General features: G+C 38.3%; 55 protein-coding genes and 1 riboswitch. Of the genes, 7 read left to right on the forward strand and 48 right to left on the reverse strand.

Features of this window, described 5'->3' with window-relative positions; translation table 11 throughout:
* The coding region (locus EPJ90_RS06835) for an IS3 family transposase (RefSeq protein ID WP_200542536.1) at positions 1 to 100 on the forward strand (100 nt) is incomplete at its 5' end.
* Positions 101 to 155: 55 nt separating this feature from the next.
* Here EPJ90_RS06835 and lysS read toward each other — a convergent pair.
* The 25 genes from lysS to EPJ90_RS06960 form a co-directional block, all read right to left on the reverse strand.
* Complete coding sequence (lysS, locus tag EPJ90_RS06840; RefSeq protein ID WP_161636819.1) at positions 156 to 1640, reverse strand: lysine--tRNA ligase; 1485 nt, start codon at positions 1638 to 1640, stop codon at positions 156 to 158.
* A gap of 231 nt (positions 1641 to 1871) precedes the next feature.
* The gene (hslO, locus tag EPJ90_RS06845; RefSeq protein ID WP_161636820.1) at positions 1872 to 2744 is read right to left on the reverse strand and encodes an Hsp33 family molecular chaperone HslO; all 873 of its coding nucleotides are present in this window, start codon (positions 2742 to 2744) and stop codon (positions 1872 to 1874) included.
* A gap of 53 nt (positions 2745 to 2797) precedes the next feature.
* Positions 2798 to 4693 (reverse strand): ATP-dependent zinc metalloprotease FtsH, encoded by a 1896-nt coding sequence (ftsH, locus tag EPJ90_RS06850; protein WP_161636821.1) that lies wholly within the window; start codon positions 4691 to 4693, stop codon positions 2798 to 2800.
* Between the two features lie 13 nt (positions 4694 to 4706).
* A complete protein-coding gene (gene hpt, locus EPJ90_RS06855; protein ID WP_161636822.1) occupies positions 4707 to 5246 on the reverse strand; it encodes a hypoxanthine phosphoribosyltransferase in 540 nt (179 codons plus the stop codon).
* A 25-nt stretch (positions 5247 to 5271) separates the two neighbouring features.
* Complete coding sequence (gene tilS / locus EPJ90_RS06860; protein WP_125163971.1) at positions 5272 to 6471, reverse strand: tRNA lysidine(34) synthetase TilS; 1200 nt, start codon at positions 6469 to 6471, stop codon at positions 5272 to 5274.
* On the reverse strand, positions 6464 to 7030 hold the full coding sequence (locus tag EPJ90_RS06865; RefSeq protein ID WP_161636823.1) for a hypothetical protein: 567 nt from the start codon (positions 7028 to 7030) through the stop codon (positions 6464 to 6466). Before EPJ90_RS06865 ends, tilS begins: the two co-directional genes overlap by 8 nt.
* Positions 7031 to 7119: 89 nt before the next feature.
* A complete protein-coding gene (locus EPJ90_RS06870; protein ID WP_003774334.1) occupies positions 7120 to 8118 on the reverse strand; it encodes a rod shape-determining protein in 999 nt (332 codons plus the stop codon).
* A gap of 28 nt (positions 8119 to 8146) precedes the next feature.
* Positions 8147 to 8347, reverse strand: coding sequence for a DUF1146 domain-containing protein (locus EPJ90_RS06875; RefSeq protein ID WP_018580299.1), 201 nt, complete (start codon positions 8345 to 8347; stop codon positions 8147 to 8149).
* A gap of 91 nt (positions 8348 to 8438) precedes the next feature.
* Positions 8439 to 9590: a cation:proton antiporter gene (locus EPJ90_RS06880; protein ID WP_200542853.1), complete on the reverse strand. Its 1152-nt coding sequence runs from the start codon at positions 9588 to 9590 to the stop codon at positions 8439 to 8441.
* Between the two features lie 40 nt (positions 9591 to 9630).
* Positions 9631 to 9688, reverse strand: a riboswitch (Fluoride riboswitch).
* 13 nt (positions 9689 to 9701) lie between these two features.
* Positions 9702 to 10436: a copper homeostasis protein CutC gene (locus EPJ90_RS06885; protein ID WP_161636825.1), complete on the reverse strand. Its 735-nt coding sequence runs from the start codon at positions 10434 to 10436 to the stop codon at positions 9702 to 9704.
* 69 nt (positions 10437 to 10505) lie between these two features.
* Positions 10506 to 11126, reverse strand: coding sequence for a uracil phosphoribosyltransferase (gene upp, locus EPJ90_RS06890; protein ID WP_125163969.1), 621 nt, complete (start codon positions 11124 to 11126; stop codon positions 10506 to 10508).
* Positions 11123 to 12355, reverse strand: a complete 1233-nt coding sequence (glyA, locus tag EPJ90_RS06895) for a serine hydroxymethyltransferase (RefSeq protein ID WP_161636826.1) — start codon at positions 12353 to 12355, stop codon at positions 11123 to 11125. Before glyA ends, upp begins: the two co-directional genes overlap by 4 nt.
* Positions 12352 to 12807, reverse strand: coding sequence for a ribose 5-phosphate isomerase B (gene rpiB / locus EPJ90_RS06900; protein WP_125163967.1), 456 nt, complete (start codon positions 12805 to 12807; stop codon positions 12352 to 12354). The genes glyA and rpiB overlap by 4 nt, the downstream gene beginning before the upstream one ends.
* Complete coding sequence (locus EPJ90_RS06905) at positions 12804 to 13412, reverse strand: L-threonylcarbamoyladenylate synthase (RefSeq protein ID WP_125163966.1); 609 nt, start codon at positions 13410 to 13412, stop codon at positions 12804 to 12806. Before EPJ90_RS06905 ends, rpiB begins: the two co-directional genes overlap by 4 nt.
* A 57-nt stretch (positions 13413 to 13469) precedes the next feature.
* Entirely contained in the window at positions 13470 to 14321 is an 852-nt protein-coding gene (gene prmC / locus EPJ90_RS06910; RefSeq protein WP_125163965.1) for a peptide chain release factor N(5)-glutamine methyltransferase, read from the reverse strand.
* On the reverse strand, positions 14321 to 15400 hold the full coding sequence (gene prfA / locus EPJ90_RS06915; RefSeq protein ID WP_200542854.1) for a peptide chain release factor 1: 1080 nt from the start codon (positions 15398 to 15400) through the stop codon (positions 14321 to 14323). The genes prmC and prfA overlap by 1 nt, the downstream gene beginning before the upstream one ends.
* Positions 15400 to 16011: a thymidine kinase gene (locus EPJ90_RS06920; protein ID WP_164503768.1), complete on the reverse strand. Its 612-nt coding sequence runs from the start codon at positions 16009 to 16011 to the stop codon at positions 15400 to 15402. Before EPJ90_RS06920 ends, prfA begins: the two co-directional genes overlap by 1 nt.
* Before the next feature lie 155 nt (positions 16012 to 16166).
* A complete protein-coding gene (gene rpmE, locus EPJ90_RS06925; RefSeq protein ID WP_018580309.1) occupies positions 16167 to 16370 on the reverse strand; it encodes a 50S ribosomal protein L31 in 204 nt (67 codons plus the stop codon).
* Positions 16371 to 16571: 201 nt separating this feature from the next.
* Positions 16572 to 16733 carry a hypothetical protein gene (locus EPJ90_RS06930; RefSeq protein ID WP_200542855.1) on the reverse strand — a complete coding sequence of 54 codons (162 nt, stop codon included), beginning with the start codon at positions 16731 to 16733 and terminating at the stop codon, positions 16572 to 16574.
* A complete protein-coding gene (locus EPJ90_RS06935) occupies positions 16730 to 17149 on the reverse strand; it encodes a GNAT family N-acetyltransferase (protein WP_161636827.1) in 420 nt (139 codons plus the stop codon). Before EPJ90_RS06935 ends, EPJ90_RS06930 begins: the two co-directional genes overlap by 4 nt.
* Positions 17150 to 17224: 75 nt before the next feature.
* Complete coding sequence (locus EPJ90_RS06940; RefSeq protein ID WP_161636828.1) at positions 17225 to 17605, reverse strand: hypothetical protein; 381 nt, start codon at positions 17603 to 17605, stop codon at positions 17225 to 17227.
* 25 nt (positions 17606 to 17630) lie between these two features.
* The gene (locus EPJ90_RS06945) at positions 17631 to 18908 is read right to left on the reverse strand and encodes an APC family permease (protein WP_161636829.1); all 1278 of its coding nucleotides are present in this window, start codon (positions 18906 to 18908) and stop codon (positions 17631 to 17633) included.
* An 85-nt stretch (positions 18909 to 18993) separates the two neighbouring features.
* Positions 18994 to 19896, reverse strand: coding sequence for a haloacid dehalogenase-like hydrolase (locus tag EPJ90_RS06950; RefSeq protein WP_161636830.1), 903 nt, complete (start codon positions 19894 to 19896; stop codon positions 18994 to 18996).
* A gap of 28 nt (positions 19897 to 19924) precedes the next feature.
* Positions 19925 to 20377, reverse strand: a complete 453-nt coding sequence (locus EPJ90_RS06955) for a threonine/serine exporter family protein (protein ID WP_125163957.1) — start codon at positions 20375 to 20377, stop codon at positions 19925 to 19927.
* Positions 20374 to 21156 carry a threonine/serine exporter family protein gene (locus tag EPJ90_RS06960; RefSeq protein WP_244660396.1) on the reverse strand — a complete coding sequence of 261 codons (783 nt, stop codon included), beginning with the start codon at positions 21154 to 21156 and terminating at the stop codon, positions 20374 to 20376. The genes EPJ90_RS06955 and EPJ90_RS06960 overlap by 4 nt, the downstream gene beginning before the upstream one ends.
* A gap of 146 nt (positions 21157 to 21302) precedes the next feature.
* Between EPJ90_RS06960 and EPJ90_RS06965 the strand changes: the two genes are divergently transcribed.
* Genes EPJ90_RS06965 through EPJ90_RS06975 form a run of 3 tightly spaced genes read left to right on the forward strand, consistent with a single transcriptional unit; the run spans position 21303 to position 23013 of the window.
* Positions 21303 to 21623: a PadR family transcriptional regulator gene (locus tag EPJ90_RS06965; protein ID WP_125163955.1), complete on the forward strand. Its 321-nt coding sequence runs from the start codon at positions 21303 to 21305 to the stop codon at positions 21621 to 21623.
* A complete protein-coding gene (locus tag EPJ90_RS06970; RefSeq protein ID WP_161636832.1) occupies positions 21616 to 22161 on the forward strand; it encodes a DUF1700 domain-containing protein in 546 nt (181 codons plus the stop codon). The genes EPJ90_RS06965 and EPJ90_RS06970 overlap by 8 nt, the downstream gene beginning before the upstream one ends.
* Positions 22162 to 23013, forward strand: a complete 852-nt coding sequence (locus tag EPJ90_RS06975) for a hypothetical protein (protein ID WP_161636833.1) — start codon at positions 22162 to 22164, stop codon at positions 23011 to 23013.
* 34 nt (positions 23014 to 23047) lie between these two features.
* On the opposite strand, the gene pflA is transcribed toward EPJ90_RS06975, so the two are convergent.
* The 15 genes from pflA to EPJ90_RS07050 form a co-directional block, all read right to left on the reverse strand.
* Positions 23048 to 23791, reverse strand: a complete 744-nt coding sequence (pflA, locus tag EPJ90_RS06980) for a pyruvate formate-lyase-activating protein (protein WP_161636834.1) — start codon at positions 23789 to 23791, stop codon at positions 23048 to 23050.
* Between the two features lie 177 nt (positions 23792 to 23968).
* On the reverse strand, positions 23969 to 25237 hold the full coding sequence (locus EPJ90_RS06985; protein WP_161636835.1) for a UDP-N-acetylglucosamine 1-carboxyvinyltransferase: 1269 nt from the start codon (positions 25235 to 25237) through the stop codon (positions 23969 to 23971).
* Between the two features lie 134 nt (positions 25238 to 25371).
* Positions 25372 to 26268, reverse strand: coding sequence for a glycine betaine ABC transporter substrate-binding protein (locus tag EPJ90_RS06990; RefSeq protein ID WP_200542856.1), 897 nt, complete (start codon positions 26266 to 26268; stop codon positions 25372 to 25374).
* Positions 26265 to 26870, reverse strand: coding sequence for an ABC transporter permease (locus EPJ90_RS06995; protein WP_161636837.1), 606 nt, complete (start codon positions 26868 to 26870; stop codon positions 26265 to 26267). Before EPJ90_RS06995 ends, EPJ90_RS06990 begins: the two co-directional genes overlap by 4 nt.
* Entirely contained in the window at positions 26860 to 27501 is a 642-nt protein-coding gene (locus tag EPJ90_RS07000) for an ABC transporter permease (RefSeq protein ID WP_125163949.1), read from the reverse strand. Before EPJ90_RS07000 ends, EPJ90_RS06995 begins: the two co-directional genes overlap by 11 nt.
* A complete protein-coding gene (locus EPJ90_RS07005) occupies positions 27494 to 28624 on the reverse strand; it encodes a betaine/proline/choline family ABC transporter ATP-binding protein (protein ID WP_161636838.1) in 1131 nt (376 codons plus the stop codon). Before EPJ90_RS07005 ends, EPJ90_RS07000 begins: the two co-directional genes overlap by 8 nt.
* 392 nt (positions 28625 to 29016) lie before the next feature.
* Positions 29017 to 29769 (reverse strand): formate/nitrite transporter family protein, encoded by a 753-nt coding sequence (locus EPJ90_RS07010; RefSeq protein WP_125163947.1) that lies wholly within the window; start codon positions 29767 to 29769, stop codon positions 29017 to 29019.
* A gap of 198 nt (positions 29770 to 29967) precedes the next feature.
* Entirely contained in the window at positions 29968 to 30834 is an 867-nt protein-coding gene (fba, locus tag EPJ90_RS07015) for a class II fructose-1,6-bisphosphate aldolase (protein WP_125163946.1), read from the reverse strand.
* 27 nt (positions 30835 to 30861) lie between these two features.
* Positions 30862 to 32484 carry a CTP synthase gene (locus tag EPJ90_RS07020; RefSeq protein ID WP_200542857.1) on the reverse strand — a complete coding sequence of 541 codons (1623 nt, stop codon included), beginning with the start codon at positions 32482 to 32484 and terminating at the stop codon, positions 30862 to 30864.
* A gap of 107 nt (positions 32485 to 32591) precedes the next feature.
* A complete protein-coding gene (gene rpoE / locus EPJ90_RS07025; protein ID WP_200542858.1) occupies positions 32592 to 32912 on the reverse strand; it encodes a DNA-directed RNA polymerase subunit delta in 321 nt (106 codons plus the stop codon).
* Positions 32913 to 32915: 3 nt separating this feature from the next.
* Positions 32916 to 33317: a DUF1934 family protein gene (locus EPJ90_RS07030; RefSeq protein ID WP_200542859.1), complete on the reverse strand. Its 402-nt coding sequence runs from the start codon at positions 33315 to 33317 to the stop codon at positions 32916 to 32918.
* Between the two features lie 97 nt (positions 33318 to 33414).
* On the reverse strand, positions 33415 to 34635 hold the full coding sequence (locus EPJ90_RS07035; RefSeq protein WP_161636841.1) for an aminopeptidase P N-terminal domain-containing protein: 1221 nt from the start codon (positions 34633 to 34635) through the stop codon (positions 33415 to 33417).
* A gap of 2 nt (positions 34636 to 34637) precedes the next feature.
* The gene (locus EPJ90_RS07040) at positions 34638 to 35870 is read right to left on the reverse strand and encodes an HD domain-containing protein (protein ID WP_200542860.1); all 1233 of its coding nucleotides are present in this window, start codon (positions 35868 to 35870) and stop codon (positions 34638 to 34640) included.
* Positions 35848 to 37293 carry a glutamate--tRNA ligase gene (gene gltX / locus EPJ90_RS07045; protein ID WP_125163940.1) on the reverse strand — a complete coding sequence of 482 codons (1446 nt, stop codon included), beginning with the start codon at positions 37291 to 37293 and terminating at the stop codon, positions 35848 to 35850. Before gltX ends, EPJ90_RS07040 begins: the two co-directional genes overlap by 23 nt.
* Positions 37294 to 37387: 94 nt before the next feature.
* A complete protein-coding gene (locus EPJ90_RS07050) occupies positions 37388 to 38566 on the reverse strand; it encodes an acetyl-CoA C-acetyltransferase (protein WP_200542861.1) in 1179 nt (392 codons plus the stop codon).
* A 260-nt stretch (positions 38567 to 38826) separates the two neighbouring features.
* Here EPJ90_RS07050 and EPJ90_RS07055 point away from each other — a divergent pair, with 260 nt between their 5' ends.
* Positions 38827 to 39972 (forward strand): hydroxymethylglutaryl-CoA synthase, encoded by a 1146-nt coding sequence (locus EPJ90_RS07055; RefSeq protein ID WP_200542862.1) that lies wholly within the window; start codon positions 38827 to 38829, stop codon positions 39970 to 39972.
* A gap of 20 nt (positions 39973 to 39992) precedes the next feature.
* Here EPJ90_RS07055 and EPJ90_RS07060 read toward each other — a convergent pair whose 3' ends face one another.
* Entirely contained in the window at positions 39993 to 40349 is a 357-nt protein-coding gene (locus EPJ90_RS07060) for an MmcQ/YjbR family DNA-binding protein (protein ID WP_125163937.1), read from the reverse strand.
* A complete protein-coding gene (locus EPJ90_RS07065; RefSeq protein ID WP_161636845.1) occupies positions 40330 to 40725 on the reverse strand; it encodes a VOC family protein in 396 nt (131 codons plus the stop codon). Before EPJ90_RS07065 ends, EPJ90_RS07060 begins: the two co-directional genes overlap by 20 nt.
* A 63-nt stretch (positions 40726 to 40788) precedes the next feature.
* On the opposite strand from EPJ90_RS07065, the gene EPJ90_RS07070 reads away from it, so the two are divergent.
* Entirely contained in the window at positions 40789 to 40968 is a 180-nt protein-coding gene (locus EPJ90_RS07070; protein WP_125163935.1) for a thermostable hemolysin delta-VPH, read from the forward strand.
* 30 nt (positions 40969 to 40998) lie between these two features.
* Here EPJ90_RS07070 and EPJ90_RS07075 read toward each other — a convergent pair whose 3' ends face one another.
* The 5 genes from EPJ90_RS07075 to dtd form a co-directional block, all read right to left on the reverse strand.
* Positions 40999 to 41322, reverse strand: coding sequence for a cyclic-di-AMP receptor (locus tag EPJ90_RS07075; RefSeq protein ID WP_125163934.1), 324 nt, complete (start codon positions 41320 to 41322; stop codon positions 40999 to 41001).
* 132 nt (positions 41323 to 41454) lie between these two features.
* On the reverse strand, positions 41455 to 42558 hold the full coding sequence (gene ychF, locus EPJ90_RS07080; RefSeq protein WP_161636846.1) for a redox-regulated ATPase YchF: 1104 nt from the start codon (positions 42556 to 42558) through the stop codon (positions 41455 to 41457).
* Entirely contained in the window at positions 42559 to 42762 is a 204-nt protein-coding gene (locus EPJ90_RS07085) for a DUF951 domain-containing protein (protein WP_003774276.1), read from the reverse strand.
* A complete protein-coding gene (locus EPJ90_RS07090) occupies positions 42755 to 43609 on the reverse strand; it encodes a bifunctional 5,10-methylenetetrahydrofolate dehydrogenase/5,10-methenyltetrahydrofolate cyclohydrolase (protein ID WP_161636847.1) in 855 nt (284 codons plus the stop codon). The genes EPJ90_RS07085 and EPJ90_RS07090 overlap by 8 nt, the downstream gene beginning before the upstream one ends.
* A gap of 39 nt (positions 43610 to 43648) precedes the next feature.
* Positions 43649 to 44104 carry a D-aminoacyl-tRNA deacylase gene (gene dtd, locus EPJ90_RS07095; RefSeq protein ID WP_200542863.1) on the reverse strand — a complete coding sequence of 152 codons (456 nt, stop codon included), beginning with the start codon at positions 44102 to 44104 and terminating at the stop codon, positions 43649 to 43651.
* A gap of 56 nt (positions 44105 to 44160) precedes the next feature.
* On the opposite strand from dtd, the gene EPJ90_RS07100 reads away from it, so the two are divergent.
* Entirely contained in the window at positions 44161 to 45420 is a 1260-nt protein-coding gene (locus EPJ90_RS07100) for a replication-associated recombination protein A (protein ID WP_161636848.1), read from the forward strand.
* A gap of 29 nt (positions 45421 to 45449) precedes the next feature.
* On the opposite strand, the gene EPJ90_RS07105 is transcribed toward EPJ90_RS07100, so the two are convergent.
* On the reverse strand, positions 45450 to 45549 hold a 100-nt coding region (locus EPJ90_RS07105), incomplete at its 5' end, for an IS3 family transposase (protein ID WP_200542536.1).

A 45549-nucleotide genomic window follows, 5' to 3' on the forward strand; every position in this document is an offset into this window, starting at 1 on the left:
ATATATCGACTATTATAATAACAAAAGAATTAAGAGCAAACTAAAAGGACTGACTCCTGCACAGTACAGAAATCAATCCTTTAGTTTAACTCTTAATTAAACCGTCCAAGATATTGGGGGCAGTTCACTAACGCTGTGTTAGTATCTTTTTTCTTTTATCTTTTTTTCATATGTGGGAACAACAAGACGTCACGAATGCTTGCACTGTCTGTTAAGAGCATAATGAGGCGGTCTAAACCGATACCGATTCCACCTGTTGGTGGCATTCCGTATTCTAACGCTTCAACATAATCAACATCCATCTCATTCGCTTCTTCGTTTCCAAGTTCACGTTCACTCAATTGACTCTCAAAGCGCTCACGTTGATCGATTGGATCATTAAGCTCGGAGAATGCATTCGCATATTCACGTGCATCAATAAACATCTCAAATCGATCAGTAAAACGAGGATCTTCAGGATTTTTCTTTGCTAATGGTGATACTTCGACAGGATGACCATAAACAAATGTAGGTTGAACGATCTTCTCTTCACAGAATGTTTCAAAGAACTCATTTACAACATGACCAAATGATAATTGATGTTTTGCCATATTAATGTTATGTTCTTTCGCAATCGCAACAGCTTCTTCATCTGATGTAACATTCCAAAAATCAATACCAGTTACATCTTTAATTAAGTCAACCATATGTACACGACGGTATGGTCCTTTCAAAGAAAGTTCTGTACCCTGATATACAATTTCAGTGGTTCCTAAAACCTCATGCGCAAGGTATTCAAGCAAACCTTCACTGATATCCATCATGTCATACATATCTGCGTATGCGACATAAGCTTCAATTGTTGTAAATTCTGGGTTATGTTTTGGACTCATTCCTTCATTTCGGAATAAACGACCAATTTCATAAACACCTTCCATACCACCAACGATTAAGCGTTTTAAAGGAAGTTCTGTCGCAATTCTTAAGTAAAATTCCATATCTAATGTATTGTGGTGTGTCACAAAAGGACGTGCAGCTGCACCAGATAAGATTGGTGTTAAAACAGGAGTTTCAACTTCAACCAAACCGCGATCATCGAAAAATTTTCGAATGGAACGCATAATTAACGGACGCAACATGGCAGTCCGGCGTGAGTCTTCGTTCATAATTAAATCTAAATAACGACGACGGTAGCGTTCTTCTTTATCTTGGAGACCATGAAATTTATCAGGTAATGGTCGCAATGCTTTGGTAAGGTGTGTTAATTCACTTGCTTTAACGGATAATTCACCGTGATTAGTACGGAAAATTGTTCCTTCAACACCTAAAATATCCCCTAAATCAAGCTCCTTAAAGTACTCAAATGCTAAGTCTCCAACGGTATCTTTTCGAACGTAAACTTGGATTTGTCCATCACGATCTTGAAGATGCATAAAACCCGCTTTACCCATAACACGTTTCGTCATAACACGACCTGCTATTTTAGTTGTCGCTTCCAATTCTGCGAGTTCTTCTTTTGATTTGCTATCGTAAGCACCAACAATGTCGGATGAGCGTTCTTCAGGTTTAAATCCACTCGCAAAAGGATTAATACCTTGTTCACGCAAAGCCTCCATTTTCTCACGACGAACAATTTCTTGTTCTGTTAATTCATGTCCCATATTATCACTCTTTCTTATGTAAATAATCTGATTCTATCTTATCAAATTCTACCAATGAATTCATCTAATTTAGTGAAACGGCCGTTAAAATCACACATAACAACAATTTATTCTTAATACTATCGCAAGCATCTAACTAATATGAAACAAATTCATCGCTTTTCGTGTTGTATCATACCATAATTTATGGTTTCTGTGTATTCGTATTCCCCAAATTCAAGAAGATACAATCTAGTTCTTCTTGCGTTCGCAAATGATTTCATTTAAATCGTCTTCACTAAATTCATATTTTGAATGACAATAATGGCATTCTAAAACGGCCCCTTTATCTTCCGCAATAAGTTCTTTAAGCTCGTCCGTACTTAAGGTACGTAAGACATCCGCCATCTGTTCTTTATTACATCCGCAATAATATTGCGTATCCGTTGTTTCAAGAATCAAAACATCACTAAATAGGTCTGCACACACTTCAATCGCATCTTTTTCAATCATAAGATTTGATACAGGCGGAAGCTTAGCAAGTGTTTTTTCAATTTCCAAAATATCTTCTTCTGTTGCGGAAGGAAGAACCTGAATTAAAATTGCACCTGCAGATTTAATGGATAGATCTTCATTAACTAAGACACCCACTGAAACCGCTGATGGAATTTGCTCACTCTGTGCATAATAATAAGCAAAGTCATCACCAATTTCACCTGATTGAAGTTCTACTTGAGAACTGAACGCCATTCCATCTAACACATCATGTGTTACACGAAGGGTTCCATTACCGATGGATCCACCAACATCAAGTTTACCAATGCTGTTTACTTTATGTACATGAGGATTTGATACAAGACCTCGCACAAACCCCTTGTTATCTGCATTAACAAGAATATGGCCTAATTCGCCATCACCACGAATTTCAATAACTAATTTCTCATCATCATTTTTTAATGTTGTTCCCATGATTGCACCAATACTGAGGGTACGACCTAGTGCAGCGGATGCAGCCGGATAGGTCCCATGAAGTTCATGTGCTTTTTGCACGAGATTTGTTGTTTTGGCCACAAAAATTCGAACATTGCCATTTAGCGCCATTGCGCGAACGATTTTATCACTCATCATTATCTCCTTTTTCTTAAAAAAGCCCCAACGAATTGGGGCTCCCTCTAAGCTTAAATTTCTGTATCAATTGTTGTGTCAGGTTCTTGAACTGTTTCGCTGACAACTTCAGCTGCAATCACACCATCGTCGTTGGCTTCACGGCCTTCAACAATATTTTGAATTTGTTCTGCAGTAATTGTTTCATATTCAAGAAGTGCTTCAACAATACGATCAAGTAGATCACGGTTTTCTTCAATAAGTTTTCGTGCATCTTCTTTACATTGATCAATAATATGACGAACTTCTTTATCAATTTCAAATGCAATTTGACCGGAGTAGTTTTGCGGTTGAGAAATATCTCTTCCTAAGAAAACATTTCCATCGTTACTATCATATTGAATTGGTCCTAAGTCACTCATACCATATTGAGTAACCATTGCACGTGCAATTTTGGTAGCGGATTGAATATCAGAGTATGCACCTGTAGAAATTTCATTAAAGACAATTTCCTCAGCAACACGACCACCAAGATACCCAGTGATTTTACCCATTAAGTCTGAACGACTTTGTGTAAAGGTTTCTTCACGAGGTGTCATCAAGTTATAACCACCTGCTTGTCCACGTGGAATAATTGTGACTTTTTGTACTTTATCAGCACTTTTTAGTTTAATACCAATAATTGCATGTCCGGTTTCGTGAACCGCAACCATATAACGTTCTTTTTCAGTATATTTTTTCGATTTTTTAGCAGGTCCCATAATAACACGGTCAATCGCCTCATCGATAATATCGGTCGTGATTTCCGTTTTATTTTCTCGAACCGAAAGAATTGCTGCTTCGTTCAATACGTTTTCAAGATCAGCTCCTGAGAACCCTGGAGTACGACGCGCAATGTGTTTGAGGACAACATCATCTGCAATTTTTTTATTGCGTGCATGAACTTGTAAGATTTCAGTACGACCTTTTACATCAGGTAACCCAACCGTAATTGTGCGGTCAAATCGTCCTGGTCTAAGCAACGCAGGGTCTAAGACATCATCACGGTTTGTGGCCGCTAATACAAGAACCCCTGAATTTTCTTCAATACCGTCCATCTCAACGAGAAGTTGGTTAAGTGTTTGTTCACGTTCATCGTGTCCACCACCCATACCAGCACCACGTTGGCGTCCGACAGCATCAATTTCATCGATGAAAATAATGCAAGGCGCTGTTGCTTTTGCTTTTTTAAACATATCACGAACACGACTCGCACCAACACCCACAAACATTTCCACAAAGTCAGATCCGGAGATTGCATAGAATGGTACATCTGCTTCTCCAGCAGCTGCTTTCGCGAGCAATGTTTTACCCGTTCCTGGAGGGCCTACAAGAAGCATCCCTTTTGGAATTCGAGCTCCCATCGCTTCAAAGCGTTTTGGATGACGTAAGTACTCAATTAGCTCTTCCATTTCTTGTTTTTCTTCTTCAGCACCGGCTACATCCTTAAAGCGAACTTTAATATCACCTTGGACCTTAGCACGAGATTTACTGAATTCAAAGGCTTTATTATTACCACCATTTCCCATTTTTGAGAAAAGGAAGAACATAAATCCACCCAATAAGATGTAAGGAATGATTACAAGCAAGAAATCCACAAAGAAATTACTTTCATTTGGGTCTGCTGTCAACATTGCGGCATCTTTCTCAGCAAGTAACTTCGTTACTGCGTTAAGTTGTTCTGGTGTATTGGGTAAACGTGTTGAAAATCCAATCTTACGATCATTTTCAACATACACACCTGTAATATCAATAACATTATTATTTGGTTTAATAATTGTATTTTCAACTTTTTTTGTTTCTACAACACTGTAGAATTCTTTAACAGGTAAAACTTTTTGTGTTTGATGTGCAGCTAACTGCATGATAACAAGTGCCATCATTACAGTCATTACCATCAAGATAATATTATTCTTTTTATTGTTTTTCAACGGGATTCACTCCTTACTTATAGACTGTATCTTTTAAAATTCCAATGTATGGTAATTGTCTATATTTTTCATAATAGTCCATACCAAAACCGATTACAAATAGGTTCTCGATTTCAAACCCAATAAAGTCAGCATATACATCAACTTCACGACGTGATGGTTTGTCCAACAATGTGATAACTTTTACATCATTAGCGCCCTTATTCATTAAGAGTTTAATAACTGCTTTTAGGGTATTTCCTGTATCCACAATATCTTCTACAAGTAAGATATTCGTGCCTTTAATTGAACGATCCAAATCTTTTAAAATTCGAATATCGCGTGATGATTCCGTACCTTCGTAACTTGAAACATCCATGAAATCAAATTCGATATCAAGGTCGATATACTTAATGAGGCGTGCAAGGAATGGTACGGATCCTTTTAAAAGTGCCACAAGTACGAGCGGACCTTCTACATTTTTATAATGTTCTGTGATAACTTGTCCGAGTTCTTCACATCTTTTTTCAATTTCTTGTTCACTAATCAAAATACTCTCTACATCTTGGTGCATACTATAAATAATCCTCCTGCGATAACTATAATTCTAACATAAAAAGATTGGGATTGTTAGAGTAATGATGCGCATCACAACCCATTCCCACAACAAACACAATTTGTTGCGAAGAATTCACAATAACAGGGCACAATTCACGTTCATGACGTGGTATTTTTCGATCAATAAAGAATCGATTTAATGACTTCGTTCCAAACCGCATTTTAATTGCATCTCCCTCACGGGCATTTCGAATCACAATTGGAAAATCAGATTCAGAAAGGGTTACACCTTGAATCGTTTGACCCGTCTTACTTAAGATAAAATGATTCGTAGATTCATACCTTATCTCATTATAGTGATATTCAAATGCAGCGTTTTTTGCAAGGGATAGTTCACCATAACTTGAACTCAGCCGCATGTCCCCAAACTGGAGAAATGCCTTTTCTTGCAGAATGAGTTCATCAAGTTCTTTCAGAAAACGTCCACTCATTGTATGCGTATCGACTCCATGTTGTGACATCCACAAACGAAGCACGCGTGTCCGTATTCCATCCTGGATTAGAGCATACATATCGACCTTAACTTTAGAACCCAATTGTAAGGCGATACTCCTCACTATTTTACTCCTTTTTTCACCACATTGCTTTGCAGCAACCATTTCTTTAACTAAACTTTCATATGATGCCTTATCCATTTTCGAAATCTCATGACGTATTTGGTTGCGTGTATAGTCAAGACTTAAATTCGATTCATCAATACCAAAATGAATTTGCTGTTCTTCACAATACTTAAGAATCATTGCTTTTGTCATATCCAAAAGCGGACGCCAAACTGTAATCCCCATGATTTGTGTATACTCGGCCAAGCCAATGTGCTCACTTTCCATATTTCGTTTTTTTTGGAAAAGATACGTCTCCAAATCATCGTTAAAGTGGTGGGCAACCGCGACGCCTTCGGCTTGATACTTATTTACAAGATTTCTAAAGAAGGCATAACGAAACTCCCGCGCTTGGTGTTGAAAATTATGGTTTTGACCATCATCGATATAGTTCAAGCATTCGAATGTGATCTGATGTTTTTCACAATATGCTTTGACGATGTCTTCGTCACGTTGACTTGTTTCTCTTTTACCATAGTTAACATGGGCCGCAACACAATCTATGCCTTGTTGCGAAAGTTTATCGAGAAGAGCCATTGAATCAGGGCCTCCCGATACACCTACAATCCATTGTTTATGCATCTTCACTTACCTCCATACCAAACGTTTCTTTTATAATTAGATCACGAATTTCTTTAAACATCGGTCCATTCGGATCAATTCGTCCATTAATTGAAATCACTCTTGCTGAATTAACATATTTACAATCGTTAAGGAAGAGTACCGAAGACTTATTTAGACCCGGAATCTGCCCAATGTAATATAAATGGCGTTTTCCCAACTGATTAATATTGCGCGCCTGCTGAATAATTTCATAATTTGAAGTCATCGGTACGACAAATAGTTTATAGTTGAAAATTCCCATAACCAATCCAAAATGTTGATAACCGGCTTCATTGATAAAAGCCTGCCCAAACTCCATATAACAGATATCCCCAATCGATACACTCAAATTCAACGATTCACACGACCAATTTTTTTGCCGACACATTCGATTCAGACCACTGATACATTCTTTTCGAATATAGTAGGGTGGCAACAGATAAATATAACTTCGATATGTATTTAAATAATCTTCAACCGTCCGATGAATGGACCGGTTTTCACATTTTTTTAGCCAGCCAGGTTCTAGTTTCATCATAAAAATCCCTCCGAAACTAGATAATCTTTTAATAGAATACTCCCTAAATAAAAAGAGCCATTGGCTCTTTTTAAAACACTTAGTTGTAATTATCGTACTAAGTCTAAGTTCTCTAACATGATTCCTGTTCCTTCAGCTACACAAGTTAATGCGTTTTCAGCAACATAAACTGGAATACTTAATTCATGTGAAATTAATTCATCAAGGCCATGTAATAGAGCACCACCACCTGTAAGGACAATTCCTCGTCCTACAATATCTGCTGATAATTCAGGAGGTGTTTGTTCAAGAACAGTACGGCATGCGCGAACAATATCTTGAAGACTTTCGTGCATTGCATTCGCTGTTTCTTCCGCTTTTAATGTAATTGTATTTGGAAGACCTGTAACTAAATCGCGACCACTAACCGCAATTGTAGTTTGTTCCATATCTTTGACACTGTCAATACGAGCAGTTCCAATATGTGTTTTAATTTCTTCAGCGGTACGATCACCAATTAAAAGTTTATAAGTATCTTTAACATATTTGATAATGTCATGATCTAAACGGTCTCCCGCAACTTTTAGTGAGGTACTTGTTACGATTTCTCCAAGTGAAAGGATTGCAACATCCGTTGTTCCTCCACCTATATCTAAAACCATTGATCCCGCTGGTTTAGAAATATCAAGATTTGCTCCTACTGCAGCAACCTTTGGTTCCTCTTCGATGTAAACACGTTTTGCACCTGCACGGTAAGCAGCATCACTGATCGCTTTACGTTCTACAGATGTAATGTTTGATGGACAGCAAATTAAAATTGTTGGTCGAGAAAACATCCCCTTCAGGTTTAATTTTCTAACAAAATATTGAAGCATCATTTCTGTCACTTCAAAATCTGCAATAACCCCATCCTTCAATGGACGAATTGCTAGAACACGTCCTGGTGTACGTCCTAACATATCTTTTGCTGATTGTCCTACAGCAAGGCATTTTTTAGTTTCAGCATCAATGGATACTACAGAAGGTTCGTCTAAAACGACGCCTTCGCCTTTTACATAAATTAAAATATTTGCGGTACCTAAGTCAATTCCGACTGCTTTTGAAAACATTCTTTGTCCTCCAATTCTCTCGTCTTTTCTACATGAAATAAGCGAATGATAATCCCATTAAAAACTGCGCTACAACATAACCTAATCCAAGAGATAAGAATATGTAGAGTAATTGAATACGCGTTTCACTACCTTTTCGCATCACTTTATGAAAATCAATCCCACTGAGCGCATACGCACTTGCGAGAAAACATACGAAATATAAAACAATTCTTTGGATATCATGCATAATTATTCACCTATATTACTATACCAAATAACACATCGAAATTCCATTGATAATATAAAATAACAAAATTTACGATATTCTTGTTTTTCGTTCATTCCAGAAGTCCCTTTGCACTTAAATTCATTCCAATTGCTCCCAAAGGTGTTGTCATTAAAATCGCAAGCACCGATAACGCAAGAATTACATCGCCATGTGCCAATCCAAGCGCCAAGGGTGTACCACCAATCGCGGCTTGAACTGTTGCCTTTGGTATGTATGAAATTGCTACAAAAACGCGTTCCTTAAGCTTTAAATCTGTTCTAATCAATGAAATAAACACACCGACCATACGCATCAAAAGAGCACCAATAATGATCACAACTCCGATTATACCCGATGACTGCGCGGCTTTAAAATCCACTTGCGCACCAACCAGCACAAAAAGAAACACCTCCGCAACCATCCAGAGTGAATCCATCGCCTGCGAAAGATAATCCGATATCTGTGGATTATACTCTTTAATTGTTATGGCACTCACCATAATTCCTAGAAGTGATGCAACCGGAAAGACGCTTTCTGTTTTTTGTAAAACAAAAGCGAGAAAGAGTAGAAGGACTACCGTGTATTTTGTATGATTCCCCAATGCACTGATAAGGCGACCCAGCATTACCCCGGAAATAATTCCAGAAACTATCATTACGGGTAATCTAAGCATAATTTGAAGCATTGAGGCCGTCCTTGCAGTCGCAAGACTTAGAAAAACAGAGAAAATTGAGATAGCGACTACATCATCCACGGAAGCTCCAGCCAATATGAGTGTCGGAATCTTTTTTTCTGTGCCTATTTGGCTCTTTTCAAGATAAACCATCATGGGAACAACAACAGCCGGTGACACCGCGGCCAAAATAAACCCCATCATCCCGCCTTGTATTACAGTGAACCCCAATAAGTAGACACTTAGAGCCATTACCGTCACCGCCTCAAAAACTCCCGGTACAAAGCTTAGAAATAACGCTGGTCGACCCACGTACATAAGATTTTCTCGATCAATCCCAAACCCCGCCCTTAACAGAATAATGATCAGAGCGACACCTCTAATGTCGGGGGATAACCCTTGAATCGTTGGATGAATCCAATCCAACCCAAAAGGCCCTATAACCATTCCCATAAGAACCAACAAAATCAACGGTGGTAGGTGTAGTCTTAGTCCTACCTTTTTCAAAAGAAAACCTAAAGCAATAATTAACACGATTGTATAAATCATAACGCCTCCATAAAAAAAACTCCTACAAAAAGACCCTATGGTCTATGTAGGAGTTATCAGCTGTCGCAATTATGGTGAACTCCATCACCGTTTTTAATATTATAACAGATTTTATCGACTTTGAATCGTCTTGATAAACACTTTGAGTTTTTCCTCACTCACACCCTCGAAGGCACCTAAATCACTATAAGCATACGATACCGTATCATTTTGAGTTGTCGGGTCCAAATACCACGTTTTAAATGAGCTGTGAAGTTGTGTAATCCCTGTTTTATCCACAATTTCTAAAGCGTTGTGCTCATTCACGCCTGCACCCACACAAAATTCAATTTTCCCAGAATACTTCGCATTAAGGTCTGCCAATAAATCGGTGCCCGCGCCTGCCTGAGCTTGTAGACCACTTGTTAATACACGATCAACCCCACAAGCAATTAAATCTTCGATTGCTTGAACGGGATCATTCACACAATCAAAAGCACGATGAAACACAGATTCAATTCCTGCACTTTTACACATCGCTACGAATTGTTGGGTTCGTTCTTTATTTACTGAGGCATCTTCATTTAGAAACCCAAAAACCAAACCATCGGATCCACTTTGAATTAAGCGCTCTGCATCAAGAACCATTGTCTCAAACTCTATCATAGAGTAAAAAAATCCGCCGCCGCGGGGACGAACCATCGTAATAATTGGTAACGTCGTATATTTTTTCGCTGATATAAGCATGCCCACACTCGGTGTTAAACCACCGAGATAAAGACCACTGTTTAGTTCAATACGATTTGCACCGCATGCATTCGCAACAATACAATCTTCTACACTTCCTGCACACACTTCCACAATCATGGTGAACCCCTCCTTTTAGTAATGCATGAATCAAAACAAAAAAACCACAGAAAAACTGTGGTTTGGAAATTATTTCGTACCGAAAATACGGTCTCCAGCATCACCAAGACCTGGAACAATATAGCCATCGTCATTGAGTTTTTCATCCAATGCCGCTAAGAAAATATCAACATCTGGATGTGCTTTTTTGATAAGCTCTACCCCTTCAGGTGCACCAACAAGACAAACAAGTTTAATTGTCTTTGCCCCATGTTTTTTAACGATTTCAATCGCTGCATCTGCACTACCACCTGTTGCTAACATTGGGTCTAAAACCAAGACTTCAGATTCTGCTAGATTTTCAGGGAATTTTGCGAAATATTCATGTGGCATCAGTGTTTCTTCATCACGATATACACCAACATGTCCTACTTTTGCTGTTGGAATTAAATTTTGAATTCCATCAACCATACCAAGGCCTGCACGTAAAATCGGAACTAAAACAACATCACGTTTCATTTCAAATGTATCATATTCTCCACATGGTGTGTGAATTGTAATTGGATCTAATTTGAGATCACGTGTGATTTCATAGGCCATTAGACCTGCTATTTCATCGAGATTTTGACGGAAATCCTTTGTTTTTGTTGATTCCATTCTCATTTGTGTAAGTTTATGTGTAATTAATGGGTGATTTAATACTGTAATCATATTCTTTCTCCTCTCACCGGGTATTGACGTGTTAATGTTTTTACTTCATTACTAATTCGTGTCAAGATTTCTTCGTCTTCATAGTGCGTCAATGCTTCATGAATCCAATAAGCAATCTTTTTAAACTCTTCCTCTTTAAAGCCGCGACTTGTCATTGCAGGAGATCCTAGACGGATTCCACTGGTGACTGCTGGTCTTTCCGAATCAAAAGGAATTGCATTTTTGTTTATGGTAATACCTACTTTATCAAGGACTTTTTCCGCATGTGCCCCCGTCATTCCTATGCTGTTTTTCACATCCACAAGAATTAAATGGTTATCGGTTCCACCACTTACCAAACGGTATCCTAAATCCGCAAACGCATCTGCAAGTGTTTGTGCATTCAAGATAACTTGTTTTTGATATGTTTTGAAATTTGGTTGCAACGCTTCATAGAAGCACACAGCCTTTCCTGCAATCACATGCATTAAAGGTCCCCCTTGCATTCCAGGGAATACGGATCGATCCAGTTTACGAGCATATTTTTCTTTACAGAGAATTGCTCCCCCACGCGGACCGCGCAGTGTTTTATGCGTTGTTGTTGTTACAAAGTCTGCATAAGGAACGGGACTTTGATGAAGTCCTGAAGCTACAAGACCAGCAATATGAGCCATATCTACCATAAGATAAGCGCCAACCTCATCCGCAATTTCTTTAAAACGTTTGAAGTCAATTTCGCGAGAATATGCACTTGCTCCTGCCACGATTAATTTAGGTTGAACTTCTAAAGCTCTTTTCAATACATAGTCATAATCAATCATTTCAGTGTGTTTATCAACACCATATCCGAAGAATGTGTAATTAATTCCCGAGAAGTTTAATTGGTGTCCATGAGTAAGATGACCACCCGAATTTAAATCCATCCCTAAAACTACATCACCATGTTCTAATACAGTCATATATACGGCCATATTCGCTTGAGAGCCACTATGCGGTTGAACATTCGCGTGCTCTGCACCATAAATTTCTTTAAGACGGTCAATCGCTAAATTTTCAATAACATCCACATACTCACAACCGCCATAATAGCGTTTTCCAGGATACCCTTCCGCATATTTATTCGTTAGAATGCTTCCGGTAACTTCCAGTACTTGATCTGAAACATAATTTTCTGAAGCAATTAACTCAATGTGATCAAGTTGACGTTGCTCTTCTAATTCAATGGCTTCAAATACTTTTGTATCTCTCATTCACGGCCCTCCTTGGTCTCTAAATCAGATATCTTACAAATACGACGACCATGACGTGCATCTTCACTGTATGGTGTCTCAATCCATGTCTTAAGAATTGCGACATTGGTTTCATAAGGTGTTGTACGGCCTCCCAATGCGAGCATATTTGAATCATTGTGCTCACGTGTAAGTTGAGCAACTTCCGTACTTGTCACAAGCGCACAGCGAATCCCTTTTACCTTATTCGCCACGATTGAAACCCCAACACCGGTTCCACAAACAACAACACCTCGATCATACAGACCTTCTGCTACTGCTTTTGCAGCAGGATACGCAAAATCAGGATAGTCCTGGGATTCCTCGGAGTAAACCCCGAAATCCTTAACTTCATGACCCATTTCTTCTAAAACTAAACGGAGTCCCTCTTTTGTTTCAAACCCTCCGTGGTCCGCTGCTATAGCGATTTTCATAATCCTACCTCCTTATTGATTTCTTCTAATGTAATAACACCTTGTCGTAAACACTTAATTTCATCCCCTGTAATATCAAACACACTGGATGAAACCCCTCCGACACACTCTCCCAAAACCACACCTTCAATACGGCCATCAAGTTGATCAATAACCATGTCCGATGAAATTGCAGTATCAAACCCAGAACGATTTGCGGATGGAAGCCAAATTGGATAGCCTACTTTATTAATAATGTCTTGAACCCATACATCATCTGCCATACGAATACCAATTGTGCGTTGATCGCCTAAGAAAGGGAACACGCCATCTTTGATATTAAAAATAAATGTCACAGCACCTGGCATAAAGGTTTTCATGAGGTGACGATCACGGTCTGTTAATTCCGCAACGCACTCAATTTGATCAAGGGAACCAACCATCAATGGGAATGGTTTATTCTCAGGACGTTCCTTCGCATCCTTTAGCTTTTGATACAAAGCACCATCGGCACTGCTTGCAGCCAAGCCATATACTGTATCCGTCATAATCGCGACAAGCCCACCCTCTTGAATCATTTGTGCAATATCATCACTTTGATCTTTATTAAATCGTTTTGTATCCATATCGTTTCCTCTACTCTCTACGTCTATTTTATCATACACATCCCCAAAAAAAAGATACTAATCTTCGTGATTAATACCCTTGTAGACAAAGACCATACGATCAAGGCCATTGATGTCTTGACGAAGCACAATCTTAGCGTCACTAAAAAATTCTTGAGCTAAAGAAACAACGGCTTCTCCAATATCAAAACCAATCTCAAAAGCCATCACTGCTTTATCGTTTAAAACAAGATGTGCCTTTTCAAACACTTTGCGATAGAAAAACAAACCATCCTCACCACCAAATAAGGCAACATGAGGTTCATTATTTAATACCGATGTTTGAATATGTTCTGTATTTTTAATATAAGGTGGATTACATGCTAGAACATCAAGTTTAATATTTTTCTCGATTAATGGTTCTAACATATCTCCTTGCATAAATTCCATATCTGCTTGGTTGTAATCCGCATTATGGCGTGCTACTTCCAATGCTTCTTCACTAATATCCGAAGCATATACTTTTAAGTTTAATTCTTTCGCTAAAGCAATGCCGATAGCACCACTACCACAAGCAACATCCGCAATTACGGGTGTATCAAAATGTGCATCAATATCCGATAAAAGATGACCCACAAGCTCTTCAGTTTCTGAACGCGGTATAAGAACTCCCTCATTCACAAACATTTTATAGCCGTAGAACCATTCATAGCCCAAGACATACCCTAAAGGCTCGTCTGTAGTTAATTGATTGATCTTATTTCGATATTCGTCAGAGAAAACAGCATCAACCGTTTCATTGTAAATAGCAAACATATCCAAGTCTTGATCTCGTAAAAGTTCAAGCATCAAAACACGAGCGAAGCCCGTATAGATATTTGCTTTGTCGAGAATCGCTGTTCCCTCATTAACTAAATCTTTATAAGTCATTAAGCACCTTGTTCAAGGATTTCTTTTTGTTCTTGCTCAAGAAGAGCATTAACAATTTCATCCAACTTACCTTCCATAATAATATCTAATTTTTGTAATGTTAATCCAATTCGGTGATCACTCACACGATTTTGTGGATAGTTGTATGTACGTATTTTTTCAGAACGGTCTCCAGTACCAACTTTCGACTGACGTTCGCCATGACGTTCTGCTTGTACACGACGTTGGTGTTCTTCATAAACACGAGCACGAATTAAGCGCATTGCTTTATCTTTATTATCGTGTTGTGAACGACCATCTTGACACTTCACTGCAATCCCTGTAGGTTTGTGAACAATACGGACTGCTGAGTCCGTTTTATTAACGTGTTGTCCACCGGCACCGGATGATCGCATTGTATCGATTTCAAGATCGTTTGGATCAATATCAATTTCTTCATCCTCAACATCCGCTAAAACGAGTACGGTTGCAGTTGAAGTATGAATTCGACCTTGTGTTTCTGTTTTTGGCACACGTTGAACACGATGTGCTCCCGATTCAAATTTAAAGTGACGGAATGGTTCCGCACCTTTAACAACGAATGAAATTAAAGAATATCCACCCGCTTCAGCATCCATTGCTTCAATTAATTCATATTTGTATCCAAGACTTTCTGCATATCGGGTGTACATACGGTATAAGTCACCTGCGAAGATATTTCCTTCATCGCCACCCGCTGCTCCACGAATTTCCACAATTGCATCAAAGGAATCTGATGGGTCTTTAGGAACCAACAGAACTTCGAGTTCTTCGATAATTTTTACCATTTTTTCAGAATATTCCGCAGATTCCATCGCTGCAAGTTCTTGCAACTCAGGCTCATCGACCGCAAGCATTTCTTGTGCTTGCGTGAAAAAGTCTTCTGCTTCTAAGAATTGTCGGTATGCATGCAAGACTTGTTGCATGGACGATTGCTCTTTACCTAATTTTGCCATCATTTTACGATCCGACAACACTTCTGAAGACATCATCATCTCAGTGATTTCTTCATCACGTGCTTGGATCTTTTCAAGACGGTCTCTCATTGTTTGTTCCATCATTATTTATCACCTTCGCTATATCCATTAATTTGAGGTTTGTCCAAAACAATATGGTCGTGTCGGCAACGTGCTTCATACGCTTCACTCGCACCAATCATCACAACGGGGTCATGATAGGATGCTGGTTTTCCATTTACTAAGCGTTGTGTACGTGTCGCGGGTGCGCCACATTCTGTACAAACCGCCGTTAGTTTTGTTACAAACTCTGCAGTAGTCATTAATTTAGGAATTACGCCAAAAGGTTCACCACGAAAATCCATGTCAAGACCCGCAACCATCACACGTTTGCCTTCTAAAGCAAGATGGTCACACACCTTAACAATTTCTTCATCAAAGAATTGAACTTCATCAATCGCAACAACATCCGTTTCTTTCGTAACGTATTTTAAGATGTCTGTCGCATTATCAACTACAACACTCTGCACGCTAGTTCCCGCATGCGAAACGACCTTACTGTCACTGTAGCGATTATCCACAGCTGGCTTAAAAACAATAATGTTTTTATGTGCAAATTTTAAAACATTAATACGACGAATTAGCTCTTCAGTCTTTCCAGCGAACATGCAGCCTGTAATGACTTCGATATAACCCTCTTGATATTGATGATACATCATATTCTTTCACCTCATCATTATTATTCTATCGTATTTTAACAAAATTAATACACAAAGTCCTAAAAATAACACTATATTTTTACATTTCATAATTTACTCATAAAAAAGAGCGTTGTCGCCAACACTCTTTTCATTGTTTATAAGGTTGAACCTTATTTTATACCATATTTCTTATTGAACTTGTCAATACGTCCAGCTGCATTAGCAAAACGTTGTTTACCTGTATAGAAAGGATGGCAGTTTGAGCAAGTATCTACACGTAGATCTGTTGCTGTTGAACCAACTTCAATTTCAGTATTACAAGATGAACAAACAATTTTAGTTTGGTGGTATTCTGGATGAATTCCTTTTTTCATATGTACATGTCTCCTTCCGCCTAAAGTTTTTTCACTTTAGATAAGTGCTAAGTTATAATATCATATCCGATAGTAAAGCGCAATAAAAATTGCTTATGCATATCATGAAATTTTAACACACCCCAGTTTGCTTTGAATTCAAATTGAAATGAATGCCTTTTTAAGCCTTATTTGCGCCTTTAGCCGACTTAAAATGAGCGCTTAGTTTTTGTGTGCTTTAATGATGTTTTCAATGATAATGCCAATTAAAAGTCCGAAACTTGGTACCACAACCATTGAGTAGGTAGATAGGTGGTTCGTCAGAACTCCGACCGTCGTTCCAATTAAGAGTCCGAATCCAATACCATAACCGTTTTCTTTCATGAGACCCCTTTCCGATATTTTACGAAGCATTTCCCCTGGGCATCCTCAATAAGTGTCATGGGAATTCGTTTGTAAAATTCTATGAGTTTTGGATTATTATCGGTTACCAAGACCGTTTGTCGAACGTCGGGATACAAAGATAATAATGTCAACAGAAGTGTTTGCCCAATTCCCTGACGTTGGTATTCATTCAGAATAAGCAAATCCTGAACATAGAGAATGGTCTCGCCATCACCGACAGCACGGATAAGTCCTACAAGTTGGTTCTTATCCCACGCCGTAAGCGTGATCATTGAATTTTCAATCGCTCGCATGAGTTTTTCCGGATTGTTTGTATAGGTATACCAACCCGCATCTTCATACAGCTTCAAAACATTGTTCAATTCAAGTTTGATATCTTGTTGATACGTAATCATAAAGGATCACCACCTTTATGATTATTGTATGCTTTATGAATCGATTACACAACTGGATGCATTGTTTCATTGGTTTTACTTTGTTCGATTTCTTAGTTCTTTGTATTTCAACGTAAAATCAAGCGTGCCCACGGCAACAAGCAGCGACACTGTAATCAGATAGGCCAACTCGAGACGATGCGTTAAAAATAAAAAGATACTAATCCCAAATAAACACAGAAGAAACACACCTAAAAATCGCACTTCTTTTGAAAGAACTGGCGTTTCAAAATGACTTAAGGACTCTCGATTATATTTATACACACCCACCCCAGACATGATGATAGCAATATCGAGAAGATATGTCGTTATAAAAAAGAAGTTACCGGTCCTTGAAAAAACAAGCCACCCTAAGCCGATAGCAATGATGATATAGATTGGTGCATAAAGGGAAAGACTCTCTTTAATTTTTTTCATGTTAACACCCCTTTTGTTTGTTCAATCAAGCCTCAGTTGGATCTTGACGCTTGTACTTCATTATAAAGTAGAAAGGCACTGCAATAAGCAAGCCTGCAAGCCCCCAAAGCAGTTGTTCCATGGTTGCTTGTGATAACATCCAAAAACTTACGGTAATCGCAAAAAGCGGAATAACTGGACCTAAGGGCATTTTAAAGTCAAATTCCGTAGGCTGATTGCGTTTGCGAAAGACCAAAACAGATAAACATGTAGGTATATATTGTGCAAATCGCGAAACAACACTGATTGCAGCAAGCGTTGCGAAACTCCCTGAGAGTGCAATCGGAATTGCAACACCAACTGAAATTAAGATGGCATATGTGGGTGTATTACGTTTACTTCGTTTACTGATAAATGAAGGAAGTAATCCGTCATCCGCAAGTGCAACACCGCATCGTGGTGTAACAAATGAATTCGCAATATTTATACCACCTATAGAAACAAGCGTACCCGCTGCGACCAGTGCAGATCCAAAAGGACCTAATATCATCCCCATTGCAGTCTGAATCGGTGTTGGAATGTTCGCAAGTTCTGGTCCTAGAATTCCAATTGATACCAGCTGTATGAAAAAATAGAAAAACGAAACAACAATCATCACTATCACCGTTGCCTTCGGCAAATCCTTCTGCGGATTTTCCATATCCTCTGCAGCAACCGAAATGTTTTCGAATCCGGTAAATGCATAAAATAACAGCAATGCTGTTTTTCCAAAATTACCGGTTGATTCGATTTGTACCGGGTGGAAATTACCCGGTTGAATAAAAAAGATTCCAATCGCAATAAACATGAGCATGGGCACCAGTTTTGAAACCGTCACGACATTATTTAGAATCTTAGATACATTAACCCCTATCACATTCACAATCCCGAGTCCCACTAAAATACAAACGACCACACAATTTTGTATCATTGGGTCTTGAGCTGCTGGAATAATTTGTCCCAGCGCTGTTGCGAACGCTACGGCCATGGTGGCCCAAGCAATGATACAAATGGCCCACTTAATAAAACCAACTTCAAAGCCGATAAAGTCACCAAATGCTTCTTTCGCATAAACGTAGGGACCACCGTTTTTATTGAAATACGTTGCCGCCTCCGCAAAACACAATCCGATACTCATCACAACAAACATATTGAAAATAAAAACACCTAAACTTGCTGTTCCCATGAGTGCCATTGCTTTATTCGGTAAAAGAAAAATACCTGAACCAATAATAGCGTTAATGCCTAATAAAATGATGCTCAATAAACCGAGTTTTTTCTTCATGTCTACCATCCTAACTGAAAATTGAATTTATACCTAATGATAAACGAAATCAGATAAAATGGGTATCATTTTCTAAAAAATTGTATTAACGGTTTATGGAACGGGACATAATGGTTGTCGTGTGGCGGATACCACGAATCGCAACCGAGAGCGCAAAAATATTTTCCACCAATGCAAGTCCACCATAACCGGCATCACCAATATGTTGAATGTCTGCACCAGCAATCTTATTGCGAATTGCAATATTCTCAATAACTGATTTACTTGATCCTTCTTGACTTGTTCCTATAGCTGTAAGGACAAGACCCTTGTTATTATGAACTACTTTAATTGCACTTATAAGTTCATCATCTGTAAATCCCGGAACCGTTCCTACTGCTGGCATCAAGATAACATCCGCCCCCGCATCACAAAACGATTTTAGCGTTGCTTCATTAGGAACAACCGATTCATCAACGCCTGCACCATGCATTTTCCCCGCAATAATCATTCCACTAAAGTGCGTACGTGCACTTTGAATCGCTTTCTCAATTTCACGATTTGTAACACCCGTTCCAGGATTGCCAGTAAGACATATAAAATCAAAACCAAGATTTTCAGCTGCTTTCAGTGTCTTCTCAGAACACATTCGGCCCTCGGCAATAACGCCTTGCGACTCTAACATTGCTGCTTTAAAATCCACCGGTTCAAGATTCACACCAATGGGACGTCCTACCAGCTTTTTAAGCTTTCGTATGGTTTCATGCGGTTCACAATCACCAAGGCCCTCTATGAATGGTTTGAGTGTATCAAAGCCATTGAGAAGAATTAAATCTGCACCAAATGCCTTCGCAACTTCTGCGTTGGTAATGCCCCCTTGGACTGAGCCAAAAACAACATTTTCAGAACAAATTGTCCGACCTTCTGCTGCCTTAATGGCATTCTTTAAGGTTGTACCATCCATCGTCAGAAAATCACTCGCATTGCAATCTAAAATACGTTTACTCATTATAACTCCCCCTTTTGTTTATCATTTTTTATGAACGACAAAACTTACGTTGAATCACACGAACCACCAATCGATAAATGACTTCTGTCATAACAATTGCAATCGCAATCGTTACTGACAATGTAAAGGTTCGAACGAGTAATTCAATACCCAATATATAATCAGCACCAATAAATGCCTTTACAGTTTGATAGGCCATAATCCCTGGAACTAATGTGAAAATTGCAGGAATATTAAAAACAGTTGTTGGCATTTTCAAGTACTTCGCAAACTGCATGGATAACATGGATACCGTTGCGGCACCGATAAATATTGCTAATGTCGTATCAAATCCATGTTGTATCAAACTCCAATTCACAATCCATCCCATCATGCCCGTGATGCCACAAAAAACCAACGCACGCTTTGGTACGTCAATAATAATGCCAAATCCAAGTGCTGCTGCAAATGCACTCACAAGCTGTATCACAATTGTCATCATAGAAATACACCTGCCATTACTTGAAGTGACGCCATGATACCTGAACCGATCATAATCGCAATAAACAATGCCTCAACCATAAATACGGTTCCCGATATTGTATTGCCTACAAGAAAATCACGAATCGAATTCATGATAGGAATGCCAGGAACCATCAACATAATGCTTCCAATAATAACCGTCTCAAAATCTATAATAAGGCCCTTTCTTTGTAAACAAATCGTCAAAACACCAATACTAAACGAGGCAATGAATTCAGCAATAAACTTAACATTTAACTTTTTAGAAGCATAATAATGAATTCCAAAGCCAATCATTCCGAGAAGCATTGTAATTGGAAAATCAAAAAGAGACCCTTCAAAAATCAACATCATAAACGCACTCACGAATGCTGCCGCAACATATTTCATCCATACCGGATATTGCATTGCATCACTATTTATTTCTTTCAAACTCATATAGAGCTCATAAACATCAATTTCATTGGCACTAAAGAGACGTGATAATTGGTTTACATCTGCTAACTTCGCTAAATTACTTCGACGCTTTCGAATTCGCTTCATTTTAATTTGTTCACCATCTGAAGTCGTCACAAAGATACCCGTAGGTAAAACAAAACTAACCCCAGCACCTTCACCTTGCTTAGACTCCAAAATGCGATTCATTGTATCTTCTACACGATGCATCTCCGCACCGTTTTCCATCATAAGTTTTCCGGCTAAAATACAAGCATCTAATAATAATTCATACTCGGTCTTTTCCATTTCATTCCCTTTCATTCTTCTTAAACTAACTTTATTATACCTTAAACATCAACGCGATAGCGGTTTATTTACCGAGAAAATGCAAGTCAGAAATAAATTACAAAAACACTACCTTGTATAATAAGGTACTGTGTGATATATTGTATTAACGAGGTGAGATTATGAACACTCAATTTAAAAAAGGCGTCTTAGAGCTCTGCGTTCTATCACTGCTATCTCAAAAAGAATATTATGGATATGAATTAATCAGTAAGATTTCTGAGACCATCGAAATTACTGAAGGAACGATTTATCCACTTTTGAAACGTCTTAAGGATGATGGATATGTTTCCACAAAATTGGTGGAATCAACCCAAGGCCCATCGCGGAAATATTATGAACTAACCGATCGAGGGAAAACTTATACCATAGCACGCATCGACGAATGGTTCGTATTTACCGGCCATGTAAATGAATTATTGGGAGGAGAAAACCATGACTAAAAATGAATATTTATACATACTGAGAAAAAATCTACAAATTCTACCACAAAACGAGATTGATGATATTATTCAAGATGTCCACGAGCACTTTGAATTTGGACTTGCCGAAGGAAAAACAGAAGCTGAGATTTCACGAACACTGGGTGATCCAATTGAGATGGCACGTCAGTATACTGGTGGCAGAATCTATGAAGAACCACATCATTATGAACCTAAAAGCGATTCCTCGGAGCGTGTATTGACAATTCTAGTTAAAATCATTATTGCATTTTTCTTGATTGGTCCTGTCTTAGCGGCCTATGCGATTCTATTTGGATTCTTTATTTCAGGAATTGTCTTAGCATTTGTGTCCATTCCCCTCCTTTTTGGAGGCATTTTACCAATGATTACCATCCCTACATTCGGCCTTCTAGCCCTCACATCACTTGGTCTTTTGCTCCTTGGCGTCGGAACCACATGGCTTACAATTTATGGTTTTAAAGGTCTAAACTATCTCGTTAAGAAATTCTTTCAATTTAATTTAGGAGGTAATGCATAAATGAAAAGCGTTCGTAAAATTTGGATTCCGATTGTAATGGTAATCTGCGGTTGTGTCTGCTTAAGTTTCGCAATCGGAATCCCGCTCAAGAATGTACTCAATGACTCAACGACCATTTTAAATCCTAATGACTTTGAAGATGTTACGCATACATTTAAGGAGGATGTTTCAGCGATTCGAATTGAAACAGGAATTATCAATACATTAACAGTTAAATATGTTGAAAAACCAGAAATCACAGTTAAAGGATTTGGAAACCTAGAGCAATATCGTGCTGAAATAAATCATAAAACACTGACGGTAGGAACCATTCCGACCACATGTCACTTTGGAAAATGTAATATCTCAAATTTTGATTCCCTAGAAATTGAAATCCCTGTTTCCTATATGGGTACGATACATTTTGAAACCATTAAATCCAATATTATTTTGGAAGGGTTGGGCGATGATGCGGTACGTCCCATTTCAATCGATGGTATGAATTCAAACATTACCGCACATAATTTAATCGCTGACTATAAAATCGATAGTATGAATACCAAAATAACAATCAATGATGGTGGAGGGTCAATTCGCCTTAATGGATTAAGTACATCGGCTTACATCAACTCAATTATTGGTAATTTAGATATTGAATCGGATGCGATGTCCGCTTATACAGAATTCCCTCATGGCACCTCTGGATCATATTCCATTACAATGAATGGGATGAGTAATTCATACTCCAATCCTCATGATAGCCAAAAACAAAGTACACTGGGTACCTTACAACATCATTTCCGACATGGTATGGAAGGCTTTTCCATAACCTATGAATCTAATGGACTCAGCAATACACTTGTTGTGAAATAAAAACAACCAGTTCCTTTAGGAACTGGTTATTTTTTTATAATTCTTTGCGAAGTGTTTCTACTTTTTCACGTAAATATGTTTGTAAGTCAGCACAAACATCACGATTCATGGGCGGAACACCTTCAAGTGGATATTCTTTATCGATGAGTTCGTACTTATTAACACCCATTGTATGATATGGGAGCAATTCAATGCGTTCAATATTATTGAGCGGTGCAATATATTCTGCAAGTTCATCCATATATTCGTAGGTATCATGGAATCCTGGCACAATAACAACACGAATCCATGTCGCAACACCATGTTCTTGTGCTTTCTCAAGGAATTGATGTGTAACCCGAATTGGAGCACTCGTCATTTCACGATATTTTTTTTCTTCCAATCCTTTGATATCGTAAAGAATTGTGTCTGTCACACTCAGAATATCATCAAACGTATCCGGACGTCCAAAACCTGAAGTATCCAAACATGTGCTAATGCCTTCGGCTTTACATGCTTTCATTGCTTCATATAAAAATTCAGGTTGGTTGAGCGGTTCCCCACCACAGAAGGTTACTCCTCCGTCTTCACCAAAATATGGCTTAAATCGGCGAAGCTTATCCATCAATTCATCAACGGTAATGGCATCTTCCGGATCAGTTTTCCACATATCAGGATTATGGCAAAATAAACAACGTAATGGGCATCCTGATAAGAATGCGATGGTACGAATTCCCGGTCCGTCCACCATTCCCATTGTTTCAAATTTACGAACATAACCGGTTCTAGAGTCTTTCATGGTCACATCTCCTTTTTAGTAATACAAGTGTATCATATATCTCAAAATGTACATGCTTAAGGCTCATCTTGTAAGCGTTTACCGAAATAACAATGTTCACAAATTCACGTATTTCACAAAAAAACGTTTGTACTTAGTATACAAACGTTTTGATTTCACAAAGATTAAGTTTTCGTATTACGCTTTATCTTCTCGCCAAATAACGCCACCTAAAGCCGTGAGTTTATTATCAATATCGTCGTAACCACGATCAATATGATAGATTTCACTAATCTCAGTGACACCTTCCGCGATCAATCCCGCAATCACAAGACATGCTCCGCATCGTAAATCCGTTGCTTCTACCTTAGATCCATATAATTTCGAAGGGCCTTCGATTGATGCTTGCGCAGGAATCAATTGAATGTTTGCGCCCATGCGGTTTAATTCATTACAATGTTTAAATCGCTCAGCATAGATTGTTTCCTTAACCGTGGAATGGCCGTGCGTTTGTGTAAGCAGTGCCGTTAACGGTTGTTGGAGGTCTGTTGCGAAACCAGGATAAGTTTGTGTCGTAATATCAATTGCTTCGAGCGGTTTATCAGATTTTCGAATGCGAGCATAATCCACACCCACTTCAATATCAACACCCATCTCAATAAGTTTTGAAATCAAAGCATCTAAGTGTTGAGGAATGATATTTTCAATCGTCATATCATCCGCAGCCGCTGCTGCCATGATAATATAAGTTCCCGCTTCAATGCGATCTGGAATCATCTCATGTGGCTTACCCGTCAAACGTTCTACACCTTCAATGGTAATCACGTTTGTACCTGCACCACGAATATTCGCACCCATCTTATTTAAAAAGTTTGCGACATCAATAATTTCAGGTTCTTTCGCAGCATTTTCAATGATTGTTTTACCTTCAGCTAAAACTGCTGCAAGCATAATATTGATTGTTGCCCCAACAGATTGAAAATCAAGATAAATTTTCGCGCCAACAAGACGCTCCGCTGAGATTTCATAGAAACCATGCTTGTATTCAATGGAAGCACCCAGTGCTTCAAATCCTTTTAAGTGCAAATCAAAAGGACGCGGTCCGAGATAACACCCGCCCGGCATTTGCATTTTTACATATCGATATTTTCCTAAAAGTGCTCCCATAAAATAATATGATGCACGTAATTTTGTAACTGCTTCATGATCTAAATCCACGTTTTTCATACCTGTTGTATCAATTTGGAAATGATCAGGGGTTGGTGAGGATACATTTACATTAAGTTCTCTTAATAATACTGATAAAGATTCAACGTCCGAAATATTAGGAACGCCATAAATATTAACTTCACTATCAGATGCGAGAATGGCTGCAGGAATCAATGCCACTGTAGCATTTTTTGCTCCACTAATTCTTACCTTGCCGTTTAAACGATGTCCACCTTCAATTTTTATAACTTTTGCCATTCAAACAACTCCTTTTGTCCATTGATATTATAACCGATAATGAATAGAAAATATACCTATCCACCATCTCTCATTTGATATTCATAATCTAAGAATATCAAATGAGATCGGTACATAGGTATTAAATAAATTATTTAAGGTTTTTGAATTAAATTTTTTTGAATTAAAAAATCGCGCGCAACGGTTTCAGGGTTTTTAACTTCCACATCCACAAGATAGTTTAGATGTCGTGATTCGTCTGTCGTAATTGAATTTGAAAGTTTTTCCAATACCGCTTCAACCCCTGGAAAATCGTGTTCTAAGTCCGCTCGAACAAGAAAAGCGGATTGATAACGAGGAAAGAAATTCAGATCATCTTCAAGCATTGTGACAGGATAACGATTCACCATTCCATCCGCGCTTGTCACCAAAGTCACATCCATATTATCACTAACCAAGCCCGCAAGTTTTAAGCCAATATCAATTGAATTCTCTTCTTTAAAATCCATATCGTAAAACTTCGTTAAGGGCTTATAACGAACCGAGCCGTTATCATCAAAAAATGAATGCTCTGCCGCAAAGATTAAATCTTGAGCAAGCGGTTTAAGGTCTGAGATTGTTTTAATATTATAGGCCTGGGAAAGTTCATCCGTTATTGCAACAACATAAGAATTCTCAGATCCTAGTGGTTCGAGTAATTTTACGTTTGCATTTTCTTGAGCGAGATTGTTTGTGAAATCAAAGAGCGATTGACTTGATGGAATATCCTGAGGATCCTGTTTTAAAAATGTTGTAAGTACAGTGCCATCCCAACTTAATGTCATATCCATGGCACCACTTTTTATTTGATCAAAGGCTAAATTGTATGCCATCGATGGTTGGATATACACCGAGTAATCTGTATACGTTTCGATCATGATTTTTGCCATGTAGGTCGCAACATTCATCTCCGCAATATCCCCATCAATAATTACAAGATCACCCTCTTGACGGCTTCCACAACCACTTAGAGCGAGAAGCGCAACGACTAAGATGATTATTTTTTTTCTCATATCGATTTTCCTCCTTGCTTGGCGATCAGACGTTTTTCATACTGTCCCATCGCGGTATCAATCACAAGGGATATAACGACCAAGGCCAGCGTTCCATAACCCAATAGTTTCATATTTTGTGTACGGACACCGCGGTATAAAATGGAGCCCAATCCGCCACCACCCACAAGCGCACCAAATACCGCAACCCCTACCGATGTCACGACTGCAATACGCATTCCTGAGAATATAAATGGAAACGCTATGGGTAATTCAACTTTGAAAAGCCTTTGAATTTTCGTCATTCCCATCCCTTGGGCTGCTTCACGAATTCCCGGATCAACACTTTCCAATCCTGTAACAGTATTTAATACAACGGGGAGTAATGAATACAGCACCAAACCAATGATCACAGTTTTCTTTGTGGGCCCAAAAAAGGCCATCAAAATCCCCAACATCGCAAGTGTTGGAATTGTCTGTAGAATATCTACGATTAATAAAATCGGTTTCTTAAATTTTGGATAGACATATGCAATCATCCCAATCAGAAGACCTAAGATTAAGAGAAAAAAAGCAGATACTAAAACAAGAAATAGATGTTCTAAAACCATACTAACGGTCATGATGTGTACCTCCTGTTATAAGGCCTTTAGGCATAAATTTTGTTTGAAGATAATCTACAAAGTATCCCATAAGAATTGCAAGGATAGCCGATGGAATCGCTCCAATTAAGATTGTTTCTTGAACATTGGTATCAATGCCTCGATAAATAAATACGCCCAGTCCACCTTGACCGATCATCGCCGCAAGGACTGCCCAACTTACGGTGTAAACTGTAGACATTCGAATACCTGCAAAGATTGAAGGCACCGCCATAGGCAATTCAACCTTTAAAAGTGACTGCCATTGGGTCATACCAATACCTCGTGCCGCTTCGACATAACTTGCATCCACATCTAAAATTCCTGCATAAGTGTTTTTTAAGACTGGAAAAATCGCATATGCCGTAAGGGCAATATAGATGGTCTTCGGACGCATCCCGGTATATACAAAAAGCACCCCGATAAAAACAATTCCTGGAATGGTTTGAAATAATCCAATTATGGGCATCACATACTTAGAAATCGTTTTAAAACGGGATAGGATTGAGGCTAAAACGATTGCGATAAGGGATCCAAACGTAACTGCGACCACGACAAATTTAATATGTGTCATGATTGCTTTTAAAAGTTCGGGAAGCAATGCACTACTCATTACTATCACCACCCCAAACAACATTCGTTAGACTTCGTGCAATCGAACCCCGTGTAATAATCCCCATCACTTCACGATCATCGTTAATCACAATAACGTAATCGCGTTTATTTTCAGTAATTTCACCAATTGCTTGTTGGGCATCCTCATTTTGATTAAAAGCTGGCACACTTCGTTCAACAACTTCCGACACCCGCTGATATGTATCGCGTTTTGAAATCATCTCATCAATCCAAGCAACCCCCAAATATCTCTTCGCTTCATCCACCACCACAACACTGTTTAAATCACGGGTACGCATTAACCCCAGACATTCAAGAATCGGTCTTCGCTCAAACACTTTAAAGACATTCGGTTTCATTAAGTCTCCACACGTCAAATCAAATGAAGACCCATTCTCGTGCATCTGTTTTCCCATAAACTGTTTAACTTGCTTGGTAGCTGGATGACGTAACATCTCTTCGGGTGTTGCTTTTTGAACAATTTTTCCACCTTCCATAAAGACAATTGTATCTGCCATTTTTATGGCTTCGTCCATGTCATGAGTAACGAAGACAATGGTAATACCTAATTTTTCTTGAATTGACTTCACTTCATCTTGCAAAGCATCACGCGTTACGGGATCCAATGCACCAAATGGTTCATCCATAAGAATCACGGGAGGGTTTGCGGCAAGTGCACGTAACACACCAATACGTTGCTGTTGTCCACCACTAAGTTCGGATGGATAACGACTGGCATACGTCTCATAAGGCATTCCAACAAGAGGCATTAACTCCCGTACCCGTTCATCAATACGTTGTTCATCCCACTTCAAAAGCCTTGGTACAATCGCAATATTATCTGCGAGAGTCATATTTGGAAAAAGACCAATCTGTTGTATGACATAGCCAATATTTCGACGTAAATCAATGACATTCATGTCATCAATCTTTTGACCTTTAATATATATTTCACCACCATCATGTTTGATAATCCGATTCAACATCTTCAATGTTGTTGTCTTTCCACAACCTGATGGTCCGATAAGGCATACAAATTCGCCTTGATTTATTGTTAGATTTAAGTTTTCAATAACGACTTTGTCATTATAAACCTTCTTAACATTTCTGTATTCGATCATATATTTTCCTCCTATTTTAATGCTGTCGCATAAAAAAAAATGTACGCGACATTTCCCTTAAAATTCATTCAGAATGTTGATTCAAGCACAACTTAATTAAGAGTCAATTATGATGTTTTTAATCATAATGATATAAATAGTATAACGCAAAATACACTTTGAAACAAATTACGCCTGTTTTCATTCCGTAATCAATTCAAGAAAACTTCAAAATAAGCTTCAATTTTTCAAGAATAGTTTGTACATAAATGACTTCCGATTTTTAAATAAAATGGACTGAAAGCTCAATACAGCGTCCCTATCCGCCCAAAACACATACATGGCATCTTTTATCCAAGATCATTGATATCCATACGAAACAGCGTAAAACAAGCACATACGCAAAAAAAGAATCACAGATTGTGATTCTTTGCATGAGATGCCTGAGTATAGAGATAGCCTACCAAAACTGCACCACCAATGATATTACCTGCATAGGAAAATAAAATATTTGATGCGAATTCAGAAAATTGAATCACACCATTTTGCATCCCTGCAGTTAATAAAAACATATTCGCAACACTGTGTTGGAAACCAAGCAAAACAAAAACCATAACTGGAAACCAAATCCCCATAATCTTTCCAGCACCGTCTTTCATTGCGACATTAAGCCATACCGCTAAACCTACAAACCAATTACAACCAATTCCTGAGATTAAAGTTGCGAATGGGGAATACGATGCTTTACCCATTGCCAAACGATTTACCGTTTCACTATAATGGCTCAGCTCTCCACGTCCTAAAACCAACGCCACAAACACAGCCCCTACCAAGTTCGCAAGTGTAATAACAACCCAATTCATCACGAGTTCTTTTAATGTAACTTTTTGATTTGCATAAGACGTTCCCACTACGGTCATATTACCTGTAATTAATTCTCCCCCGGCAAGCAAAATCACAATTAAACCAATCGGAAATACACTGGCACCCAAAACATTTCCAAATCCGCCATCTACAGTCGCTACGATTTTAATATAGGCAAGATACCCTAGCGAAATCATTGCCCCAGCAATAAATCCAAGAATCCATTGTTGCTTTAAGGTTTTATGTACCTTCACAACCCCTAAATCGGATACACGTTCAACCGTTTCATCTAATGAATACATAAGTCTCCTCCAAGTTCCAAATGTAATCTTACGTTGAGATGGCCGGCAATTCAAGGGTACATCCACAAAGTTTGTGAATATTAACGCATCTTTAATTTAAATCGGTTTCAGTTTGGTCAACTTTGTTTATAACCGACATGATTGCACAAAAAAACCATCGACATCATACGATGCCAATGGTTTTATATATGTATCGAATTAAGCTTTGTTAGCTGAACCCATCATATCAATTTTTTCTTTAACTGTTGCACGGATTGCATCGGTACCTGGAGCTAAAAGTTTACGAGGGTCAAATCCTTTACCTTCTAAATCTTTACCTGATTCGATGTATTTACGTGTTGCTTCAGCAAATACTAATTGACATTCTGTGTTAACGTTAATTTTTGAAACACCTAATGCGATTGCTTTTTTGATTTGGTCTTCAGGAATTCCTGAACCACCGTGTAATACTAAAGGAATGCTTCCTGTAGCAGCTTTAATTGCTTCTAAAGTTTCAAAGCTTAAACCTGCCCAGTTTTCTGGGTATTTACCGTGAATGTTACCAATACCAGCTGCTAGGAAATCAATTCCTGTGTCAGCGATTGTTTTACATTCTGCAGGGTCTGCAAGTTCACCTGTACCGATGATTCCGTCTTCTTCTCCACCGATTGAACCTACTTCAGCTTCAACTGAAACACCTTTTGAATGTGCTAATTCAACGATTGCTTTTGTTTGTGCTAAGTTTTCTTCGAATGGTAAGTGTGATCCATCATACATTACTGATGTGAATCCTGCTTCGATGCATTCTTTAGCACCTTCAAAACTACCGTGGTCTAAGTGTAATGCTACTGGAACTGTAATATTTAGTTCTTCTAACATACCGTTTACCATACCAACGATTGTTTTGTAACCTGTCATATATTTACCAGCACCTTCTGATACTGCTAACAAGATTGGTGATTTCATTTCTTCTGCTTGAAGAAGAACTGCTTTTGTCCACTCTAAGTTATTAATGTTGATTGCTGGTACAGCGTAGTGTCCGTCACGTGCTGCTTCCAAAATGCCTTTAGCTGATACTAATGCCATAATAATAAATTCCTCCTATTTATATATCTATTCTACTCTTTTTTTCGCAAATTGCAAAGACGCATTCACAAATCCGTAGAATAATGGATGTGAACGGTTTGGTCTTGACTTAAACTCTGGATGATATTGACATGCCACGAAATAATCATGGTCTTTAAGCTCAATAATTTCCACGAGTTGACCATCAGGACTTAATCCACTGAAGCGTACTCCAGCCTTCTCAAATTGCTCACGATATTTATTATTAAATTCATAACGATGACGATGACGTTCAAAAATAACATCCTCATGATTGTAAAGATCATACACCTTACCCTCATGATCAAGTTGACATGGATAATTACCTAAACGTAATGTACCACCAAGATCTGTGTGTTGTAATTGGTCTTCCATAAGATCAATTACAGGATAATTCGTTTCCGGTACCAGTTCGGTTGAATGTGCACCTTCTAAATCGCATACATTACGACCAAACTCGATCATCGCTACTTGCATTCCTAAACAAATTCCAAAGTACGGAACATTATTTTCTCGTGCATATTGCGCGGCTAAAATTTTACCTTCTACACCACGTAACCCAAATCCTCCAGGTACAAGAATACCATCTAACCCCTTAAGTGTTTCTGTAACATTCTCGGCTGTAATCTCAGCTGAGTCAATCCATTCAACTTCAATTTCACTGCTGTATGCATAACCCGCATGTAAGAGTGCTTCGCTCACAGATAAATAAGCATCATGAAGCTGAACGTACTTCCCAACAAGACCAATTTTAACTTTATGTTGTAGGTTTTTTGCACTGTCAATCATCGCAGACCATTCTGTCATGTCAGCTGCAGGTAAATCACCTAAACCAAATTTATGAAGAATATAATTATCAAGTCCTTGCGCTTGGAAAGAAAGTGGAAGTTCGTATAAGTTTTCCACATTGCGTGATTCAATAATTGCATTCTCATTCACATCACAGAAAAGCGCAATCTTATTCTTCATATCTTGTGTTAAAGGCTCATCACAACGTGTAACAATAATATTTGCTTTGATACCGTGTGACATGAGTTCTTTAAAACTATGTTGTGTTGGTTTTGTTTTGAATTCGTTACTTGCAGGAACCTTAGGAATGAGTGTTGTATGAACAAACACAACATCCTCAGTTTTATTTTCCGCATGGACTTGACGTACCGCTTCTAAAAATGGAAGTGATTCAATGTCCCCTACTGTACCACCAATTTCAGTGATAACAACATCCGCTCCCGATTCTTTTCCAGCATCATAGATTTTATTTTTAATTTCATCTGTGATATGTGGAATAACTTGAACTGTTGCACCTAAATATGCACCTTTTCGTTCCTTATTAATAACACTTGAGTAGACACGACCTGTAGTAATGCTGGCATTTCTCGTTAACTCTTCATCAATGAAGCGCTCATAGTGACCTAAGTCTAAGTCTGTTTCGGCACCATCTTTCGTTACGAAAACCTCACCATGTTGGTATGGTGACATTGTTCCTGGGTCTACGTTAATGTATGGATCAAACTTTTGCATGAACACTTTCATGCCACGATTTTTGAGCAATCGCCCTATCGATGAAGCGATAATTCCTTTACCAATTCCGGATACAACACCTCCGGTTACGAATATATACTTTGTTGCCATGTCTAATCTCCTTCTACTACAAAAATAAAAGCTCCCAATAAATTTGGAAGCTGCTGCCCTTTTATATTTTAGCAAACTTAATATATGAGTTCAACCAAAGACTTCAATTATTCTTCTTCAATGCTTGGAACAATCTCAAATTCTTCGAAATCTTCATCATAATCGTCATAAGTATCTAATAAATCAAGGTCGATTTGTAAACTTTCTAAAGTATGACGTTCGCGTAAATCCCATTTATTTCCTTCTAATGAGATAAATCGTGAATCCATCATCATTGCATTATAGAATGATGCCACTTTTCGTTTTGAAATTTCCTCAGAAAAATTCACTTCTTCTGCGACTTCTTTCCATAATTTACTAAATACAATTTCCTTACGTTTTCGTTTTAATTTTTCATATGCAATATCACTTAATGATTTTGATGACATAGTTTATACCTCCGGTTCCCACCTACATTCGAATTCAAGCGTATCAACGTGTGACCCAGCTTGCTTCAAATGATACCTCATATAAAGAAGACCACTTCTAATTTCTAATGTTTCTACTTCAACCTCGAACACGATAATTCCCTGTGCGCTTGAGACGAGCAACTCTGTTTGTTCGCCTTTACAGAAAACACCTTGTGTTAACCATTCCCCTTGCCGCTTAAATGATACTTCATCATTGGTGAAATCAAGAATAACATATGCATCTTCTTCGTCATACATTATGCGTTGATACGGTCCATAGTTTATGAGATCGGCTTGGGTATCGGTGTGATGAAAGGATTCATCACGAGACTTTTGCTTAATAGTGACTTTAGTTTTAATGGAGATCCCCCTTACGTATTTCACCTATGTATTATATGGCTTTGAACAACAATGTCAACATGTTTATTACATAAAGTAAAAAAGTGTGCTTCAATACACACACTTTCATTTTACATTCACATTACTTCACAAAATACGCTTCGATTTCACTTATTTCTCGCATGATTTGTGGGGCTAAATCTTCACATCCATTTTCCGTTACAAGTAGGTCTGTTTCAATGCGAATACCAATACCTTCTTCAGCGATATAGAGGCCCGGTTCATTTGTAATAACATTACCCGGTACTAAGGGTTGGCCACGATCAATCCAAACATCATGTGTGTCCAAACCAAGTGAATGACCAATACTGTGATAGTAGTAACGCCCTACTTCCTCAACATTATCGATTAGTCCGAGTTTAATACATGATTGTCCTAATGTTTCTTTTGAGATTTCATTTAATTCCATAATTGAAATACCAGGTTTAACCGATTCATTAATGATGTGGAACGTATTCAAGACTTCTTGATAAACTTCTTTTTGGCGTGGTGTAAACGTTCCATTGATTGGGAACGTACGAGAAATATCGGCACCATAACCATTAACACGAATGCCTAAGTCAAGTAAAACAAGTTCGCCATCATTTAACGGTTGATTGTTTGAAATGTAATGAAGCACGGTCGCATTCTTACCACTTGCGCAAATTGTGTCAAACATTAAATCGCCGTGGGCCTTATTGCCTTCATATAAAAAGCGCGCAGCCATGTCATTTTCATTGGCACCTGGTTTCATTTCTTCTACCATTGCTTTGATTGCATGATCCGTTACATCAATCGCGTGACGAATGGCTTCCACTTCTTCAGGATGTTTAATTTGGCGACAACGTACAAGACATTCAAAAATATCCACAACATTTTCTTCGCCTACCGCATCCGCAAAGACAAGACCGGATGAATGTTCAACATCGCCAATGGTATCGTGATCCATATCAACTCCAATTGAGAGTCCTGAATCTAAAACTGATGTTACATACGCATCAAATTCATTAAAGTAACGGACATCTTCAATCCCCGAAATTGTTTGCGCTTCTTCTTTTGTCATAAAATATCCAACCCATTTTTCCATGTCTGGATTAATTTCACGTAAAAATAGGATTTCATGATTTGTTTCTTTTTCAAAAACAACAACCGCTTCCGGTTCTTCAATACCGGTTACATAATAAAAGTTTCGATTCGCTGAGAAAGGGTATTCCGCATCTGCTGAACGACGAACACCGCATCCGCTGAATAAAAACGTAACTGTCTTTTCAGGCAATTCATTCATCACCTTTTCACGAATATTGATATATGTTTGTTTTTTCATGATTATACCTCCTCAGGGTAGAAAATCTTTTCGTCCTGTTTCTTTTCACCCGTCGCGAATCCCCGAACGATTGAGGATGCGCTGGTTAATTCTACAAGTGTACCGTTTTTTAGGACAACCCATAACCCCTCTTCACCATTTTCAACATAAGGTGAATAAAGGATTTGCGATTGTTGATCACTAATAACATAGTAGCGATTATCAAAACCGGCATTTTGTACCCGTTCTTTAATCGCATCAACTTGTTGTGAAGACTCGAGATCTTCATATTTAAAGAGTTTACGATTTAAAAGACGTAACGCTAAGTCTTTTAGGATGGGATCTTTAGATTTCGTTAAGGACATAAATCCGGCATAGCAGGTCGATTCATCCAATTCAAAATGTTCTTGAGTACTAATTTCCCCACCCGAAACAAAGGGTTTGAAAAACGATAACTCATTCCCTAATGCTTTACCCTCATGAACCAAATCTTTCATTCGTTCAAAAATTGCGAATAGAATCATCTCAAAACTTCGTGATGTTGGATGAAGGTAGACCTGCCAGTACATCTGATAGCGAGCCATAATATAGTCTTCAACCGCATGAATTCCACTCTCTTTTACCACAAGCTTATCATCAATTACAATAAGTGTTCTTAAAATACGAGATAAATCAAATTCACCATAACTAACACCCGTAAAGTATGAATCACGCAGGAGATAATCCATGCGATCTGCATCCAATTGACTTGAAATAATTTGTGTCAAGAGTTTGCGCGAATGACGGTGCGCGATAATATCTGCAACCAGTTGCGGCAACTCTGGATGCGCCTCAACAAGAATCTTATGAACCTGTGTGTCCTCTAGAATAATTCGATCCGTAAACTTTTCGTGATTAACCGATGTCACAGATTCGAAAGCATGAGAAAAAGGGCCATGACCCACATCATGAAGCAAACCGGCACATAATAATGCAATATGTTCCAAATCTGAAAGTGTATCCGACAATCCGTTCACATTTTCAATCATTAAGCGAACCACTTCGTATACTCCAACTGAATGAGAGAAACGCGAATGTTCTGCGCCATGATAAACTTGATTTGTTCCACCTAATTGATGGATGCGTCTTAGTCTTTGAAATTCTGGTGCGTTAATCAGATCCCAAATAACTTGATGATGTACATGAATGTATCCGTGCAAAGGATCTCGTAAGACCTTGTGCTCGGAAGTTGGTTTAAATTTTATTGATGTATTCATTTAAACGTTTTTCAACAACGTCGCGACCTAAAAGATATAACGCACTCATTAAATCAGGTCCATGTGTTTGATGCGTTGCACTAACACGTAATCCCATAAATAACGGTTTTCCTTTAAGTCCAGATTCAGTTTTCGCAGCATTAAATGCTTCTTTCAGTGAATCCACATCCCATGATTCTGGTAAGTTATTCAAGAATGCTTGTGCAACCACAGGTGTTGTTTCCCACTCTAAAACTTCTTTTTCTGAATCGGTTAATTCTGGTTCAACAAAGTAGGGTTCGATTAATGAACCGATTTCTGCACCATATTGCAATTGTTCTTTAAAGAGAAGTAAACACTTTTCAATCCACGCTTCGTCTTTGTTTGTAAGATCGTGTGCTGCTTCCGCAAATGGTCTCACAAAGCTTAGCCATTCACCATCTTCTTTTTCTTTTAAGTATTGATGATTCATCCAAGTAAGTTTTGTAACATCAAACATGGATGGCGCTTTTGATAAACGATCCTCACTAAATTCTGCAATGAGTTCTTCATGTGTAAAGAGTTCTTTTTCTCCCTTTGGTGACCAACCAAGCAGTGCCATAAAGTTAAACATTGCTTCGGGAAGATACCCTTGATCTTTATATTGACTGATGTATTGCATAACTGAATTATCACGTTTGGATAACTTCTTACCGTTTTCATTAACGATTAAAGTCATATGTCCAAATAGCGGAATATCCCATCCAAACATTTCATATAACATCATTTGTTTTGGTGTATTTGAAATGTGCTCTTCACCACGGAATACATGGGAGATTTCCATCAAGTGATCATCAATAACAACCGCAAAGTTATAGGTAGGAATACCATTTGACTTCACAATAACCCAGTCACCGATATCTTTTGACTCAAATGAGATTTCACCACGAACCATATCATTAAAAGTATATGTCGCATCCGTTGGAACGCGCAACCTTACAGAGTAAGGACGTTGTTCTGTTTCATAACGTTGTTTGGTTTCATCATCAAGGTGAAGACACGTACGGCTGTAGCGTGTTGATTGGTGTCCTGCCGCAACTTGACGCTTATAATCTTCATCAAGTTCTTCCGTAGTACAGTAACACTTGTAAGCATCACCGCTCGCTAATAACTTTTCCACATATTCATTATAAATTTCTAAACGTTCCATTTGACGATATGGAGCATATTCTGGTTTTGGTTTGTCTGGAGATTCATCAGGTACAATCCCTAACCAGTTTAAGAAATAAAGTTGTGATTCCTCACCGCCCTCAACATTACGTTCAATGTCTGTATCCTCAATACGTAGGACAAAATCACCACCGTGATGTTTTGCCACTAAATAATCAAATAACGCTGTACGGGCGTTACCGATATGAAGAAATCCTGTTGGACTTGGTGCATATCTAACTCTAACTTTTTTCATTTTTAGTACCTCTTTCCAAATTCCATACTATTATAGCATGGTTATGTCAAGGATTAAATATTAAACAACCGCGATAATCCCTGCAAAAAAGAACCTACTTAGTAGGTTCTTCACGTTCAATCATCATTGCGACACCCATGCCGCCACCAATACATAACGATGCAATTCCTCGTTTTGTATTTGAATGAATTAATTCATAGATTAAAGTAACCATAATACGCGCGCCCGATGCACCAATTGGATGACCAATTGAAATCGCACCCCCATTAACATTCACTTTATCTAAATCTAAATTTAAGTCACGACAAACCGCTAAGGATTGTGAAGCAAATGCTTCGTTTAATTCAAAACGATCAACGGTATTTAAATCAGTATTTGTTTTCTCAACTAAAGATTTTACAGCATAGTAAGGTGCGTATCCCATGATTTCGGGTTCAACCCCAACTTCTGAGAAACCTTTAATTGTCGCAATTATCTCTAAATCCATCGCTTCAGCCTTTTCACGGCTCATTAAAATCAGTGCAGCAGCACCATCATTAACCCCGGATGCATTTCCAGCAGTAACCGTTCCGTCTAATTTAAAACTAGGTTTTAATCGTTGGAGTCCTTCCAGGGTTGAATTTGTTCGGATAAACTCATCCGTATCAATAAGTTCACGTCCGTTATTAACAGGAACAATTTCATCTTTAAACAGTCCCGCCTCAAGTGCACGCGTTGCACGCATTTGAGATTCTAATGCAAATGCATCTTGATCCTCACGCGATATATGAAACTGTTCAGCAACCGTTTCTGCTGTCACACCCATCAACTCATTGGTAAACGCATCAACAAAACCATCTTTTTGAATTGTATCTTCTGTCTCTAAGTTTTGAAATTTCGAACCAAAGCGACCATTTTTTATTATATGAGGCGCTTGTGACATATTCTCAAAACCACCCACAACTACAACATCCTTCTCACCAAGCATAATGGATTGCATTCCAAGATGAATTGACTTCATCCCCGATCCACACATCTCATTGATGGTCATGGCAGGTGTTGAATATGGAATTCCAGAAAACACCGATGCTTGTCGTGCAGGGTTTTGTCCCAATCCAGTTTGGATGACATTACCCATTACTACGTATTCAACATCTTCCGGCGAAATCTTTGCACGATGAATCGCTTCTTTAATTACTGCAGTCCCTAATTCTACCGCTGAAGTCTTCAAGAAGCTTCCCCCGAATTTACCTATCGCAGTGCGCGCAGCACTGACTATAACTACGTCTCGCAAAAAATCACTCCTTCTAAAATGTCGGCTAGACAATTATACCGTTTACAATTTATAAACACAACATTTTCCTTAACGCCTATCTCTATCTCGAACCCTAGTTTACCATTTGAGCGTAAAAAGCGCTCATTTTCACACAAGATACCATAAGTTTATGCCTAAAATACCCTACTTCGTGTGAATTATTCTTGAATTACACATAATTTTTGCTTATTAGCCAAGAGACTATTATAATGAAAGCATATTGAAAAAGGAGATATTCCATGGAAATTGGACTTGATAAAATAGGGTTTTATGCCCCATTAACGTATATTGATATGGCGGATCTCGCGCAAGCACGCGGGATTGATCCAAACAAATATATTCTCGGACTTGGACAAGATCTACAAGCTGTCTGTCCACTATCACAGGATACCGTTACTTTGGGGGCGAATGCCGCTTCAAAAATATTAGATGATGCGGATAAAGAGGCCATCGACCTTGTGATTCTCGCTACAGAATCCGGTATTGACCAATCAAAAGCAGGCGCAACCTCAATTCATACATTATTGGGGATTAACCCTTTTGCACGTTGTATTGAAATTAAACAAGCGTGCTATGGAGCAACTGCGGGTCTTCAACTTGCAAAAGGACATATCGCTTTAAATCCCAATAAAAAAGTTCTCGTAATCGCAAGTGACATTTCGCGATACGGCCTTAACACCGGAGGTGAAGCGACACAAGGTGTTGGATCAGTCGCAATGTTAGTCAGTGCACATCCAAAAATCATGACCCTTGAAGCAGATGCATCTTATTTTTCAGATGATATTTGGGATTTCTGGAGACCGAATTATAGTGATGTTGCTTTTGTAGATGGGAAGTACTCAAATGAGCAGTACCAACGTCTATTCACCACCGTATATGAAGATTATTTAAATAAAACAGATCAAAATCTTGAGGATTTCAAAGCAATCTGTTTCCATATTCCTTATACGAAACTTGGATTAAAAACACTCAAACTTATCGCAGATGAAGCAACACACCCTGCATTGTTTGAAAACTTTAAAACAAGTACACTATACAATCGTCAAGTGGGTAATATTTATACCGGTTCGCTCTACTTAAGTTTACTCAGTCTCCTAGAACAAGGATCCTTAAATGCTGGAGATCGTATTGGTTTATACAGTTATGGTTCTGGTGCCGTGGGCGAGTTCTTCTCCGGGATCTTACAACCTAATTACAAAAAACACTTGTGCATGACACATCAAGATGACCTTGATCAGCGTACAAAGTTATCAATTCCTGATTATGAAAAACAATTTGAAGCACGGTTGGTTACAGATGGCAGTCATCAATTGCTTGAAGGTGATGCTTCGAAATATTCACTCGAGTCAATTTTCGAACACCGACGTTATTACAAAACAAAATAAAAAGTTCCTTGCGGAACTTTTTATTTTATCTCACTTTGTATTTTCTTAGTTAGACTCTTAAAGATAAGTTCATACGACTCGTTAATAAGTGTTTCAATGAGTGGTTCATCCACATCCTTATCCATACGAATTGAAATCCAATGAACTTTATTCATATAGTAACCTTCAGTGATGACTCCTGGATACATTTCACGATAGCGTGCCCCTTCACTGGGTTCCGCTTTCACCGTTACAATTGAATTTCCCTCTTTATTGGTTCCCATCATCATATACATTTTCCCACCTACAAGAGCGCGTTCCGCATTCCACTCATCTTTAAAGTCATACACCGTTCCTTTATTTTGAAGGCATACGTCTTTAATTTTTTCCGGTTTCATAGGAACCTCCGGCAAAGGTAATGACGACACCATCAGGATCTGTTAACGCAAATTCCCATATATCATAAAATGTTTTATGGAGTGTCTTTATTAAATTTGGATGTGTTTTGAGCCGTTTGTATTCCGCCTCTACATCATCGACTTTAATAAAAAGTGTTAAAGAAGGATTAATCGAATCTGTATGAAGTGTTGGATATTCTTCAATCAATGTATTTTTTTCTTCAAGCATTAATGTTGTTTCGCCGCGACCAAGAATCGCGAAGATCGGGACTGAATCCCTATCCACTTGATCATAAACATTCATCTCTAAAACGGTTTGGTAAAACAAAATACTTTCGTTCACATTTGTAACCATTAGATTTGGTGTCAGTTTCATCGTATTACCGCCTTTATATTTTCATGTAAATCGTATAGAATAGGGGTGAAAGCAGGGAAAATCATGGCTTATTTTAATTATCATGCGAAAGCAAAACAACTTATCGCCGATGGGCATCTCACTCATTTTGAAATTGTGGATAACTGGAATGGCATTAAGCCTGCGCTGGTCCTCTATTTTGATAATAATCGGCCCATGCCCATTCGGGAATATCGCTGGCCAGAATATTTTGAATTAATTTAAAAAAGAAAGAACGAGATCGTTCTTTCTTTTTTAAAGTTTATGGAATTGCTCTACATCCATGACGAACACGGTTGCGCCACCAACTTGAACTTCCACAGGGAATGATGCGTAACGTCCGATATCATATGAGGCTGTAGATGGTACAACTTCCGTACGTTTACTACATTCATTACCAATGATTTCCAAACATCCTTCGACGCGATCATCATCAACACCAATAATAAGTGTTGTATTTCCTGCTCGTAAGAATCCACCTGTTGTAGCGAGACGTGTAACTTGATAGTTTTCTTTATTCAAAGCATTTGAAACTACAGTACTGTCATCATTTGAAACAATAGCTAATACTAATTTCATAAGATTCCCTCCTCTTACCTTTGTTTCATTATACCATAAAATAAATCCATGGTTCTTTTTTTATTTACATAAAACCCCCTCCACAAATCACGGAACTAGGTCAGTTCCCACCTTTGTAAGGGGGTCTTTTTATTAATTATTAAATCTAAAGTGTACGATGTCGCCATCTTTCATGACGTAATCTTTTCCTTCAGAGCGCATTTTTCCTGCTTCTTTAATTGCTTGTTCACTTCCAAACGCTTCCAAATCTTCCACATTATACGTTTCGGATCGGATAAATCCTTTTTCAAAGTCTGTATGAATCACCCCAGCACATTGTGGTGCCTTCATGCCATTCACAAAAGTCCATGCACGAATTTCTTGTGGACCCGCAGTAAAGAAAGTGCGTAAGTTTAAGATTTCATAGCTATTACGAACTAATACATCCAATCCACTTTCTTGAACCCCTAAATCGGCCAAGAATGCTGCTTTTTCATCATCTTCAAGACTTGATAAATCTTCTTCAACTTTTGCACATACAGGAATCACACGACATGATCGCGCTTCTGCATACGCTTTAACCTTTTGGTACATTTCGTTACTTTCAATATCCATAAGACTGTCTTCATCGATATTCGCTACATAAATAACAGGTTTAATGGTTAGGAAATGGAACGTACGAGCAAGTTTTTCATCATCTTCTGACAAATTGAGATCGCTTAATGGACGGTTATTTTCAAGCGTTTCCTTTGCACGATCTAATAACTTCATTTCTGCCATTGCTTCTTTATCATTCGATTTTGCTTTACGTCCTACACGTGAAATTCGGTTCTCTACACTTTGTAAATCCGCAAGCATGAGTTCAATTTCAATAATTTCAATATCAGAGATTGGATCACCAACAACACCATGCTCATGCACAATATCTGAATTCGCAAAACAACGTACAACATGCACGATGGCATCCACTTCACGAATGTTTGATAGGAATTGGTTCCCTAAACCTTCACCTTTTGATGCACCCTTTACAAGTCCTGCAATATCCGTAAACTCAAACGTTGTGGGAATAATCTTCTTAGACTCAATAAATTTTTGAATTGTGTCGAGTCGTGGATCGTTTACCTTTACAACACCTACGTTTGGTGCAATCGTCGCAAATGGATAGTTTGCTGCCTCAACCTGTGATTTCGTGATTGCGTTAAATAATGTGGATTTACCCACGTTTGGTAATCCAACAATTCCTGCTGTTAATGCCATCTATAATTCCTCGTTTCTTTCAATTACTTTCTTTAATTTTTTTTCAAAATCTTGACGTGTGAGCATAATAACAGACCCACATCCTTCGCACTTAATTTTTATATCTGCACCCATTCGTGTAATTTTAAAGTACTGTGATTTCTTACATGGGTGATCTTTTTTCATTTGTACAATATCACCTAAACCATATGTTTTATCAATCATGCTGACACTCCTTAAGTTTATATGCAATCATTGTATTTTCAAGTAAGCTCGCAATGGTCATCGGTCCAACACCTTTCGGAACTGGCGTTGCATACGATGCAATTTCATAAGCCTGACGCTCTACATCCCCTCTTAAATTTCCATCAATACGATGAATTCCTACATCAATGAGTACGTGTTGATTTGAAATCCAAGATGCGGGAATCGCTTCCGGTTTTCCCATTGCAACCACAATTATATCATTAGAACAAATGAGTTCATCTAAGTTTTTTGTTTTTGAATGTGCCAAGGTAACGGTCGCATTCTTTTGCGTTAACAGTGTTGCGACAGGTTTCCCCACAAGGCGACTTCTGCCAATCACCAATGCTCGCTTCCCTTCAATTTCCACATTATACCAATCTAATAAGCGAATAATCCCTTTCGGCGTACAGGATACAAATCGTGGACGATTTAATTCTAAATAGCCTACATTAAGGGGGTGTAATCCATCGACATCCTTAAGCGGATCAATTGCTTCAATAATAACATTTTCATCAATATGCTTCGGTAACGGTAACTGAACCAAAATCCCATCAATATTATCATCTTGGTTTAAGGTCTTAATAATCTCAAGCAGTGCTTCTTGAGATGTATCCGCCTCACACGAAATCGCCTGTGAAGAAAATCCTACAGACTTACATTGTTTTACTTTAGAATTCACATACGTTTGTGAAGCGGGATCATTTCCCACGATTACAACGGTTAGTGAAGGTACACGTTTCCCTTGTTCAATAAGCACTTCTGTTTCTGCTTTTAACGAAGCACGAATTGCTTTTGAAACAGCCAATCCATCAAGTATTGTTGTCATGTTATCATCTCCAATTAACGTCTTTAATAATACCACACCTTAAATTACCTTACCATCTTTAATATTGAGCATAATCGTAATGGGGCCATCATTATCCAAAATTACATTCATATGGGTTTGGAAAATACCCGTTTCAACTTTAAGACCATGATTTCTTAACCCCGTGTTGAATGCCTCAAACATCGTATTTGCTTGAGTTGGCTCCATTGCATTACTAAAGCTTGGACGATTCCCTTTACGACAATCTGCTGCTAATGTAAATTGAGAAATTGACAAAATAGCCCCCCCTACATCTTGAATACTGAGATTAATTTTACCTTCTGCATCATCAAAAAGTCGAATAGACGAAATTTTATCAACGGCTTTCTTAATATCGGCATCGCTATCACCTGTTTCCATCCCAACAAGTAACATATATCCTTGTTTAATTTCACCCACGATTGCTTGATCTACAACAACTTTTGCTTCTTTTACTTTTTGTATCACGATTTTCATGAAATCACCTCATCTCTATTCTACCGTAAACATGTTACAATATATAGGGTGATTTTATGAACAAACCATTAGCATTCCGAGTACGTCCTGAAACGATTGATGATATCATCGGACAAGAACATCTACTTGGGGAAAATCAAATTTTACGTAATGTCGTGGAAAGCGGTAATCTTCATTCCATGATTTTCTTCGGACCTCCCGGTACGGGAAAAACAACGACTGCGATGGCCATCGCTAATTCGTTAAAACGACCGTATCGACTTTTTAATGCTGTTACGGATAATAAAAAGAAACTGGATGCACTCTTTCTTGAAGCAGAAATGAGCAGCGGTCTTGTCGTGATTATTGACGAGGTTCATCGTTTAAATAAAGATAAACAAGATATTCTTTTACCTCATGTGGAAAGTGGTCTGATCACGATGATTGGTGCAACAACAGCCAATCCTTATTTTTCAATAAATCCAGCGATTCGATCTCGCGTACATCTATTTGAATTTAAACCCCTATCTTATAATAATATTGTATCCATATTAAAGCGTGCAGCTTCAGTATTTGAAAACAATCAAATTATTCAAGAAGATGTTTTAGAATCAATTGCTTCAAGTTGTAATGGTGATGCACGATACGCACTCAATGCCCTTGATTTACTGGCACAATCGACACGCGATGATGTTATTACCGAAAAACATCTTGAAAAACTGAGTCTCTCCGTTAATATTTCAATGGATAAAGATAGCGACAATCACTATGATGCCCTGAGTGCATTCCAAAAATCAATCCGTGGAAGTGATGTCCAAGCCGCTCTATACTATCTTGCGAAATTAATTCATGTGGGGGATATGGATTCGATCGAACGTCGGCTTATTGCCATAGCTTATGAAGATATCGGACTTGCAAATCCCGCATTATGTGCACGTGTTGTCACCGCCATCGATGCCGCAAAACGAATTGGATTTCCTGAGGCTAAGCTTCCGTTAAGTGTTGTCGTTATTGAATGTGCCCTTTCACCTAAATCTAAAGCGGGGGAACACGGTATTGATGCAGCCTTAAAAACCGTTCGTGAAACAGCACATCAAGTACCTCAATATCTACGTCTAAATGCTGTGGGTGTTGATGATCAGGATATGTACGATTATGAGCGTAGTGATTTGTGGCATAAAATCCAATATTTACCCGACGAACTTAAAGATGAGGAGTTTTATCGTCCTCAAAACCTAAATTCTGCGGAAAAAACATACGCTTCTAATTACGAACAACTCAAAAAAGTTCAGCGTACCAATAAATTAAGAAAACTCAAAGAAAAAAAGAAACCGTAGATTGAACTGCCCCCAATATCTTGGACGGTTTAATTAAGAGTTAAACTAAAGGATTGATTTCTGTACTGTGCAGGAGTCAGTCCTTTTAGTTTGCTCTTAATTCTTTTGTTATTATAATAGTCGATATAT

This window comes from Erysipelothrix sp. strain 2 (EsS2-7-Brazil), assembly GCF_016617655.1.
In the GTDB taxonomy this organism is placed as follows: domain Bacteria; phylum Bacillota_I; class Bacilli_A; order Erysipelotrichales; family Erysipelotrichaceae; genus Erysipelothrix; species Erysipelothrix piscisicarius.

Coding starts and splice junctions, on each gene's coding strand:
- lysS (WP_161636819.1), bottom strand. CDS start 1,640: ATGGGACATGAATTAACAGAACAAGAAATTGTTCGTCGTGAGAAAATG.
- hslO (WP_161636820.1), bottom strand. CDS start 2,744: ATGAGTGATAAAATCGTTCGCGCAATGGCGCTAAATGGCAATGTTCGA.
- hpt (WP_161636822.1), bottom strand. CDS start 5,246: ATGCACCAAGATGTAGAGAGTATTTTGATTAGTGAACAAGAAATTGAA.
- tilS (WP_125163971.1), bottom strand. CDS start 6,471: ATGCATAAACAATGGATTGTAGGTGTATCGGGAGGCCCTGATTCAATG.
- EPJ90_RS06865 (WP_161636823.1), bottom strand. CDS start 7,030: ATGATGAAACTAGAACCTGGCTGGCTAAAAAAATGTGAAAACCGGTCC.
- EPJ90_RS06870 (WP_003774334.1), bottom strand. CDS start 8,118: ATGTTTTCAAAAGCAGTCGGAATTGACTTAGGTACCGCAAATATTTTA.
- EPJ90_RS06875 (WP_018580299.1), bottom strand. CDS start 8,347: ATGCATGATATCCAAAGAATTGTTTTATATTTCGTATGTTTTCTCGCA.
- EPJ90_RS06880 (WP_200542853.1), bottom strand. CDS start 9,590: ATGATTTATACAATCGTGTTAATTATTGCTTTAGGTTTTCTTTTGAAA.
- EPJ90_RS06885 (WP_161636825.1), bottom strand. CDS start 10,436: ATGATTGTGGAAGTGTGTGCAGGAAGTGTAGAAGATTGTATTGTTGCG.
- upp (WP_125163969.1), bottom strand. CDS start 11,126: ATGATTACAGTATTAAATCACCCATTAATTACACATAAACTTACACAA.
- glyA (WP_161636826.1), bottom strand. CDS start 12,355: ATGAGAGATACAAAAGTATTTGAAGCCATTGAATTAGAAGAGCAACGT.
- rpiB (WP_125163967.1), bottom strand. CDS start 12,807: ATGAAAATCGCTATAGCAGCGGACCACGGAGGGTTTGAAACAAAAGAG.
- EPJ90_RS06905 (WP_125163966.1), bottom strand. CDS start 13,412: ATGGATACAAAACGATTTAATAAAGATCAAAGTGATGATATTGCACAA.
- prmC (WP_125163965.1), bottom strand. CDS start 14,321: ATGACTTATAAAGATTTAGTTAATGAGGGAACAGCGATTCTCGACAAA.
- prfA (WP_200542854.1), bottom strand. CDS start 15,400: ATGATGGAACAAACAATGAGAGACCGTCTTGAAAAGATCCAAGCACGT.
- EPJ90_RS06920 (WP_164503768.1), bottom strand. CDS start 16,011: ATGTATCATCAATATCAAGAGGGTTATATCGAAGTCATTACAGGCTGC.
- rpmE (WP_018580309.1), bottom strand. CDS start 16,370: ATGAAAAAAGGAATTCATCCAGAATACCACCAAACTAAAATTGTTTGT.
- EPJ90_RS06930 (WP_200542855.1), bottom strand. CDS start 16,733: ATGAAAGAAAACGGTTATGGTATTGGATTCGGACTCTTAATTGGAACG.
- EPJ90_RS06935 (WP_161636827.1), bottom strand. CDS start 17,149: ATGATTACGTATCAACAAGATATCAAACTTGAATTGAACAATGTTTTG.
- EPJ90_RS06940 (WP_161636828.1), bottom strand. CDS start 17,605: ATGAAAAAAATTAAAGAGAGTCTTTCCCTTTATGCACCAATCTATATC.
- EPJ90_RS06945 (WP_161636829.1), bottom strand. CDS start 18,908: ATGAAGAAAAAACTCGGTTTATTGAGCATCATTTTATTAGGCATTAAC.
- EPJ90_RS06950 (WP_161636830.1), bottom strand. CDS start 19,896: ATGAGTAAACGTATTTTAGATTGCAATGCGAGTGATTTTCTGACGATG.
- EPJ90_RS06955 (WP_125163957.1), bottom strand. CDS start 20,377: ATGATGACAATTGTGATACAGCTTGTGAGTGCATTTGCAGCAGCACTT.
- EPJ90_RS06960 (WP_244660396.1), bottom strand. CDS start 21,156: ATGAAAGGGAATGAAATGGAAAAGACCGAGTATGAATTATTATTAGAT.
- EPJ90_RS06965 (WP_125163955.1), top strand. CDS start 21,303: ATGAACACTCAATTTAAAAAAGGCGTCTTAGAGCTCTGCGTTCTATCA.
- EPJ90_RS06970 (WP_161636832.1), top strand. CDS start 21,616: ATGACTAAAAATGAATATTTATACATACTGAGAAAAAATCTACAAATT.
- EPJ90_RS06975 (WP_161636833.1), top strand. CDS start 22,162: ATGAAAAGCGTTCGTAAAATTTGGATTCCGATTGTAATGGTAATCTGC.
- pflA (WP_161636834.1), bottom strand. CDS start 23,791: ATGAAAGACTCTAGAACCGGTTATGTTCGTAAATTTGAAACAATGGGA.
- EPJ90_RS06985 (WP_161636835.1), bottom strand. CDS start 25,237: ATGGCAAAAGTTATAAAAATTGAAGGTGGACATCGTTTAAACGGCAAG.
- EPJ90_RS06990 (WP_200542856.1), bottom strand. CDS start 26,268: ATGAGAAAAAAAATAATCATCTTAGTCGTTGCGCTTCTCGCTCTAAGT.
- EPJ90_RS06995 (WP_161636837.1), bottom strand. CDS start 26,870: ATGACCGTTAGTATGGTTTTAGAACATCTATTTCTTGTTTTAGTATCT.
- EPJ90_RS07000 (WP_125163949.1), bottom strand. CDS start 27,501: ATGAGTAGTGCATTGCTTCCCGAACTTTTAAAAGCAATCATGACACAT.
- EPJ90_RS07005 (WP_161636838.1), bottom strand. CDS start 28,624: ATGATCGAATACAGAAATGTTAAGAAGGTTTATAATGACAAAGTCGTT.
- EPJ90_RS07010 (WP_125163947.1), bottom strand. CDS start 29,769: ATGTATTCATTAGATGAAACGGTTGAACGTGTATCCGATTTAGGGGTT.
- fba (WP_125163946.1), bottom strand. CDS start 30,834: ATGGCATTAGTATCAGCTAAAGGCATTTTGGAAGCAGCACGTGACGGA.
- EPJ90_RS07020 (WP_200542857.1), bottom strand. CDS start 32,484: ATGGCAACAAAGTATATATTCGTAACCGGAGGTGTTGTATCCGGAATT.
- rpoE (WP_200542858.1), bottom strand. CDS start 32,912: ATGTCATCAAAATCATTAAGTGATATTGCATATGAAAAATTAAAACGA.
- EPJ90_RS07035 (WP_161636841.1), bottom strand. CDS start 34,635: ATGAAAAAACAAACATATATCAATATTCGTGAAAAGGTGATGAATGAA.
- EPJ90_RS07040 (WP_200542860.1), bottom strand. CDS start 35,870: ATGAATACATCAATAAAATTTAAACCAACTTCCGAGCACAAGGTCTTA.
- gltX (WP_125163940.1), bottom strand. CDS start 37,293: ATGAAAAAAGTTAGAGTTAGATATGCACCAAGTCCAACAGGATTTCTT.
- EPJ90_RS07055 (WP_200542862.1), top strand. CDS start 38,827: ATGGAAATTGGACTTGATAAAATAGGGTTTTATGCCCCATTAACGTAT.
- EPJ90_RS07060 (WP_125163937.1), bottom strand. CDS start 40,349: ATGAAACCGGAAAAAATTAAAGACGTATGCCTTCAAAATAAAGGAACG.
- EPJ90_RS07065 (WP_161636845.1), bottom strand. CDS start 40,725: ATGAAACTGACACCAAATCTAATGGTTACAAATGTGAACGAAAGTATT.
- EPJ90_RS07070 (WP_125163935.1), top strand. CDS start 40,789: ATGGCTTATTTTAATTATCATGCGAAAGCAAAACAACTTATCGCCGAT.
- EPJ90_RS07075 (WP_125163934.1), bottom strand. CDS start 41,322: ATGAAATTAGTATTAGCTATTGTTTCAAATGATGACAGTACTGTAGTT.
- ychF (WP_161636846.1), bottom strand. CDS start 42,558: ATGGCATTAACAGCAGGAATTGTTGGATTACCAAACGTGGGTAAATCC.
- EPJ90_RS07085 (WP_003774276.1), bottom strand. CDS start 42,762: ATGATTGATAAAACATATGGTTTAGGTGATATTGTACAAATGAAAAAA.
- EPJ90_RS07090 (WP_161636847.1), bottom strand. CDS start 43,609: ATGACAACAATACTTGATGGATTGGCTGTTTCAAAAGCAATTCGTGCT.
- dtd (WP_200542863.1), bottom strand. CDS start 44,104: ATGAAAATCGTGATACAAAAAGTAAAAGAAGCAAAAGTTGTTGTAGAT.
- EPJ90_RS07100 (WP_161636848.1), top strand. CDS start 44,161: ATGAACAAACCATTAGCATTCCGAGTACGTCCTGAAACGATTGATGAT.